Genomic DNA, 55,253 nt, shown 5'->3' with positions numbered 1-55,253 from the left:
AGCGCTTGGCGGACAGGTGGGTGGTCTCGATGGCCATCGGCTCGCCGCTCGCGAGGCGGAGGCGCTCGATCCGCAGCACCCGGCCGCCGGCGGAGATGTCGAGCAGCCCGGCGAGGGTGTCATCGGCCGTGACGTAGCCGATGTCGAGCAGCTGCGAGGTGGGCTCCAGGCCCTGAGCCCGCATGTCCTCGGTGTACGAGGTGAGCTGCAGGGCCTGCGAGACCTTGGGCTTGGCCACGAAGGTGCCCTTGCCCTGGATCCGCTCCAGGCGGCCCTCGACCACCAGCTCCTGCAGGGCCTGGCGCACGGTGGTGCGCGAGGTGTCGAACTCGGCGGCAAGGGTGCGCTCGGGCGGGACCGGGGTGCCGGGCGGCAGGGTCTCCGTCATGTCGAGCAAGTGCCGCTTCAGTCGGTAGTACTTGGGCACGCGCGCGGTACGGGTGGCTGCGCCGCCCTCTGTCTCCGTGCTGCCCGCGTCCGTGGCCATGGCCTGCCTTCCCGACTCCTGTGCTGCTGCCGTCACCGGCTCCTCCGTCTGTCGCGGCTCACATGGTGGCACGGACCGGTCACGGGTCGTCGCCCTCCCTCAGGTGTCGGTCCGATAACGGACCCGACTGCCCTTCTTATACACCCTTGACACCCCTAAAGGTCTAGGCCAAGCTCCGGGTACTGGTCTACACCATTAAAGACCAGGTCCCAGCCCCACAGCAGTACTCGACGTATGTCTTCGCGTCTTCGCGCGGTGGGAGGGGGAGCAGGCATCCCTGAGGAGGGTGGCGTGAAGCGCAAGCTCATCGCGGCGATCGGCGTCGCGGGCATGATGGTCAGCATTGCCGCGTGTGGTGGCTCCGACGACAAGGGCGGGGCGAAGGGCGGCGGCGACGCCAAGGAGCTCACCGTCTGGCTCACGGTCGACGCCCAGAACAACTGGCCGGAGCTGGTCAAGGCCGCCGACGACGCGGTGACCAAGAAGCACCCCGGCATCAAGATCAAGCACGAGTACTACGGCTGGCCGGACAAGAACACCAAGCTCGACGCGGTGCTCGCGACCGACAAGGCCCCGGACGTTGTCGAGATGGGCAACTCCGAGATGATCAGCTACATGGCCAAGGGCGCCTTCGCCGAGGTCGACCCGTCGAAGTTCGAGAACTCCGACAAGTGGCTGGACGCCCTCAAGGACTCCGTCACCTACAACGGCAAGACCTACGGTGTCCCCTACTACGCCGGTGGCCGCGTGGGCACCTGGCGCAAGGACATCGCCGCCGAGGCGGGCGTCAAGGCCGCCCCGAAGACCTGGGCCGAGCTGACCGCCGCGCTCGACGCCATCCAGAAGAAGAAGGGCGACAAGTTCAGCGCCTGGTACCAGCCGTCGCCGGACTGGTACGCCGCGATGTCCTTCGTCTACGAGGCCGGCGGCTCCATCGCCAAGCAGGACGGCGAGAACTGGAAGGCGAACCTCTCCTCGCCCGAGTCCGTCAAGGGCCTCACCGAGTACAAGAACATCGTCGACAAGTACATGCACGGCGACAAGACGAAGGACGAGTCCGACCGTCCCGTCGTCTTCGGCCAGGGCAAGTCCGCGACGATCTTCGCCGCCGGCTGGGAGGGCGCGACCGCCGCCGACCCGAAGTCCGACAAGGTCGGCGGGCTGAAGGACAAGCTCGAGAACTTCGTGATGCCCGGCCCGTCCGGCAAGAACCTCCCCGTCTTCCTCGGCGGCTCGGACCTGGCCATCCCGGTCAAGTCCAAGGCGCAGGGCGTGGCCGGCGAGTGGATCGCCGCCTTCACCGGCGCCGAGGGCCAGAAGGGCCTCATCGCCAAGGGCAACCTGCCCAACAACAAGGCGGACCTCGCCCCGCTGAAGAACGACCCGGCCACCGCCGTCCCGGCGACCGCGGCCGAGTCCAGCTGGTTCGTCCCGACCGCCCCCGGCTGGGGCCAGGTCGAGAAGGCCCAGACCCTCAAGACGATGCTCATCGAGATCGCCAACGGAAAGAAGTCGGTCGAGCAGGCGGCCAAGGACGCCGACGCCGCGATCGACAAGGTCATCAACACCAAGTGACCTTCGAGCAGGGCCCCGTCACCGTGACGGGGCCCTGCCGCCCGTACCACGAGAGGGACCGTTGAGGAGCACGGGATGAGTGCCGCAGACACAACCACCGCGAAGGTGCCGCCGGCGCGGCAATCGCCACCATCCGGCTCCGGAGCCGGTACACCCGCCCCGCGCGGCGGGAAGTCCAAAGGCGGGGCCGGGATCCCATGGCTGCTCCTCGCGCCATGTCTGCTCGTGCTCCTGCTGGTGCTCGGCTATCCGCTGATCCGGCTGGTCACCCTCTCGTTCCAGAAGTTCGGCCAGCCGCAGCTCTGGGGCTTCCAGGAGCCCGAGTCGGCCGGCCTGGACAACTTCACCGGCATCCTCGGCGACGGCGAGTTCTGGGCCGTCGTGCTGCGGACCGTGATCTTCGCGGCCGGCGCCGTGATCGTCACCATGGTCCTCGGCATGATGATCGCCCTGCTCCTCCAGCGCGTCTCGGCCTGGGTCAAGGTGCTGATCAACGTCGTGCTCGTGGCGAGCTGGGGCATGCCCATCATCGTCGCCACCGCCATCTTCAAGTGGCTCTTCGACGCCGACTACGGCGTCCTCAACTGGCTGCTCAGCCGCCTCCCCGGCATCGACATGATCGGCCACAACTGGTTCGCCAGCGGCCCCCAGGGCCTGGCCGTCATCATGCTCCTGGTGGTCTGGGGCGCCGTGCCCTTCGTGGTCATCACCCTGAGCGCCGGCCTCACCCAGGTGCCCAAGGAGCTCGAAGAGGCCGCCCGCCTCGACGGCGCCGGCGCCTGGGGCGTCTTCCGGTACGTCACCCTGCCCATCCTCAAGCCCATCATCGTCATGCTGACGACGCTCTCGGTGATCTGGGACATGGGTGTCTTCCCGCAGGTCTACGTGATGCGCAACGGGCACCCCGAGGCCGAGTTCCAGCTGCTCACGACGTACTCGTTCGACAAGGCGTTCGTCGTCAACGACTACGGCACCGGCTCCGCGATCGCACTCGTCACGGTCGTGCTGCTGCTCGGCGTCGTGGCGGTCTACATGCGCCAGATGCTCAAGATCGGAGATGTGGAGTGAGCGCAGCGAACGCACAGGGCGGCGCGAGCGTCGGCAAGGCCCCCGCGGTCACCCACCGTCCGCGCAGGTCGAAGCTCGGCTGGAACCTGCTCGGCCTGCTCGTCTTCGTCACGGCCGGCTTCCCGGTCTACTGGATGATCAACACGGCCTTCAAGCCGGCCAAGGACGCGATCGACCCCGATCCGCACTTCTTCCCGTCCACCTTCACGCTGGAGAACTTCAAGCGTGCCCTGGACATCGCGGACTTCTGGGGCCCGGTCACCCGCAGCCTCGTGGTCTCCACCGTCGTGGTGGTCATCGGCATCGCGGTCGGCCTGCTCGCCGCCCTCGCCATCTCCCGCTTCGCCTTCCGCGGCCGCAAGATCGTCATCGTCGGCATCCTCGCCGTCCAGATGGTCCCGCTCGTCGCGATGATCATCCCGGTCTTCCTGATGCTCAACGACCTCGGGCAGTACGACAAGCTCACCGGCCTGATCATCACCTACCTGACCTTCATCCTGCCCTTCACGGTGTGGACCCTGCGCGGCTTCATCGTCAACATCCCCAAGGAGCTGGAGGAGGCCGCCCAGGTCGACGGCTGCACCCCCACCGGCGCCTTCCTCCGGGTGGTCTTCCCGCTGCTGGCGCCGGGCATGGTCGCCACCTCGGTCTACGGCTTCATCCAGGCCTGGAACGAGTACCTCTACGCCCTGATGCTGATGAGCCAGCAGAACCAGACGGCCACCGTCTGGCTCGGCAACTTCATCACCAAGAACGGCACCGAGTACGCCCCGATGATGGCCGGCTCGACCATGATGGCCGTCCCCATCGTGATCCTCTTCCTCCTCGTCCAGCGCAAGATGGCCGCGGGTCTGACGGCCGGCGCCGTGAAGGGATGACGTCCGCCTCATGACCACTCTCGCAACCGGCACCGACACCCTGACCCGGGACGCGCTCACCGTCCTCCAACCCGGTTTCGTCGGCACCACCGCCCCCGACTGGCTGCTCCGCCGGATCGGCGAGGGGCTCTCCTCGGTCGGCCTCTTCGGGCGCAACATCGTCGCCCCCGAGCAGCTGGCCGCGCTCACCGCGCAGCTGCGCGCCGAGCGGGACGACGTCCTGGTCGCCATCGACGAGGAGGGCGGCGACGTCACCCGCCTGGAGGTGAAGGAGGGCTCCTCCTTCCCCGGCAACTACGCCCTCGGCAGCGTCGACGACGTCGAGCTCACCCGGGCCGTGGCCCGCGAGCTCGGCCGCCGGCTCGCCGAGTGCGGGGTCGACCTCAACTGGGCCCCCTCCGCCGACGTCAACTCCAACGCCGACAACCCGGTCATCGGGGTCCGCTCCTTCGGCGCCGACCCCGCCCTGGTCGCCCGGCACACCGTGGCGTACGTCGACGGCCTGCAGTCCGTGGGCGTCGCCGCGTGCACGAAGCACTTCCCCGGACACGGCGACACGAACGTGGATTCGCACCACGCGCTGCCCCGGATCGATGTGGACCTCGCCACACTGCACGCCCGTGAGCTGGCACCTTTCCGCGCCGCCATCGCCGCGGGTACCAAAGCCGTGATGAGCGCGCATATCCTGCTCTCCGCGCTCGACCCCGACCGTCCGGCCACCCTGAGCCCGCAGATCCTCACCGGTCTGCTGCGCCGGGAGCTGGGCTTCGAGGGGCTCATCGTCACCGACGGGATGGAGATGCAGGCCATCTCGTCGACGTACGGCATCGAGCGCGGATCCGTCCTCGCGATCGCCGCGGGCGCCGACGCCATCTGCGTCGGCGGCGGGCTGGCCGACGAGGACACCGTACTGCGCCTGCGCGATGCGCTGGTGAACGCGGTACGGACCGGTGAACTGCCCGAGGAGCGGCTGGCCGACGCCGCGGCGCGCGTGCGCGCCCTGGCGGCCTGGACCCAGGCGCACCGGGTCAGGGGGGCTGGATCGGGGCCGGGCGCGGCGTCACAGGAGGGGACCGCGCCCGGCACCGACGTGGGCCTCGTCGCCGCCCGCAGGGCCCTCGTGGTCACGCCCGGCGAGCGCCCCTACGAGCCGGTCACCGCCGCCCCCTACGTGGCCTCCTTCACCCCGGTCGCCAACTTCGCCGTCGGCGACGAGACACCGTGGGGCATCGCCGCCGAGCTGGAACGGCTGCTCCCGGGCACCGCGACCGGCTCGTACGGGGCCGAGGCCTCGGTGGACGCCGTCCTGTCCGCCGCGGGGGAGCGGCGCGTGGTCGCCGTCGTCCGGGACGCCCACCGGCACCCGTGGATGGCCGGGGCCCTGGACGCCCTGCTCGCCGCCCGCCCCGACACCGTGGTGGTGGAGATGGGCCTGAACGAGTCGGAGCCCCGCGGCGCCCTCCACATCGCCACCCACGGCGCCGCCCGCGTCTGCGGCCGGGCGGCCGCCGAGGTCATCGCCGGCCGCTGAGCCGGCCGCCCCGGACGCGACGGGGAAGGGGCCCGGCACCTGGATCAGGTGCCGGGCCCCTTCGCGTACCGGGGGTGCGCTGGTCCTAGATGCCCTGCCAGGACGGCTTGTTCGCGAAGGTGTGGCGGAAGTAGTCGGCGAGCTTCAGCTTGGAGGCGGCGGCCTCGTCCACGACCACCGTCGCGTGCGGGTGCAGCTGGAGAGCGGAGGCCGGCACGAGCGCCGCGACCGGGCCCTCGACCGTCTGCGCCACGGCCTCGGCCTTGCCCTCGCCGGTGGCGAGCAGCACCAGGTGGCGGGCCTCCAGGATGGTCCCGATGCCCTGGGTGATGACGTGGTGCGGCACCTGGTCGATGTCGTTGTCGAAGAAGCGGGCGTTGTCGACCCGGGTCTGCTCGGTGAGCGTCTTGATCCGGGTGCGGGAGGCGAGCGAGGAGCAGGGCTCGTTGAAGCCGATGTGTCCGTCGGTGCCGATGCCGAGGATCTGCAGGTCGACGCCGCCCGCCTCGGCGAGCGTGCGGTCGTAGGCCTCGCAGGCCGCCAGGACGTCCTCGGCCGAGCCGTCGGGGCCCATGAAGGCGTCCTGGGAGAGCCCGAGCGGCTCGACGACCTGGCGCAGCACCGTCGAGCGGTAGGACTCGGGGTGCCCGGCGGGCAGGCCCACGTACTCGTCGAGCTGGGCGATCCGGGCCCGGGAGGCGTCGACGGAGCCCGCCTGGACCTGGGCGATCAGGGCGTCGTAGATGGGCAGCGGGGTCGATCCGGTGGCCACGCCGAGCAGCGCGTCGGGCTTGCGGCGCAGGAGGTCGGCGATGCCGTCCGCGATGAGCTCTCCGCCCGCCTTGGCGTCCTTGACGATGACAACTTCCACGCTGTGCCTGCCGATCTGGTGAGGGGCTGGTGGGGGACCTGGTGGTATAGACCAATCTAAGGCCAAATCTAGCAGAGCGCGGGCCGCCCGCCCATGCCGTTCCGCCCCGCGGGACGGGTTCCTCCCATCGTCGGCCGCCCCTGTCACCCCAGCCACTCGAACCCCCCTGGCACCGCCCCACGCGGCCCGCCGGAGGCCGACGCGCATCGCCACCGTGCGCCGCCTCGCGCGGGCCGTCGAGGCCGGCTCGCGCCGCCACCGCCCCGCCCTGCGCGCGCCCGCCGGAGGCCGACCCGCATCGCACTGGCACCGCCCCCGCGGCCCGTCGGCGGCAAGCTCGTATCGCCACCGCCCCGCCCTGTGCGGGGGCCGCGCCCGGGGTCGCGTACGTCGCGGCCCGCGCGTCGCCCGCCTGACGCCGGGCCCGTCGGCGGCAAGCTCGCATCGCCACCGCCCCGCCCTGTGGGGAGCGCGCCCGGGGTCGCGTACGTCGCGGCCTGCGCGTCGCCCGCCCGGCGCCCCGACGCTCGGGCGGTACCCCGGAGGGCCCCGGTCGCCCCCTCGCGTCCCGCCCGCGTCCCGCTCGCGTGCCCCCGCGTCCCGCTTGACGCTCTTCCTCAGGCCAGCGAGCCTCCCGTCGCGTCGATCCACTGGCCCGTCACCCAGCGCCCGTCGTGCGAGGCGAGGAAGGCCACCACGTCGGCTATGTCCTCGGGGGTGCCGACCCTTCCGAAGGTCGACATCGCCGCAGCGCCCGCCCATGCCTCCTCGTTCCCCCGCAGCCAGCCCGCGTTGATGTCCGTGTCCACGATGCCGGGGGCCACCGCGTTGACCGTGATCCCGCGCGCGCCGAGCACCTTGGACAGGTAGCGGGTGAAGACGTCCAGGGCACTCTTCGACATCGCGTAGGTGATCAGGTCCGGCATCGCGGCCGCGTGGGTCAGTCCGGTCGAGACGTTCACGATCCGGCCCCCGTCGCGCAGCCGCTCCGCGCCGAGCTGGGCCAGGAAGAACGGCGCCTTGGTGTTGACCGCGAAGATCCGCTCGTACTCCTCCTCGCCGATCGTCGCGAACGGGGCCGAGGCGCCGATCCCCGCGTTGTTCACCAGGATGTCCAGGCCGTCCGCATGCGCGTCGAAGGCCGTCCACAGCGCCTCGGCGTCACCGGGCACACCCAGCTCCTGCCCGATCGCGAACGCCTCGCCGCCGGCCGCCGCGATCCCCGCGACCGTCTCCTTCGCCGCCGCTTCGTTGCTCCCGTAGTGCACCGCGACCCGCGCGCCGTCCCGAGCCAGGCGCTCGGCGATCGCACGCCCGATGCCCCGGCTGCCGCCCGTGACCAGTGCCGTCTTTCCCTTGAGCACGCCCATGACGACGCCCCCCTCGCATTTCCTAGCGGTCGTTACAGAAAGAACCGTACCCCACCTTCCGTAGTGCCCGCTATAGAATTTCGACATGACCACCAAGCAGCGCGGCCGCCCCCGCTCCTTCGACCGCCCGACGGCGCTGGAGCAGGCGACGATGGCCTTCTGGGAGAACGGGTACGAGACGACCTCCGTCTCCGACCTCACCCGTGCCATGGGCATCAGCGCGCCGAGCCTCTACGCGGCCTTCGGGGACAAGAAGACGCTGTTCGAGGAGGTGGTCGAGGAGTACGCGAAGTCGCACGGCGCCTTCGGGGCGGAGGCCTTCGCCCGGGAGCGGACCGCGCGCGGAGGTGTCCGCCGGATGCTGGTGGAGGCGGCGGGCCACTACACCGACCCGGCCCACCCGCCCGGCTGTCTGATGATCTCCGCGGCGATCAACTGCTCGACCCCCGAGGTCGCGGACGCCCTGCGGGACCGGCGGAACGCCAACATCGCGCGGATCGAGGAGCGGATCCGCCGGGACGTCGAGGCGGGGGAGCTGCCGGCGGACACCGATGCCCGGGCCCTCGCCCGCCTCAGTGGGGCCGTCCTCCAGGGCATGTCCCAGCAGGCCCGGGACGGCGCGGCCCGGCAGGAGCTGGAACTCCTCGCGGAGCTGGCGATGCGGGCGTGGCCCGGGGGAGAGTGACGCACGGGACGGGGCGCGTAGGCCGGCCGGCCAGCCGGTCGAGGACTGGTCAGCCGGTCGAGACCCGATCGGGTCGGTCGAGGCCCGGTCACCCGGTCGAGATCTGGTCAGCCGGTCGAGGCCCGGCAGGCCCGGGCCCTCCCGCCGCAGGGGAGTCGAGGCCGCGAGCGCGGAGTGAAAAAGGGAGAAACCCGCGGGCCGCGGCGCCTGACGGGACCCTCAACCCGTCCGGCACCGCAGCCCGGAGTCGCTCGGCCGGGGGTGTGCGGTCCCACGGCCGTGTGGGAGGTCTCGGCGCAGTCAGGGCAGAGAGCGCCGGGTACCTCGTCCATCCTCCTGTGCGGGGAGGATGGAGGCTTCATTGAAAGCATTGTGGACTAGACCATTCTCGTCTGTCCATCCATGCGCACACGGTCGTACCGGGGCCATCCTCCAACACGGACGCCCGGAGATCCAGGTTCACCGCCTGTTAATTCCGCCGGGTACGCTCGCTCACGTGCCCTCCATGAACGACCTCGTACGCCAGCACACCGCTCTGAGCGAGTCCGACCTCGACTGGCTCCACATGCTGGTGTCGGAGTGGCAGCTGCTCTCCGACCTCTCCTTCGCCGACCTCGTGCTCTGGGTCCCTACCCTCGACGGTACCCGGTATGTCTCGGTCGCCCAGATGAGGCCCAACACCGGCCCGACCTCGTACCAGGACGACATGGTCGGCCACCTGGTGCCGCGCGGCCGCCGCCCGCTCCTCGACGCAGCCCTCGACGAGGGCCGGATCGTGCGCGAGGGAGATCCCGAGTGGCGCGAGGAGGTCCCGGTCCGGGTCGAGTCCATCCCCGTGCGCCGCGAGGGCCGCGTCCTCGGCGTCATCGCGCGCAACACCAACCTGCTCACCGTGCGGACCCCCTCCCGTCTGGAGCTCACCTACCTCCAGTCGGCCTCCGACCTGGCCCAGATGATCGCGGCCGGCTCCTTCCCCTTCCCCGGGGAGCAGGTCGACATGGACTCCTCGCCGCGGGCCGGTGACGGGCTCATCCGGCTCGACGCCGAGGGCGTCGTCCAGTACGCCTCGCCCAACGCCCTCTCCGCCTACCACCGGCTCGGCCTCGCCGCCGACCTGGTCGGTCAGGACCTCGGGCAGATCACCGCCGAGCTCGCCCCCTCCCGCGGTCCCGTGGACGAGGCCCTGGCCAAGATGGCCTCCGGCTACGCCCCGCGCGAGTTCGAGGTCGAGGGCAACGGCGGTGTGATCCAGCTGCGAGCCATCCCGCTCAAACCCAAGGGGACCCGGATCGGTTCCCTCGTCCTGCTCCGGGACGTCACCGAACTGCGCCGTCGTGAGCGTGAGTTGATCACCAAGGACGCCACCATCCGGGAGATCCACCACCGGGTGAAGAACAACCTCCAGACCGTGGCCGCCCTGTTGCGCCTCCAGTCCCGCCGGATGGACTCCGACCGCGGGCGCGAGGCGCTCAACGAGGCCGTGCGACGCGTCGGTTCGATCGCCATCGTCCACGAGACGCTGTCCCAGAACCTGGACGAGCGCGTGGAGTTCGACGAGATCGCCGACCGCGTGATCGCGATGGTCGCCGAGATCTCCCCGGGCAAGGTGACCTGCCGGCGCAACGGACGCTTCGGCATCCTCGACGCGGAGGTGGCCACGCCGCTCTCCATGGTCCTCACCGAGATCCTGCAGAACGCGCTGGAGCACGCCTTCGCGCCGGGGGAGCAGGGCACCGTCGAGGTCACCGCCGTCCGCGGTGAGTCCCGCGCCGACGCCCGTCTCCTCATCACGGTCAAGGACGACGGCCGCGGACTGCCCGAGGGTTTCGACCCGCAGCGGGCCGGCAACCTCGGTCTGCAGATCGTCCGGACGCTCGTGGAGGGCGAGCTCGGCGGCGGCTTCGACATGCAGCCGGGCGACGGACGCGGCACCAAGGTCGTCCTCGACATCCCCGTACAGCCGCAGAAGTAAAGGGAGTTCACCGCTTCGGGGTGGTGAACTCACCATGGGTTCCCGTGGGTCGGGGTCTCACGGTCATGAACTCGTGGTCGTGAACCGGCGGTCGTGAACCGGCGGTCGTGAAGCCGCGGTCATGAACTCCTAGTGCTGATCTCGCAGCGGTGATCTCACGGTGCTGATCTCACGGTGGTGATCTCACAGTGATCGGCTCACTACGGCGATCTCGTAACGGTGAACCCACGACGGCGAATTCACCGAATCGTGTTCTCCGCGGCGAGTTCACCGCCGCGCCTGCGTGACGGTGAGTTCACCGTGTTGCTCCCGTGACGGTGAGTTCACCGCGTCGGCCACGTGACGGTGAACTCACCTTTCCGCGCCCACCGGTGAGTTCAGAGCAGCGAGCCCCGGACCGAAAAGACGGTCCGGGGCTCGAATGCTGTGGGTTACTTGCTGCGCGCTGCGGCTCGGGGGGCGGTGAATGCGTACGCGGTGTACGCGCCGCCGGGCCTCAGGCTGTGCAGGTGGCTCAGGCGGTCGCGTTGCGCGCCCGGTTGCGGGCGGCGCGGCGCTTCATCGCGCGGCGCTCGTCCTCGCTGAGGCCACCCCAGACGCCGGAGTCCTGGCCGGACTCGAGCGCCCACTGCAGGCACTGCTCCATGACGGGGCAGCGGCGGCAGACGGCCTTGGCTTCCTCGATCTGCAGCAGCGCAGGACCGGTGTTGCCGATGGGGAAGAACAGCTCGGGGTCTTCCTCACGACAAACGGCGTTGTGACGCCAGTCCATGGCTGCTACCTCTCTTGGTTTACGTGCAGGTGCTTGTGAATGTGAACGCTTTCACGAATCCCCCCGCAAGGGAAGGGCCGACTGCCAGGTGAACTGGTGTGGTCCAGGGTTTGAGGAGGGGTTCTGGCTCTCAGTGGAGGCCGGTCTTGCGGGCCGTCCCGATCGCCAAGAAGAGACTCGCAAACCTCGGCAGCGGATACAACCCCTTCCGGAAAGTTTTTTTTGATTCCTCGGTGTCGGCTCCGTCACAGCCGTACTTCTAGGGGGTGGAGGGCAGCCTAAACGTTCGAGTAGAAGGACTTTCGGTCCTTCTGGTCACACAATCACACGCAGTGCACGGCGTACGCCTGTGAACGTCACGCTCGTACGCAGTCCCAGGTGGTCTCCGTCCATCTGAAGGGGGAGAGGCACCTTCGAATGCAAGGTGAAGTCGGTCAGATCGTGGAGGGTCATCGCGTGCTTCCCGTGCGGCCCCCGTTCGGGGGTCGAGGTGAGCAACTGGGTCGCGTACCGGGCCACCGCCGGGGTGGACAGCCGGCTCAGTCCGAGCACGTCGAGGGCTGTTTCGAAGGAGGCGTCCGGCGACGCGTACACCGGGCGATTCCCCAGGTAGGTCCAGGGGGAGGTGTTGCAGATTATGGAGAGGACCAGGTTCTCCACCGGATCCTCACCGGGGCGCTCCAGGGTGATCGTCCCGTGCCGCCGGTTCTGCTCGCCCAGGAACTGGCGCACCACCTGACGCAGATAGAGCGCGTGGGTCGAACGCTTGCCCCGTTCGCGCTGCTGTTCGACCCGGCCGATCACGCTCGCGTCGAAACCGAATCCGGCGCAGAAGGTGAACCAGCGTTCGGGGACACCCTCGTCCTCCGTGCCCGGCGTTCCTGACGCGAGCCCCAGGCTCACCGTCCGTGTCCGCCGTTCACGCAGCGCGTCCAGCAGGGCGCCGGTCGCCTCCACGGCGTCGTTCGGCAGTCCGAGCGCCCGTGCGAAGACGTTGGTCGAGCCTCCGGGCACCACCGCGAGGCCCGGCAGCCGGTCCGGGTCGGGTCCTCCGTGCAGCAGCCCGTTGACCACCTCGTTGACCGTGCCGTCACCGCCGAGCGCCACCACCAGGTCGATGTCGTCCGAGTCGGCGGCCTTGCGCCCCAGGTCGCGGGCGTGCCCGCGGTACTCGGTGGTCACCGCCTCCAGCTTCATCTCGCTGGCGAGCGCGTGGATCAGCACGTCACGTGTGCGGGCACTGGTGGTGGTTGCTGCCGGATTGACCACGAGAAGCGCGCGCATGGTCGCCAGCGTACCTACCCGGCGGTACCGGGCGCAGTCCCGGTCCGTCCGCGGCCGCCCGGCCGGTCCGTCCGCGGCCGCCCGGCCGGTCCGTCCGCGGCCGCCCGGCCGGTCCGTCCCCGGCCGCCCCGGCCGGTCCGCCCGGACCGGGCCGGGCAGGCCCTGTTCCGGCCCGCGCCCTCCGGCGCCGGCCCGCCCCGGCTACCCTGCCTGCATGAGCAGTGCGAGCAGTGCGGACATGAGCAATACGGAGCGTACGGAGCAGGGCCCGCGGCCCGGGCGTCTCACCGCGGCGGCCGTCGTGGCCGGTGTCGAGGGCCTCGCGCTGGCGGCCGGCGGCCTCTATCTGCTGGTGAGCACCCTCACCGACCGGCCCGACGACCTGACCTCGGCGCTCATGGGCGGGATCACCCTGATCGCTCTGGGGCTCATCCCGCTCGTCGCCGCCCGTGGCCTGTGGCTGCGCCGCTCGTGGAGCCGCGGCCCCGCGGTCATCATGCAGATCCTGGCGCTGCCCGTGGCCTGGCAGCTGCTCCACGACGAGGTCCTGATCCCGGCGGGCATCGCCCTCGCCGTCCTCGCCGTGACCGGCCTCGTCATGCTGCTCAGCCCGGCCACGACCGCGGCGCTCGGCATCAGGCGCCCGGGCCAGGACACCCCGTAGCTCCGTAGCCACGGCCGCGGACCCCGTGGTCACCGCCGGCACCGCTGTGGACCCGTAGCTCCGTAGTCCTCGCCGGCCGGTCGGCCCCTTCGGACCGCTCCGCACCCGGCCGGGACGCCGTGACCCCGGCCGGACGCTTCGCGGGTCCTCCGTCACTCCTCGACGAGCAGCTTCTCCCGCAGCTGCGCCAGCGTGCGCGCGAGGAGCCGGGAGACGTGCATCTGCGAGATGCCGACCTCCTGCGCGATCTGCGACTGGGTCATGTTCCCGAAGAAGCGCAGCAGCAGGATGCGCTTCTCGCGCGGCGGCAGGTCCTCCAGGAGCGGCTTGAGCGACTCCCGGTACTCGACCCCCTCCAGCGCCTCGTCCTCGGCGCCCAGCGTGTCCGCGACCGCCGGCGACTCGTCGTCGGTGTCCGGCACGTCCAGGGAGAGCGTCGAGTAGGCGTTCGCCGACTCCAGGCCCTCCAGGACCTCCTCTTCGGAGATCCCGAGGCGCTCCGCCAGTTCGTGCACCGTCGGCGAGCGCCCGTGCTGCTGCGACAGCTCCGCCGTCGCCGTCGTCAGGGACAGCCGCAGCTCCTGCAGGCGCCGGGGCACGCGGACCGCCCAGCCCTTGTCGCGGAAGTGGCGCTTGATCTCGCCGACCACCGTCGGGGTCGCGTACGTGGAGAACTCCACCCCGCGGTCCGGGTCGAACCGGTCCACCGACTTGATCAGGCCGATCGTCGCCACCTGGGTCAGGTCGTCGAGCGGCTCGCCGCGGTTGCGGAAGCGCCGGGCCAGGTGCTCGACCAGCGGCAGGTGCATCCGCACCAGCCGGTCGCGCAGCGCGGCACGCTCCGGCGAACCGTCCGGAAGACCGCGCAGCTCGATGAAGAGTGCCCGCGCCCCGCTGCGGTCGTGCGGGCCGGGGCTCGCGTGCTCCGCGTGGGCCGCCGGGTCCTCCGGGGCCTCGGGGACCGCGTGGGCCGCTGGGTCCTCCGGGGCCTCGGGAACCGCTTCGTGCTGCTCGTGCTCGCTCATCTGGTCCGCCTGCTCCGCGTGATCCGTAGCGACCTCGACTGCGGCCTGGACTCCGGCCTCCGTCTCAGGGTGCGGCCGGGCCTGCTGCTCAGGGATGCCGGCCGTCGCGTCCCCGCTCCTCACGCCGGGCCTGGCCCCGCGCCGCGCTGTTTGTACAGGCTGATGGAGACCGTCCGGTCGTCGGCCACGGACGACTCCACCTTGCCGGCCAGGGCGGACAGCACCGTCCAGGCGAAGGTGTCGCGCTCCGGGGCCCGGCCGTCCGTCGTGGGAGCCGACACGGTGACGTCGAGCGAGTCGTCGACCAGTCGGAACACGCAGCTCAGCACCGACCCCGGCACCGCCTGCTGGAGCAGGATCGCGCACGCCTCGTCGACGGCGATCCGCAGGTCCTCGATCTCGTCGAGGGTGAAGTCCAAGCGCGCCGCGAGGCCGGCCGTGGCCGTACGCAGCACGGACAGGTAGGCACCCGCAGCGGGCAGCCGGACTTCCACGAAGTCCTGGGTCCCGGGCTCGCCTGCGATCTGGGACACCCTCACCTCCAAGGTGGCACAAGCTCTTTCGGGGTCCGGGGAGGAGCCCCCCGGACCAGGCGGTACGCAGTCGATTGCGCAGTCCGCCGAGACGCTATCGCGATCCGTCCCGCCGTGTCGCCGGGGGCCCGTGTGGACCGCCCCGGGACCGCCCCCCTTCAGGGCCGGACCGTTGGGACACACCCCGGCTGCCCGGCGGCCGCGGAGAACCCGCGGAGGGGTGACGTACCCACCCGTCAGACGATCGAACCGTCCACGAAGCACCAGCGCCAGCGCTCGTTCGGCTCGAAGGTCCGCATCACGGGATGGCCGGTGGCCGTGAAGTGCGCCGTCGCGTGCCGTCCCAGGGACGAGTCGCAGCAGCCCACGTGCCCGCAGCTGAGACAGAGCCGCAGCTGGACGGGGTGGGTGCCGTCGGCCAGGCACTCGGGACAGGTGTCGTTCGCCGGCACCGGTTCGGGGCGCGGCATTTCGGCAACGTGCGGGCACTCGCTCATGATGGCCAGGTTACGTTGTGGCACGAGTGACGTGAGGGCACGAACGGGGACCGGGCATGGACGCATTGCAGCTGGTGGCGCTGATCGCGGCGAGCGCCGCGATCGCGGGCTTCGCCCGCAGGACCCCGGTGCCGGCGCCGCTGCTGCTCGTCGCGGTCGGCCTCGCCGCCTCCTACGCGCCCGGGGTGCCCGACTACACCCTCGACCCGCACATCGTGCTCCCGCTGATCCTGCCGCCGCTCCTCTACACGGCCGCGGTCGAGTCCTCGTACCTCGACCTGAGGGCGAACATCCGGCCCGTCGCCCTGCTCTCCGTCGGCTACGTGCTCTTCGCGACGGTCGCCGTGGGGTGGCTCGCGTACGTCCTGGTGCCCGACCTGCCGTTGACCGCGGCGCTCGTCCTCGGCGCGGTCGTCGCCCCGCCGGACGCGGTCGCCGCCACCGCCATCGCCCGCAGGCTCGGCCTGCCGAACCGGATCACGACCATCCTCCAGGGCGAGTCCCTGGTGAACGACGCCACCGCGATCACCGCGTACAAGGTCGCCCTCGCCGCCGCCGTGGGGGAGGGCATCAGCTGGGCCGGCGGCCTGGGCGAGTTCGCGCTCGCCTCGATCGGCGGCATCGGCGTCGGACTGATGCTCATGGTGCCCATCCACTGGCTGCGCACCCATCTGCGGGAGGCGCTGCTCCAGAACACCCTCTCGCTGCTCATCCCGTTCATCGCCTACGCCGCCGCCGAGGAGGTCGGCGCCTCCGGCGTGCTCGCCGTCGTCGTGGTCGGCCTCTTCCTCGGGCACAAGAACTGGAAGGTCGACTTCGCCACCCGCCTCCAGGAGGAGGCGGTCTGGAAGATGGTCGCGTTCATCCTGGAGTCCGCGGTCTTCGCGCTGATCGGCCTCCAGCTGCCGTACGTCGTCCAGGGCCTCGGCCGGTACGGCATCGGCGAGGCCGCCTGGTACGCGGCCGGGGTCTTCATCGCCGTGGTCGTCGTCCGCTTCGTCTGGGTCTACCCCGCCACCTTCCTGCCCCGCTGGATGTCCGCCAGGATCCGGGAGCGCGAGCCCGAGGTGGACTGGCGGGCGCCGCTGGTCGTCGGCTGGGCCGGCATGCGGGGCGTCGTCTCGCTGGCCATCGCCTTCTCCATCCCGGTCGCCACCGAAGGGGCCGAGTTCCCGGCCCGCAACCTGGTCCTCTTCCTGACCTTCACGACCGTGATCGGCACCCTCGTCGTCCAGGGCCTCACCCTGCCGCCGCTCATCCGGATCCTGAAGCTGCCCGGACGCGACCGCTACAAGGAGACGCTCGCCGAGGCACAGGCCCAGAGCGAGGCCTCCCGGGCCGCCGAGGAACGTCTCGACGCGCTTCTCGCCGACCCGGCCAACGTCCTGCCCCCGCCCCTCGCCGACCGGCTCCGCACGGTCCTGGAGCGCCGCCGCAACGCCGTCTGGGAGCGCCTCGGCGCGGTCAACGAGATCACCGGCGAGACCGTCGACGACACCTACCGGCGCCTGGCCCGCGAGATGATCGACGCCGAGCGCGAGGTCTTCGTACAGCTGCGCGACGCCCGCCGCATCGACGACGAGATGATGCGCAGCCTCCTGCGCCGGCTGGACCTGGAGGAGGCCGCGGCCTACCGCGAGGAGGCCGCCTGAGACTCCGGCGCGCCGGTGACCACGGCCGCGATCCGGGTGCCGGGCGGAAAGGCGCCCTCCTCGGCGAGCGTCAGCAGTCCATGGAGCATTTTGGCGACATACAGCCGCTCGATGGCGAGTCCATGCCGCTCCCCGTGCCGGGCCTCGAAATCCCGTGCGAACGCGTCGAGCTCCGGTGTCGTACGGGCGTAGCCGCCGCCGTGGAAGCGCTCGTCGAGCCGCCAGTCGCCGCGCCGGCCGCCGAACGCGGTCTCCTGGAGGGAGGCGATCTCCGCGCCCAGGAAGCCGCCCTTGAGGACGGGGACGCCGAGCACCGGGCCGTCGAATCCGGCGGCGAGGCCCGCGAGGGTGCCGCCCGTACCGCAGGCGACGGCGGCCGTGTCCGCCGCGCCCCGCAGCTCGCGGCCCAGCTCCGCACAGCCCTCCACGGCGAGCGCGTTGCTCCCGCCCTCCGGGACGACGTAGGCGTCCTCGGAGGCGCCGGCGAGCGCCAGCAGCCGGGTCAGGGCCTCGGGCTCGTGCTTCGCGCGGTACGTGGCGCGGTCGGCGAAGACCAGGCGCATGCCGTCCGCCGCGCAGCGCGCGAGCGAGGGGTTCAGCGGGCGGTCGGCCAGCTCGTCACCGCGCACCACGCCGATGGTGGCGAAGCCGAGGAGCCGGCCGGCGGCGGCGGTCGCCCGCAGGTGGTTGGAGTAGGCGCCGCCGAAGGTGAGCACCGGGCGTCCGGCGGCGGCCCGCAGATTGAGCGCGAGCTTGCGCCACTTGTTGCCCGGCAGGTCGGGGTGGATGAGGTCGTCGCGCTTGAGCAGCAGCGTCAGACCGTGCCGGGTGAAGCGCTCGTCCTCCACCGGCTCCAGGGGCGAGGGGAGCCGGGGCCGCAGGCGGGCGGGATCGAACGCGTTCACCCGGCCATTGTCGCCGGTCGGAGGCGCCGGGCGACGGCCGGTGGGGGCCGGGTCGAGGGCGACGGCCGGCCGGGGGCCAGGGTTCGGTGGATGGGTGGACGGGAGGGTTCGGTGGCTGGTGGACGGGAGGGGGTCGGTGACTGGTGGACGGGAGGGGGTCGGTGACTGGTGGACGGGAGGGGGCGAGTGGATGGTGACGGGAGGATCGGCGGCCGGGCAGGGGGGGGCGGGAGGCCGGCGACGGGAGGCGGCCGGTGGGGCGGGGCGGCGGAGCGGCCCGCCGGTCAGCGCAGCCCGTCAGTGCAGCGGTCAGCGGAGCCCGTCAGCGCAGCCGGTCGGCGATCCGCTCGCGCATGGACGCCATGGTGAAGCCCCGTGGGTCCACCTTGCCGGGCTGCCACTCCAGGTGGCCGATGACCGAGCGCTGGGTCCAGCCGTGCACCCGGCAGACCGCCGCCGCGGCCTTGGCGATGGCGTCGAGCTGGACCTTGGGCCACGGGTCCTTGCCGTCGCCGAGGTTCTCGCACTCGAAGCCGTAGAAGTGCCGGTTGCCGTCCGTGGTCGCCTCGTCGTCCCGGGGGAGGCGCTTCTCGGCGATGACGGCCCGCAGCACCTCGTCGTCGCCGAGACCGGCGTGGTTGGCCCGGCCGTAGCCGACCAGGTGGACGGTGCCGTCCTTGGCGATCACGCCGTGGCACAGCGGTCCGGGCAGGGAGGCGTAGCCGTCGCGGCAGATCCGCACGGTGCTGTTGGTGCCGCGGGTGACGGTGTGGTGGATCATCACACCGTGCACGGGGCCCCAGGGGCCCTTGTGGTTGCGGTTGTGGGTGCGCCAGTCGCCGACCTCGACGACCGTCAGCCCCTCGTGGTGCAGGGCGTCGAGAAAGCGGCTCGCGGACATGGGTGGGGCCATGGCCGACTCCTTTCGGACACGGATCACGATGGTTCTTGCTCTGCTTCGGAAGTACCGGAGGGACGTGCTCCGCTGCCATCCGTTCGGACGGTGTGCGAGCCGATCCGGACAGGTCATGGGCTGTTCGAGTGGAAATCGTGCGCCATGCCCTTGCGGAGGATGGTCAACTCCCACTCGTTTGTGTAATGGCGCGGCCACGCTCCGTGCTGAAAGGCTTCCTCTCGCTGGTTTGTCGTATCGAGAGGGAGTTCCATGTCCGTTGGTTCGGTTGGCGACGAGGTCCGCGCGGGTCAGGCCGCACCGCAGCAGAGTCTCGGCACCGCCGCCGCGCGGAACCTGGCGAGCACCACCAAGTCGGCGCCGCAGATGCAGGAGATCACCTCCCGGTGGCTTCTGCGCACGCTGCCGTGGGTGCAGGTCCAGGGTGGTACGTACCGGGTGAACCGGAGGCTCAGCTACTCCGTGGGGGACGGCCGCGTCACCTTCGTGCAGACCGGCGAGTGCGTCACCGTCATCCCGGCCGAGCTCGGCGAGCTCTCCGCGCTGCGCGGTTACGACGACCCGGACGCCCTCGCCGAGCTGGCCGCCCGCTGCCGTCAGCGCGCCTACGCCCCGGGTGAGGTGATCGCCACCCGCGGCGAGAACTCCGACCGGGTGCACCTGCTCGCCCACGGAAAGGTCGAGCAGATCGGCGAGGGCCCCTACGGGGACGAGGCCGTCCTCGGCGTCCTCGCCGACGGCGCCCACTTCGGCGACGCCTCTCTCCTCAGCGCGGAGGCCACCTGGGAGTGGACCGCCCGCGCCGCCACGGCCTGCACGGTCCTGGAGCTCACCCGGGCCGACGTGCTCAACCTCGCCGAGCGGGCGGACTCGCTCGCCGGCCACCTCGCCGAGCTCGCCGCCCTGCCGCACCAGCGCACCAACACGTACGGCGAGGCCGCCATCGACCTCTCCGCGGGCCACGTCGGCGAGGCCCTCGTCCCGCACACGTACGTGGACTACGACGCCTCCCCGCGCGAGTACGAGCTGAGCGTCGCCCAGACCGTGCTGAAGGTCCACACGCGCGTGGCCGACCTCTACAACCAGCCGATGAACCAGACCGAGCAGCAGTTGAGGCTCACGGTCGAGGCGCTGCGCGAGCGCCAGGAGCACGAGCTCGTCAACAACAAGGAGTTCGGCCTCCTCGCCAACTGCGACTACGGGCAGCGCCTCCAGCCCCACGACGGCGTGCCCGGCCCGGACGACATGGACGAGCTGCTGTCGCGCCGGCGCGGCTCCAAGATGTTCCTGGCGCACCCGCGCGCCATCGCCGCCTTCGGCCGCGAGCTCAACAAGCGCGGACTGGCCGCCGAGACGATCGACCTCGACGGCACCCGGATCATGACCTGGCGCGGGGTCCCGATCTACCCCTGCAACAAGATCCCGGTCTCCGACGCCCGCACCACCTCGATCATCTGCCTGCGCACGGGCGAGAAGGACCAGGGCGTGATCGGTCTGCACCAGACCGGCCTCCCGGACGAGATCGAGCCCGGCATGTCCTGCCGCTTCATGGGCATCGACGAGCAGGCGCTCATCTCCTACCTGGTCACGGCCTACTACTCGGCGGCGGTCCTGGTCCCGGACGCGCTGGGGGTCCTGGAGAACGTGGAGGTCAGCCGCTGGCGCTGAGCCGCCCCCGGGGTGGGGGCCGGGCCGACGGGCCCCCACCCCGCCCCAGTCCTCCCGCCCCCTGTCAGGACCGTGAACTCCGGGCCCCCTTTCAGGGCCCCGTGCAGAAAGCGACAGCGAACATGACCGCGACCAGCGTGGAGACCGCGACCGGAGAACAGGACGCCGTACTGCTCCTGGACCGGGCCCGCGGCGTCGTCGACCCCCAACTGCGCACGACCGTGGCGTCGTTGCCGGGGCAGATACGGCGTATCGCCGCGTACCACTTCGGCTGGGAGGAGGTCGACGGCACCCCGGCGAGCGGGTCGGGTGGCAAGGCGATCAGGCCCGCCCTGGTACTCGCCGCGACCCGCGCCTTCGGTGCGGACCCCGCCCCGGCGGTACGGGCGGCCGCGGCGGTGGAGCTGGCGCACAACTTCACCCTGCTCCACGACGACATCATCGACGAGGACGCGACGCGCCGTCACCGGCCCACGGCCTGGTCCGTGTTCGGCATCCCGGACGCGCTGCTGGCTGGCGACGCCATGAACGCGCTCGCGCTACGACTGCTCGCCGAGGATCCGCATCCGGCCGCCGGCGCGGCCTCGGCCCGGCTCGCCGCCTGTGTCATCGAGCTCTGTGCGGGGCAGCAGGCCGACTGCGCCTTCGAGGGGCGCGGGCCGCACGAGGTGTCCCTGGACGAGGTGACGGCCATGGCCCTCGCCAAGACCGGGGCCCTGCTCGGCTGCGCGTGCGCGCTCGGCGCCCTGTACGCGGGGCAGGGCGAGGAGGCGGTCGCGGCGATGGACGCCTTCGGCCGGGAGGCCGGGCTCGCCTTCCAGCTGATCGACGACCTGATCGGCATCTGGGGCGACCCGGGGCGTACGGGCAAGCCGGCCGGCGCCGATCTCGTCGCCCGCAAGAAGTCGCTGCCCGTGGTCGCGGCGCTCGCCTCGGGCACCCGGGCGGGGGAGGAGCTCGCCGAGCTGTACGCCCGCCCGGTCCTCGACGCCGGGGCGGTGCGCGCTGCCGCGGACGCGGTGGAGCGGGCCGGCGGCCGGGACTGGGCGCAGAACCAGGCGGCGGAGCGGATGGCCCGTGCGGTGGAGCAACTCTCCCGGGCGGTGCCGGACTTGTCGGCAGCGGGGGACCTGCTGGCGCTCGCGGAGTTCGTGACGCGGCGCACTCGCTGACTCTTCCGCAAAGAGCTTGCGTAACCACTACGGATGGAGCACTATGGGCGCAGTGGTCAGCCCGGCCACGCCTCCTGAGGAAAGAGATTCCGGCTTGCGCAAGCTCACGTACTACGTCGCCTGCACCCTCGACGGCTTCATCGGCGACCCCCATGGCGACGCCTCGTCCATGTTCCAGTTCATGGACGAGGAGTACGCCGCTTTCATGAACACCGAGTACCCGGACACGGTCCCCACCGCCCTCCGTGAGGCCTTCGGTCTCGCGGGCGTCCCCAACAAGCGTTTCGACACGGTTGTCCAGGGTTACGGCTCGTACCGCCTCGCCCTGGACGCCGGCATCACGAGCCCGTACGCCCACCTGCGCGAGATCGTCGCGACCCGCTCGCTCACCGAGTCGCCCGACCCCAACGTCGAGCTGATCGCCGACGACCTGGCCGCCCGGGTCCGCGAGCTCAAGGCCGAGGACGGCTCGCTGGGCATCTGGCTCTGCGGCGGCGCCCAGGTCGCGGGGCAGCTCGTCGACGAGATCGACGAGCTCGTCATCAAGTCCTACCCGCAGGTCTACGGCTCCGGAATGCCGATGTTCGGCGCCGACTTCGGTATCCGCGACTTCACGCTCGAGGGTGTGCGGTCCTTCGGCAACGGGGTCGTGGTGCGGACGTACACCAAGAAGCGGTGACGGGGGCCGCGCCCTAGGCTGGAGACATGGCCGACACGGCGTCGCACACCACACGGGACCCCCGGTCCGAGCACCCCTGCCCGGCCTGCGGGGAGCTCCGTCAGGTGCACGCGAAGCGGCACAAGGTCCTCGGGACCTGGGTGCCGGAATGGGAGGTGCAGCCGTGCCGCAACCCGCGGTGCGAGCTGTACGAGCCCGAGCACCCGGAGGACGCCTCGGAGCCCGTCCCGGGGAGCCCCGGAGACGCCGCCGGGAGCACCGAGGGCGAGGGTGCGGAAGCCACGACCCCGCACGTGACCGGCAAGAACGGCGAGACCGGGAGAAGTCCGGCCCCGGGGTGACCGGCCGCGCGCCGGAGCCGGTCATACCGCTACAGTCCGCGCATGTCATCGGAGTCGACAGAAGTCTGGACCGGCTGGTACCGGGACCGCCGCGGTGCGGAAGCGATCGCCATCACGACCGACGGGGGCCAGGTGGCCGTCCGCATCAGGGGAATCGAGTACACGGGCGCGAGCTTCGCCGCCCTGAGCGCCGCGGACGAGGGCGGGCAGGCCCTCACCGGGTGCGTCCTGGAGTGGGACCTCCCGCTCCCCGTCCTCGTGGACGGCACCACCCAGCAGGCCACGCTGGGCTGCCTGCTGACCCTCGGCGAGCGCGCCGACCTCAGCCTGACCCTCCACTACGGCGGTGCGGCCTACGAGTCGGGCGTCGCGGGCGGCGATTTCGAGGAGGCCCTGAACCGGGTCCGCCGTCAGCTGCCGCCGGGCACGGAGTTCGGCCGGAGGCTGCCGCAGGCGGCGTGACGGCCGGCGGGGCCGCCCTCGCCGTCGGGAATCCCCGGGGGAACCTCAGGCGAGGCCGTCCCAGCCCCAGCGGGGCGTGGGCCCGGGCTCGCCGAGGTCCGTACCCGGCGCCGAGGCCGAGACGTCCTTGGCGATCCGGGTTCCCCAGTCGAAGTACTCCACCACCCGGCGGCGCAGCAGCGCGTCGTCGGGGAGTTCCTTCTCCACGGCCTCGGTCATCAGCTCCATCCAGCGCAGCCGCTGCTCCTCGGTGATGCCGAGTCCGAGATGCGCGGTGAGCAGGGCGTGGTGACCGCCGTGGCGCGCCGTGAAGTCGGCCGGTCCGGAGAAGACCTCGGCGAGCCACACGGCGACGTGTTCGACATGGGTGGGCGTGAAGTCGGCGAAGACGGGGGCGAGGAGGGGGTCCGCGAGGACCGCCGCGTAGAACGTGTCGGAGAGCCGGCGCAGCGCCTCGGCGCCGCCGATGGCCTCGTACAGGGTGGTGCTCCGCTCATCGGGCATGCCCGACACGCTACCAAGCGGCCCCGCTCCTCACCCCCGGCTCGCTCAGCCCGCCTTGAGGGCCGTGGCGAGCCCGTAACGCCACAGCTGGTCGACGCGGGCCCGCTCCTGGGAGTTCGGGGTCGCGTTCTGGCAGGACGTGCCGGGTCCGCCGCCGGACATCAGCTCACTGCACGGGCCGCTGTAGTGGTCGGGGAGACCGAGGACGTGACCGGTCTCGTGGGCGGTGACGCGGGTGGAGTTGTACTGCTGGTTCTGGCGGTAGTCGAGGAAGATGTAGCCGCCGCCGTGCCCGTCGGTGCTCGCGTAGGAGCCGCGGGAGTCGTTGCCCTCGTAGTACGCGAAGTCGGCGTTGGCTCCCTCCACCAGGCGGACGTTGACGACGGAGCTGTTCCAGATCTGCGCCGAACGCGCTATCTGGGTGCGGAAACTGGGTGCGTTGGCGGAGCTGTAGACCACGGTGACGGCGGTGGCACCAGGCGTGGCGGCCCGCTTCTTCGCGACCGACTTCACGACGGCGTCGAAGAACGCCTGGTTGGCCTTGGCCTCCTCGGCCGAGCCGGCGTACGCCGCGTACGAGCGGTCGGCCGGCTGGTCGGCGGAGGCCGGGGCGGCGCCGAGGGAGAGGGTGAGGCCGGCACCGAGGGCGGCGGTGAGTAAGGACGTGAGGATCTTCGGATGACGCATGGGGGGCTCCTCCTGTGGGGTTGAGGAGAGTGTCGGGGGAGCCGGGGCGGATGGGGAATGATGTCATCCGCCGATAACGCGATGACATCACACCATCGCCAACTAGCTGTAGCAGCAAGCTAGTTGATGCTGTCAGTGCGGTCCGGGGCGGTCTGGCGCAAGCCCCGAGGGCACCCCTAACCTCGGACCATGGAGCTGGAGGTGAGGCACCTGCGGGCGCTGTGCGCCATCGCGGACACCGGCAGCCTGCACAAGGCCGCCCGCCAGCTCGGCGTCAGCCAGCCCTCCCTGACGACTCAGCTCCGTCGCATCGAGAACGCCCTGGGTGCCGAACTCTTCTCCAGGGGCCGCACCGGCTGCCATCCCACACCGCTCGGACGCACCGTGCTCAGCCGGGCCCGCCCGCTCGTCGACGGCCTGTCCGCCCTGATCGCGGAGACGCGCGCCGCCGCGGCCCGCACCGGCGCCGGTCCGGCGCTCCGCGTCGGCTCCACGGCCAGCCGCGCCCTGCCCGGCTGGCTGCGCCGGCTCCGCCAGGACCAGCCGGGCGCCGACATAGCGCTGCGCGTGGACGTCTCCGCCAACGCCCTGTTGCGCACGGTGGCCGCCGGACAGCTCGACCTGGCCTTCGTGCACGAGGTCGAGGGCTGCCCGCTGCGGGTCCCGGAAGGCCTCCAGAGACGCGTCCTGGTGGAACGGGAGCCGCAGTTCGTCTCCATGGCCCGCGACCATCCGGCGGCGGGCCGCGAGGTCGTCGACCTCGCCGACCTGGCCCACGACCGCTGGACGGTCGACCCGGCCGTCGACGGCGAATGGGACGGGCTGCGCCGCGTCCTGGCCGCCGCGGGACTCGACCCGCCCGTCCTGCAGGCCGACTACCACACGGCGGCCTCCCTCATCGCCCTCGGCGAGGCCGTCGCCCCGTGCCAGCCCACGTCGAGCCCGCGCGAGGACATGGCCGTCCGCCCCCTGCGCGGCGACCCGCTGGCCGTCCGGCTGCTGCTGTACGCGGCACCGGGCGTCCCGCTCGACCGGCCGTACGAGGAACTGACCGCCGCCTACCGCGAGGCGGCCCTGCGGGCGGCGCCGTACCGCAGGTGGCTGCGCGCGGGCGGGACGGCGGGACCGTGCATGATGACCCTATGAACGATCACGGGGACGGGCGGGCCGTCGCGGCGCCGCCGAGGGACCACCACGCGCGCACGACAAGCCCGCCGGGGCCCGGGGAGACCTCGGCCCACGGGCGTACGGGGGAGAACCGATGACCGTCCCCCTCGCTCGCCGCGCCCACCCCGAGGACCTGCCCCGGGTCGCCGAACTGGCCGCCGAGCACGCCGCCTACGAGAAGGCCGCGCCCCCGCCCGCCGACCTGGCGGTCCGCCTCCACCGCCTCCTCTTCGACACCGAGGCCCCCCGCCTGCGCTGCCTCGTCGCGGAGCTCCCCGACGGCACCGTCGCCGGCTACGCGACCTGCGCGCCGGAGCTCTCCACCTGGGACGCCGCCGAGTACCTCCACATGGACTGCCTCTACCTCACCGAGACCGCCCGCGGCCACGGCCTCGGCGCCCTCCTGATGGCCGCGATCCGCACCGAGGCCCGCACCCTGGGCCTCAGCGGGATCCAATGGCAGACCCCGACCTGGAACGACGGCGCCATCCGTTTCTACGACCGCCTGGGCGCCACGTCCAAGGAGAAGCGGCGCTACTCGCTTCCGGTGGACTGAGACAGCGGGCGCCGTGGCGCCCCGGTGGCCCGCCACGCGGAAGGGGCCCGGCCGCGGTGCGGCCGGACCCCTTCCGAGACGGTGGCGAGGAAGGCCAGGCCCTTCTCGCTCGGCGGCAGGGCCCTGCCCCGTGCGGTGCCGCCCCGCGTGCGTCAGCTCTGTGCGGGCTCGTCGCCCGTCTGCGCGGAGCCCTCGGCGGCGCCCGTCTTCTCGCGCATCTTGCGGAGCAGCTCCGCCTTCTTGTCGGCTGCGTTCTGGCGGTCGAGGTTGCGGTGCGGACCGTTGTTCTGCCGTTCGGCGCGGGACAGCCTCTTGCGCTGGCCGCCGCCCTGGCCCACGGGATTGTTGATGTTCTTGCTGTCGGTCACGGGTTCTCCCGGTGGTGAGGTGAAGCGATCTACGAATTCATCGGTGGGGACGGGCGGCGACGTCCGAGGAACGTCAGCAGCGGCCCGTCGCGCTCTCACCCGTGAATCGGCGTCTGGAAGAACATGACAACGACGTTACCCGGTTCTCTCGCCCCCGCGCGTCACCGGGCTGCGGGGGTGCGCACGCAGCGTCGGGTGAACCTCGCCGCGCGGACGCACGGCCGCATCGCCCGCGCCGTCTCCTGTCCCGGGCCGCCTCCGTACGCGCCGCGCACCTGCGACCCGACCAGGTGTGACCCCACCAGGTGTGACCCGACCACATGTGACCCGACCAGGTGTGAGACCGGACCACGTGTGACCCGGCCGCGTGTGACCCGACCAAGAAGACCGCACCCGGGCCGTCACGGACGCCGTGCTCGGCGGCCTGCGGACCGGGTGCGGACAGGTCGACCTGACGATCGGAGAAACCGCAGGTCGAACGGCTTGATCGAAGATCAGGCCTTCTTGGTCTCCCAGAAGATGCGGTCGATCTCGGCGATGAGCTCCAGCGCCTTCTCGCCCGTCTTCGGGTCCGTCGAGGCCTTGGCCGCCGACAGGGCCTTCAGGGTGTCGTTCACGAGCTGGTTGAGCTCGGGGTACTTCTCGAAGTGCGGGGCCTTGAAGTAGTCGCTCCACAGCACCGAGACGTGGTGCTTGGCGAGCTCCGCGCGCTGCTCCTTGATGACCGTGGCGCGGGCCCGGAAGTGCGGGTCCTCGTTGGCCTGGTACTTCTCCTGGACGGCCTTGACCGACTCGGCCTCGATGCGGGCCTGGGCCGGGTCGTACACGCCGCAGGGGAGGTCGCAGTGGGCGCTGACCTTCACCTTGGGGGCAAACAGGCGGGAGAGCATGCTGCTGTCCTTCCTCGTGATCGTCTTCTCAGGTGGGACATTACTCGGTGAGAAGCGCGATTTCGCGAGCGCCCCCTGGTGCTTAGGACAAAAGTCCAGGGTCACCATGGGACTCGTGGACGATCGAACCGGGAGGTGTCGAATGGTGGAATCGGGGCGTGAGCCCGGGCGGGAGTCCGGGGCCCCGTTCGGGATCGCCGAGGTGACGGGGGTGTCGATGGTGCCCACGCTGCTCCACGGCGATCAGCTGTTCGTGCACTACGGCGCGCGGCTGCGGGCCGGGAACGTGGCCGTGCTGCGGCACCCGCTGCAGCAGGACCTGCTCATCGTGAAGCGCCTGATCGAGCGGCGCGACGACGGCTGGTGGGTGCTCGGGGACAATCCGGCCACCGAGGGGGACAGCCGGGTGTTCGGGGTCGTACCGGACCAGTTGGTGCTCGGGCGGGTGCGGGCGCGGTACCGGCCCGTCACCCCCGGGCGTCAGCGGTCCGTCGGGGCGGTCGCCTCCTGGCTGCTGTCGGCGGTGAGGCCGGTGCGCTCCGCCTCCGCCTCCAGGCGCTTGCGGGCGCGGTAGGCGGCCACGTTGGCGCGGGTGGCGCAGCGGTCGGAGCAGTAGCGCCGGGAGCGGTTCGTCGAGGTGTCCAGGTAGGCGTTGCGGCAGGGGGCCGCCTGGCACAGTCCGAGGCGGTCGGCGCCGAACTCCGTCAGATGGAAGGCGAGCCCCATCGCGGCGATGGCGGCGAAGCCCGCGGTCGCGTTCGACGGGTGGTCCGCGAGGTGCATGTGCCAGCGCGGCCGCCCCTCCTCGTCGAGGTAGTCGTGGCCGGAGATCTGCGGGCTCACCGGGAACTCGAGGAGCAGGGAGTTCAGCAGGTCCACGGCTCCGGTGTGGTCGCCCTCGTCCGCCGCGGTGAAGACCGCGCGTAGCCGTCCGCGTACCGAGCGGAAGCGCGTCACGTCGGCGTCCGTCGCGCGACGGGCCATCTGGGAGGCCGCGCCGAAGAGTTCCCGGACCGCCTCGACCGACGTGAGGGAGTCCTTGTTGCGGGCCGGCTCCTCGGTGTTGACCAGGCGCACGGCGTAGTCCGAGTAATAGGCCAGTTCCACTTGTAGTCCTTACTCCGGCGGGCTAGGGTCGGGGCGGGGGAGGGTAAGCGACGCTTTCCCTCCGAGGGTATTACGACGGCAGTGGAGGCGGAGCCATGACTGGCAGCACGGACGCGAACACGACCGGAACCGACTGGGCGGCCTGGCAGCAGAGCTGGGACCGCCAGCAGGAGTGGTACATGCCCGACCGCGAGGAGCGGTTCCGCGTCATGCTCGACATGGTCGAGGCGGTCGTGGGACCGGAGCCCCGCGTGCTCGACCTCGCCTGCGGTACGGGAAGTATCACCAGCCGGGCGCTCGACCGGTTCCCGCGCGCCACCAGCACCGGGGTCGACCTCGACCCCGCCCTGCTCGCCATCGCCGAGGGCCACTTCGCCGGCGACGCCCGCGTCACCTTCGTGACCGCCGACCTCAAGGACCCCGCGTGGGTCGAGGCGCTCCCGTACGACTCGTACGACGCCGTCCTCACCGCCACCGCCCTCCACTGGCTGCACAGCGAGCCCCTGGCCGCCCTCTACGGACAGGTCGCCGGGCTCGTCCGCGAGGGCGGGGTCTTCATGAACGCCGATCACATGATCGACGAGACCACCCCCCGGATCAACGCCGCCGAGCGCGCCCAGCGGCACGCCCGCATGGAGCGGGACAAGGCCGCCGGCGTCCTCGACTGGGCCGACTGGTGGGCGCTCGCCGCGAAGGACCCGGTCCTCGCCGAGCCGACCGCCCGCCGCTTCGAGATCTACGGCGAGCACGCCGACGGCGACGCGCCCTCGCCCCGCTGGCACGCCGACACCCTCCGCGCCGCCGGCTTCGCCGAGGCCCGCCCGGTCTGGTGCTCCCCGTCGGACACGCTGTTGCTGGCTGTGAGGTGAGGCAGGGCCGTCCGGTGGGCCGGGAGGCTGCTGACGAGCCGGTCGGCGCAGAAGAACGACGCGGTGTGAGCCCCACCCGGGTTCGCACCGCGTCGTCCTGGTTCGCGTGGTGGTTACGGCAGCTTCAGCCAAGGGCTCCGGTTGGCGATGGTGGCGGTGTGGGTGCTGGTCCAGAAGATGGTCGTGTAGTTCCCGTAGGCCTTGCCGGCCCTGCCGTTGAAGTCGGGCGAGGTGAAGTGCTTGTTCCGGATGGCACCCGCAGGGCAGTCGTAGATCTTCTGCGACATGATCCTCGAGCCGCCGGTCTCCAGCGTCTGGAGCATGATCTTGCACGGGGGGTGCCCCGGGTTCAGGGTGACGTAGGCGTCGGGCCGGCCCACGCCCGCCCTCGGGGAGCTGATGCAGGACTTCCAGTCGACGTAACTGCCGGCGACGACGCCCTCCGAGTACTGCCAGCAGCCGCCACCGCTCGCCGCGCTCGCGGCGGGAGCGAAGACCAGTGACGAGGCGAGGACTCCGGCCGCGCCCAGGACGCCTGCGGCGGCCCGTGTGAATGTGGACATGCTTGTTCCCCCATGCTGTTTCCGTCGAGTGACGGGTGGTCGAGAACCGAAGCTATGAGGGCTTTCGGCAGGCCGTCCAGAAGGCTTGCCGGACTCAGAGGTAGATTTGAGGAAGCAAGGCGCCTGCCGCCACCCGGGAAACACCGTCCATGGCGCAGGGACCGGACGCCCCGCTCGCGAAACACCAGGGCGGGCGCGGCCGGACGGGCACGACAACGGGTCTCTGAACGCCCGTCGCAGCCCCGGAATCGAGAAAGGGGTGCTCCCGGACCTTTCGGTCCGGGAGCACCCACTCTCTTACGAGGAGCTACAGCACCTTCGAGAGGAACGCCTTCGTGCGGTCGTGCTGGGGATTGCCCAGGACGTCGCGCGGGTGGCCCGACTCGACGACCACGCCGCCGTCCATGAAGACGAGCGAGTCGCCCACCTCGCGGGCGAAGCCCATCTCGTGGGTGACGACGACCATCGTCATGCCCGACTCGGCAAGGTCCCGCATGACGTCGAGGACGTCGCCCACGAGCTCCGGGTCGAGTGCGGAGGTCGGCTCGTCGAAGAGCATCAGCTTCGGCTCCATCGCGAGCGCGCGGGCGATGGCCACGCGCTGCTGCTGGCCGCCGGAGAGCTGCGACGGGTAGTTCCCGGCCTTGTCGCCGAGGCCCACGCGGTCGAGCAGGCGCTCGGCGCGCTCGCGCGCCACCGCCTTGGTCTCGCCCTTCACCTGGACCGGCGCCTCCATGACATTGGCCAGGGCCGTCATGTGCGGGAAGAGGTTGAAGCGCTGGAAGACCATGCCGATGTCCCGGCGCTGGGCCGCGACCTCGCTGTCCTTCAGCTCGTACAGCTTGTCGCCCTTCTGGCGGTAGCCGACCAGCTGGCCGTCGACCGACAGGCGGCCGGCGTTGATCTTCTCCAGGTGGTTGATGCAGCGCAGGAAGGTGGACTTGCCGGAACCGGACGGGCCGATCAGGCAGAACACCTCGCCGTTCTGCACCTCGAGGTCGATCCCCTTGAGGATGTGCGCGGCGCCGTAGGACTTGTGGACGCCCTCGGCCTTCACCATGGCAGTCACTTGGCCACCGCCTCACGGTTGGAGAATCGGGAGAGGTTCCCCTTGATCTTCTGCCACGGCGTCAGGGGCAGCGAGCGCAGCGCACCCTTCGCGTAGTGCCGCTCCAGGTAGTACTGGCCGACACTGAAGACCGAGGTCAGAGCCAGGTACCAGACCGACGCGACGAAGAACATCTCCATCACCGCGAACGAGGTGGAGGCGATGTCCTGCGCGCTGCGCAGCAGGTCCTGGTACTGCACGGCGACGACCAGGGACGAGGTCTTCAGCATGTTGATGAACTCGTTGCCGGTCGGCGGGATGATCACCCGCATCGACTGCGGCAGGATCACGCGGCGCATGGTCCGGCCCTGCGACATGCCGAGAGCGTGCGCGGCCTCGGTCTGGCCCTCGTCGACGGACTGGATGCCCGCGCGGACGATCTCCGCCATGTACGCGCCCTCGTTGAGGCCGAGGCCCAGGAGGGCGGCCAGGAAGGGGGTCATGACGTCGGTCATCTCGTCCTTGTAGAACCCGATGTTGAAGATCGGGAAGATCAGGGCGAGGTTGAACCAGATGAGCAGCTGGACGTAGACCGGGGTCCCCCGGAAGATCCAGATGTAGAGCCAGGCGACGCTGTTGGTCACCGGGTTCTTCGAGAGGCGCATGATCGCGAAGACGATGCCGAGCACCAGGCCCAGCGCCATCGAGGCCACGCTGATCAGGATGGTGTGCCACAGACCCGTGAGGATGCTCGGGTCGAAGAGCTTCTCCGGGACGGTGGCCCAGCGCACGTCGCCCTGCGCGAACGCGAAGACGATCAGTGCGAGGAAGGCGACGACCAGTACTCCGGCGACCCAGCGGCCGTAGTGGCGCACCGGAATGGCCTTGATCGCCTCCGGCGGGGGCCCCGCCGGGGCGGGCGACGCCCCGGACGGAACCTTGTCGATCTTGTCAGTCACAACGACTGCCCTTCGGTGTTACGGGACGAGGGTCAGGAGCCGCCGTTGATCTTGGCCGCGGGGATGGCGCCGTCGCCGGCGTTCCAGTTCTCGAGGGCGGCCTTGTAGCTGCCGTCCTTGATCGCCGCGTCCAGGGCCGCGGCGAGCGCGTCCCGCAGCTGGGTGTCCTTCTTGTCGACGGCGATGCCGAAGAAGCCCGCGTCCGACTTGTTGGCGATGGCCTCGAAGTCGTTGCCGCCACCGGCCGTCTTGGCGATGTAGGCCGCGACCGGCGAGTCGTTGAGGTCGGCGACGGCGCCGCCGGCCTTCACACGGGTCTGGGCCTCGGCGTCGGTCGGGAAGGACTCGAAGGTGAGGGCCGGCTTGCCGTCCTTCTTGCACTTCTCGGCCTGGTCCTTGGCGGCCTGCTCGTAGGTCGTGCCCCGCTGGACGGCGAGCTTCTTGCCGCACAGGTCGTCCAGGGACTTGATGTTCTCCGGGTTGCCCTTCTTGACCAGGATGCCGGTGGAGGCGGTGAAGTAGTCGACGAAGTCGACGCCGGTACCGGTCTTCTTGCCCTTGTCGTCCAGGCCCTCCTGGCGGGCCTTGGTGTCGGTCATCGAGGACATCACGATGTCCGTGCGCCCGGTCGGCAGGGCCGTGAGGAGGGTGTCGAAGGTGCCGCTCTCGAACTGGAAGTTCACACCGAGCTGCTTGGAGAGGGCGGCCGCGATGTCGGGGTCGACACCGACGATCTGGTCACCCTTCTTGAACTCCATCGGGGCGTAGGTGGCGTCCGTGCCGACCTTGATGACGCCGGCCTTCTGGATGTCGGCAGGGAGCTTCGAGAAGAGGGGAGCCTTGCTCGCGGCGGCGGAGGAGGAGCCGCCCTCCTTCGTGGAGCCGCCCTCGGTCTGGTCGCCACAGGCGGTCAGCAGCATGGAGCCGGCGACCGCGATGGCGGCGACCGCGGCAAGACGGGAGGTACGGGTCTTGGCGGTCGTACAGCGCGTGGAGCGTGCGGTCATGGTCGGGTTCCTCCGGCGTGTGAGGGAGTTGCCTTAGGCCGCGCACGCACCTTCGAGTGCCGCGACCTCGTGTGATTCACGCATCTTGCCATTCGGACTGCCTCAATCCGATGGGACTGGATGTCAAAATCGGGTAACGGGACCTCCCGGAATGTCGGAGGCCTGTCCTCCCTAGGGGGAACTTCTCCTGAGAAGGGTTCCTCCCGCCGAAAATTATCCCGCTGATCTCGTCATTCGGACGACACGAAGGGCGCTATTCGGGTGGGGAATACATCTTTCTGGACATCGAGTGACGTGTCGTTCTCTGTCCGCAGCCGGTAGCGCTCGGTATGAGTCGTGTCACCGATGCTGTATCGACTCGTCTCCGGACCGGTCCGTCCGGTAAGAAGGATCCTTACACCCCTCATCCGGGGCTCAGGGCGCGTTGTGCGGCGCGCCCGCGCGGCTGCCAGACACGGCGGCCGCGGGACCCGCCCACCTCCTCAACAGGGAGTGGCCACCCTCAAATGAAGAAGACTTAAGGGGTCAACCCAATGGCAGCGGAGATCGTCAATCCTCGCAGCGACAGTGGTACGGAAGGGGCTCCCGGCGAGCCCTTCGATCCGGCCTTCGCGCTGCACCGCGGCGGCAAGATGGCCATCCAGGCCACCGTGCCGCTGCGTGACAGGGACGACCTGTCCCTCGCGTACACGCCCGGCGTCGCCAAGGTGTGCACGGCAATCGCTGAGCAGCCCGAGCTGGTCAACGACTACACCTGGAAGTCCCAGGTCGTGGCCGTCGTGACCGACGGCACGGCGGTGCTCGGCCTCGGCGACATCGGTCCGGAGGCCTCGCTTCCGGTCATGGAGGGGAAGGCCATCCTCTTCAAGCAGTTCGGCGGCGTGGACGCGGTTCCGATCGCGCTCGCGACCAAGGACACCGACGAGATCATCGAGACCGTCGTCCGGCTCGCCCCCTCCTTCGGCGGCGTGAACCTGGAGGACATCTCGGCCCCCCGGTGCTTCGAGATCGAGCGCAAGCTCCAGGAGCGCCTGGACATTCCCGTCTTCCACGACGACCAGCACGGCACCGCGATCGTCACCCTCGCGGCCCTGCGGAACGCGGCCAAGCTGACCGGCCGGACGCTGGGCGAGCTGCGCGCCGTCATCTCCGGCGCCGGTGCGGCCGGTGTGGCCATCGCCAAGTTCCTGCTGGAGGCCGGCATCGGCGACGTCGCCGTGACCGACCGCAAGGGCATCGTGAGTGCGGACCGCGATGACCTGACGGACGTCAAGCGTGAGATCGCGGAGCTCAGCAACAGGGCGGGCCTCTCGGGCTCCCTGGAGACCGCCCTCGCCGGCGCGGACGTCTTCATCGGCGTCTCCGGCGGCACGGTCCCGGAGGAGGCGGTCGCGTCCATGGCGCCGAACTCCTTCGTGTTCGCCATGGCCAACCCGAACCCCGAGGTGCACCCGGACGTCGCGCACAAGTACGCGGCGGTCGTGGCGACCGGACGTTCGGACTACCCGAACCAGATCAACAACGTCCTGGCGTTCCCCGGCATCTTCGCCGGCGCGCTGCAGGTCCGGGCCTCCCGGATCACCGAGGGCATGAAGATCGCCGCGGCCGATGCCATCGCGGGCGTGGTGGGCGACCAGCTCGCCGCCGACCTCGTGATCCCGTCCCCGTTCGACGAGCGCGTCGCCCCGGCCGTCGCGGCCGCGGTCGCCGCAGCCGCCCGCGCGGAGGGCGTCGCCCGTCGCTGACGTGGCGTCGCGAAGCGATCCCCCGTGAAGGGCCCCGTACACGACGTACGGGGCCCTTTCGGCGTGTCGGAGGCTGTCGGAGGCCCACTGGGCGGGCGGCCTCGGCGGCGTGGCGTACGCCCGCGCGGCGGGGTCCGCCGGTGAGGGACATGCGTCACACCGGTGTGTGGTTCCGCGGGATCGGCGTCGGCCCCTAAGGTCGGGCCCATGTTCGCCGCCTACGCTGCCCGAATCGACCGCGACCAGCCCCTGAACGGCCTCGAACTGGGGGAACGCCCCGAGCCCGAGGTGCGGCCCGGCTGGACCACCGTCACCGTCAAGGCCGCCTCGCTCAACCACCACGATTTGTGGTCGCTGCGCGGGGTCGGACTGCCCGAGGAGAAGCTGCCGATGATCCTCGGCTGCGATGCCGCGGGCATCGACGAGCACGGCAACGAGGTCGTCCTGCACTCCGTCATCGGCCAGACCGGCCACGGTGTCGGCCCGGACGAGCCGCGCTCCATCCTGACCGAGCGTTACCAGGGCACCTTCGCCGAGCGGGTCACCGTGCCCAGCTGGAACGTGCTGCCCAAGCCGAAGGAGCTCTCCTTCGAGGAGGCCGCCTGTCTGCCGACCGCCTGGCTCACCGCGTACCGCATGCTCTTCACCAACGCGGGTGTACGGCCCGGGGATTCGATCCTCGTGCAGGGTGCGGGCGGCGGCGTCGCCACCGCGGCCATCGCCCTCGGCAAGGCCGCCGGGCTGCGGGTCTTCGCCACCAGCCGCGACGAGGCCAAGCGGAAGCGGGCCGTCGAGCTGGGCGCCGTCGACGCCTTCGAGCCCGGCGCGCGCCTGCCGCAGCGCGTGGACGCGGTCATCGAGACCGTCGGCGCCGCGACCTGGTCGCACTCGGTCAAGTCGCTGCGCCCCGGCGGCACGCTCGTCATCTCCGGTGCCACCAGCGGCGACCGGCCCTCGCACGCCGAGCTGACCCGGATCTTCTTCCTGGAGCTGAAGGTGGTCGGCTCGACCATGGGCTCCAAGGACGAGCTGGAGGACCTGCTCTCCTTCTGTGCGGCGACGGGTCTGCGGCCGGTGATCGACGAGGTGCTGCCGCTCGACCGGGCCCGCGAGGGCTTCGAGAAGATGGCGTCCGGCGAGCTCTTCGGAAAGATCGTCCTCACCAACGCCTGACGACCCCTTGATGACTCGTCAGGAGTACTGATGGGATCTCCGGCACACGAAACGTGAACATCGCTCACCATCGTCGTGCCGGAGGTCCCCTTGTTGCGAACCACCCTTGCGGCGGGCGCCGTCCTCGCCTCGCTGCTCGCCCCGACCGCCGCTCACGCGGACACCGGCGGGGACGCGATACCCGCCCTCACCGACTCCCGCGGCCGCGCCCTCACCCTGCGCGGCTGGAACCTCGCCGACAAGGCCCACAGCGGCGACCAGGCGCTCAGCGGCATCACCGAGAAGCACTTCCGTGACCTGCGGGCCAAGGGCTTCGGCTTCGCGCGCCTGGTGGTCTTCTGGGACGACCTGGAGCCGCAGCGGGGCCGGTACAGCCAGTCCTACCTGCGGAAGATCGAGCGGATCCTGGGCTGGGCCGAGACGTACGACGTGCGGGTCGTCCTCGACGCCCACCAGGACGTCTTCGGGCCCGCGTTCGGGCACCGGGGCATCCCGGCCTGGGCGACGCGCACCGACGGACTTCCCTTCACCCCGCACCCCGACGACTGGTTCTCCGAGTACTTCGAACCGGCCGTGCAGCGGGCCTTCACCCACCTCTACGAGGACCCGGACCTGCGGCGGGCCCAGGCCCGGATGTGGCGCGTGCTCGCCGAGCGCTTCCGGGACCACCCCGCCGTCCTCGGCTACGACCTGATCAACGAGCCCATGGGCGAGCTGCGCGACGGCGAGGACCTGGCGACCGCCGCGCGCCGGATCGAGCGCGAGCAGCTGACGCCGATGTACAACCGGCTCGCGGACGCGGTCCGATCGGCCGACCGGGACGGCTGGCTCTTCGTCGAACCGACCCCGATCGTCGGCGAGGGGGTCCCCACCGGCCTCGGCCGGATCGACGACCCCAAGATCGTCTACGCCCCGCACTTCTACAACTCCGGCATGGAGGCGGGCGCCGACTACGACCCCGCGGCCGGCTGGATCGAGAACTACGAGCAGGCCGTGACCGCGTACCCCAAGGAGTACAAGGTCCCCGTGGTCGTGGGCGAGTGGGGCCCGCTCAACAACTCGCTGCCGAACATGAACCGCTTCTTCCGGGAGGCCATGGCCTCTCTCGGCCGCTACAGCTCCGGCTGGGCGGGCTGGGAGTGGTGCTACGGAGGCGGCTACTGCGCCGTGGACGGCGCCGGCGCCTTCCGCATCAACAAGGAGCTGACCGCCGAGCCCTACGCCGAGGCCGTCGCCGGCACGGTCCGCACCAGCGCCTACGACTCCGTGGCCGGCGTCTACCGCCTCGACTACGACGCCGCGGACCGGCGCGGCTCCCGTGCCACCGAGCTCTCCCTGCCCCCGGGCGCCTGGCAGGTCGCGACCCGGGGGAGGGCGATCGTGCTCCGCCCCGACCCGGGCAGGGCCCTGGTCCTGGCCGCCCCGGGCGCGCGGGTGACGGTGACGGTCACCCGGCGCGGCTGAGGCGGCCCCGGGGGAGAGAGGGGCGAGGGGACGGGGCCGGGGCGCCGGCGGGGCGGCCGGCGGGGCGGCCGGCGGGCCCTTCGCGCCTGACCGGGCGGCCGCCCGGTCGGGCCGTGGGTCCTATCGGTCGGCACTCCGCTCCGGCTTCAGCAGCGACAGGAGGCTGTCCGCCGCCACGCCCAGGTGCCGACGGGCCTCGGTCATCTGGTCGCGGCTGACACCGTGGTCGCGGGCCGCGTCCCGGATGTCGTCGCGGAAGCGGTCGAGGAGCCGGTCGAGCTCGCGGGCCGGGTCGGCCGCGGCGTCGATGTCCTCGGCCCAGTCGGAGACGGCCTGCTCGGGGGAGGCCGGGCGGGCCGAGGGCGAGCCGTGGGCCGAGCCCGTCACCAGACTGCCCAGCTGGGCGGTGATGTCGGAGATGCCCTCCCAGACGCCCTTGGGCCATTCGCCGCGGGCCATCCGGTCCTGCACCTGGTCCTGGACCTGCTGGGCGATCCGCTGGAACTCCTTCGCCTGGCGCTTGGCCGACTGGGCTTCCGCGCGGGCCTGGCGGGTCTGCTCCTTCCACTCCTCGCGCGCCCGGCGGGCCTGCTCCTTCCACTCCTGGCGGGCCCTGCGCAGCTCCTCCTTGGGGTCGGGGAAGGCCGAGGACGTGCTGCGCGAGGCGGTCGCCGCCGCGCGCATCTCGCTGCGGAGCTTGCCCGCCGCGCCGCGCACGTCGTCACGGATCTCCGCGGCCAGCTCGGAGACGGACTCGCGGATCTCCAGCTCCAGGTCGGCCAGCTCGCCGCCCCGCCCGGCGAGCTCGGCCCGGCCTGCCTCGGTGATCGAGTAGACCTTGCGGCCGCCCTCGGTGGCGTGCGTGACCAGGCCCTCGGCCTCCAGCTTGGCGAGCCGCGGATACACCGTGCCGGCCGAGGGGGCGTAGAGGCCCTGGAAACGCTCCTCCAGGAGCCGGATCACCTCGTAGCCGTGGCGGGGAGCCTCGTCGAGCAGCTTGAGCAGATAGAGGCGGAGACGGCCGTGGGCGAAGACGGGCGGCATGTCAGAGGACCTTTCCGGACGCGGGGGAGGTGGCGGTCCAGCCGTCGCCGTCGGGCTCCGGCTCGGGGCGGCGCAGCAGGGCGATGGAGCCGGAGACCGTGGTCGCCCTCAGGGTGCCCCGCCCGGCTCCGAGGGTGCCGGTGATCGACTTGGCGCCCCACTGGCCGCCGACCCGGAGGTCCTCGAAGGCGTTGGAGACGGAGCCGCTCGTGGTGCTCGCCTCGACCCTGGCGTCCGACGGGTGCGGCAGCCGGATGGCGATCTCGCCGGAGACGCTGGTGAGCCGGACGTCGGCGGGCGGGCCGTCGAGGTCCGCCGCCGGGTCGAGGTCGATGACCATGTCGCCGCTGACGGTGTCGGCCTTCACGGAGGAGCAGGCCCCGTCGATCACCGTGACGTCGCCGGTCACCGAGTTGACCTGGAGCGCGCCCGTGACGGACTGGGCCGCCAGGTTCCCGGAGACGGTCTCGGCGCGGACCGGGCCGGCCAGACCGACCAGGGTGGTGTCGCCGGTGACGCCGCGGACGGCGGTGCGCCCCTTGATGCCGGAGATCACGGTCTCGGCGGCCACCGCCCCGACCTCGACGTCCGCACCGGCGGGGACGGCGACGGAGACGACGACCTTGCGCCGGTGGCCCTTGGGGTCGAGCCACTTGAGGAAGCCCTTCCAGTGCAGGTCCTCGTAGCTCACCGTCAGGGTGGAGCCCTCCTGCGAGACGACGAGCGGCGGGCCCTCGATCTCGGAGATCTCCAGGCGGGCGGAACTCTCGTCGGTCCCCACCACGTTCACCGTTCCGTTGACCACGCGGACCTTGAGCCGGGTCACGGACTCGGTCAGCGGGATCTTCCGGGGCTCGGTGACGGACCACTCTGTCATGGTGCTGCCCTCCCGTGTCATGGCCGGCGCCGCCGCTCGCGGCGAGCACCGGTGACGCAACATATCGCGTCTTCGCAATACACGATATATCGCGGTCGCCCCAAGTCAACCCTGATAAACCCCCGACGGGGTCGTCCTCGAGTCGGCCATTCATCGCCATACCCAGACAAATTGGCCTAACTTAGGGCCATGAACGCGACATCGGGATCCCGCTTCGCCGGGGCGCTGCTCCTCTGCCGGGCCGAGCCGCCGGCGGTCCGCCCGCCGGCCCGCCTGCTGCGGGAACAGCTGCTCCTCGCCCCCGCGGGACCCGGCTGGAGCGTTCTCGTACCGGAGGGGAAGCCCTGGCTCGAGGACGGCGAGCCCGTCGAACGGGTCGTCACCGGCTGGGCCACCGCCCTCGCCGTGTCCGCCGCCACCTGGCCGGTGCTCGCCCTCTGGTGGGACGCGGACCGCGCGGGATTCACCCTCGCCGCCGGATTCCGCCGCACGGTCGGCTACACCTGGCTCGCCGCCGGCACCCCGGTCGGCGAGGACGAGGCCATGCGCACCTTCGCCGCGCGACTCCACCTCGACCCGGTCCTCGACGTCCAGGCGCTGGAGCCGCTCACCCGGCCCGACCCGGACGCCGACGCCCACAGCAGGCTGGTCGGCCTCACGGCCGTCCTCGCCCGCACCGGACTCGCCCTGCCGACGGGACTCGCCCCCGGCGACAGCCCCGACCGGCTCCGCTCCGTCGCCCACGCCCAGGGCGCCGAACTCCTCGAAGCCGCCGGCTGGCGCGAGACGGTACGCGCCGAACTCGACGTGGTGGAGGGCGGCCCGCTCGGTCCGTACCTCCGTGGCCCCCGGGCCCGCCTCCTGGGCGCCGCCCAGCTCGCGGCCGGACTGCCGCTGCTCGCCTGGGGGATCGGCCGCCGCAGCGGCGGCTGGACGGCGGCCGGCGTGCTCCTCGTCGCCCACGGCGGGCTGGGACTCGCGTACGACCGCCTGCGCGACGTCCCTTAGGGCGCCGCCGGCCTGCGGAGGGCTCGTGCCCTACTCGTCGTCGTCCTCGTCGTCGAGGCGGGCGAGCCAGGTCGCGAGGCGCTCGACCGGCACCTCGAAGTCGGGGTTGAGGTCGACGAACGTGCGCAGCTGCTCGGCGAGCCACTCGAAGGTGACCTCCTCCTCGCCGCGCCGCTTCTCCAGTTCCTCGATGCCACGGTCGGTGAAGTACATGCGATCAGAATAGGCCGTGGTGAAACGCCGGAGGCCCGGCACCCCGAGGGGTGCCGGGCCTCCGGACGTGTCCGGGACGCACTACGCGTCGAAGACCTCCGCGACCAGCTGAGCCTGCTCCGCCTGGTGGCGCTTGGCAGAGCCGACCGCCGGGGACGACGAGTGCGGGCGGGAGATCCGGCGCAGGCGCTCGCCCGCCGGGATGTCCGCGCCGACCGCCAGGTCCAGGTGGTCGATCAGGTTGAGCGCGATGAACGGCCAGGCACCCTGGTTCGCCGGCTCCTCCTGGGCCCACAGGTACTTCGCCGCGTTCGGGTACTTGGCGATCTCGGCCTGCAGCTCGGCACCCGGCAGCGGGTACAGGCGCTCCACGCGGATGATCGCGGTCTCCGTGTCGCCGCGCTTCTGACGCTCGGCCTCCAGGTCGTAGTAGACCTTGCCCGCGCAGAAGACGACCTTGCGGACGTCGGCCGCGTTGACCGTCGAGTCGCCGATCACCGGGCGGAAGCCGCCGGTGGTGAACTCCTCCACCTTCGACGCCGCGGCCTTCAGACGCAGCATCGACTTCGGGGTGAAGACGATGAGCGGCTTGTGGTGCGGGTTGTGGACCTGCCAGCGCAGCAGGTGGAAGTAGTTCGACGGCAGCGTCGGCATCGCGACCGTCATGTTGTCCTGGGCGCACATCTGCAGGAAGCGCTCCGGGCGGGCGGACGAGTGGTCCGGGCCCTGGCCCTCGTAGCCGTGCGGCAGGAGCAGCGTGACGCCGGAGGTCTGGCCCCACTTCTGCTCGGCCGAGGAGATGAACTCGTCGACGACGGTCTGCGCGCCGTTGACGAAGTCGCCGAACTGGGCCTCCCAGACGACCAGGGCGTCGGGGCGGGCCAGCGAGTAGCCGTACTCGAAGCCCATCGCCGCGTACTCGCTGAGCAGCGAGTCGTAGACGTTGTAGTGGGCCTGGTCCTCGGCCAGGTAGAGCAGCGGGGTGTAGTCCTCGCCGGTCTCCTGGTCCACCAGGACCGCGTGACGCTGACCGAAGGTGCCGCGGCGGGTGTCCTGGCCCGAGAGGCGGACCGGGGTGCCCTCCATCAGCAGGGAGCCGATGGCGAGGGTCTCGCCGAAGCCCCAGTCGATGGTGCCGTCGTCGATCGAGGCCGCACGGCGCTGCATCTGCGGCAGCAGACGCGGGTGGACCGTGATCCGCTCCGGGACGTTGACCTGCGACTCGGCGATCCGCTTCACGACCTCCTGGGAGACCGCGGTGGTGACGGCGACGGGGAACTCCGGCTTCGGGTCCGGGACCTGGGTCGGGGCCGGGGCGGCGGTGGCCTCGCGGACCTCCGCGAAGACCTTCTCCAGCTGACCCTGGAAGTCCTGGAGCGCCTGCTCCGCCTCTTCCAGCGTGATGTCGCCGCGACCGATGAGCGACTCGGTGTACAGCTTGCGCACCGAACGCTTCTTGTCGATCAGCGTGTACATCTGCGGGTTGGTGAACTGCGGGTTGTCGCCCTCGTTGTGACCGCGGCGGCGGTAGCAGATGAGGTCGATCACGACGTCCTTGTTGAACGTCTGGCGGAACTCGAAGGCGAGCCGCGCCACGCGGACGCAGGCCTCCGGGTCGTCGCCGTTCACGTGGAAGATCGGGGCCTCGATCATCCGCGCCACGTCCGTCGCGTACATCGACGAACGCGAGGACTCCGGGGCGGCGGTGAAGCCGACCTGGTTGTTGATGACGACGTGGACCGTGCCGCCGGTGCGGTAGCCGCGCAGCTGCGACATGTTGAGCGTCTCGGCCACGACGCCCTGGCCGGCGAAGGCCGCGTCACCGTGCAGGGCGACCGGCAGGACCGTGAAGTCCGTGCCGCCCTTGTTGATGACGTCCTGCTTGGCGCGGGCGACACCCTCCAGGACCGGGTCGACCGCCTCCAGGTGCGAGGGGTTGGCGACCAGGGAGACCTTGATCTGCTCGCCGTCGAGACCGGTGAAGGTGCCCTCGGCGCCCAGGTGGTACTTCACGTCGCCGGAGCCGTGCATCGACTTCGGGTCGAGGTTGCCCTCGAACTCGCGGAAGATCTGCGCGTACGACTTGCCGACGATGTTCGCGAGGACGTTCAGGCGGCCGCGGTGGGCCATGCCGATGACGACCTCGTCGAGGCGGGACTCCGCAGCGGAGTCGATGACCGCGTCGAGCAGCGGGATGACGGACTCGCCGCCCTCCAGCGAGAAGCGCTTCTGACCGACGTACTTGGTCTGCAGGAAGGTCTCGAAGGCCTCCGCCGCGTTCAGCCGGCGCAGGATGCGCAGCTGCTCCTCGCGCTCCACGCGCGCGTGGGGACGCTCCACGCGGTCCTGGATCCACTTGCGCTGCTTCGGGTCCTGGATGTGCATGAACTCGATGCCGGTGGTGCGGCAGTACGAGTCGCGGAGCACGCCGAGGATGTCGCGGAGCTTCATCATCGACTTGCCGGCGAAGCCGCCGACCGCGAACTCGCGCTCCAGGTCCCACAGGGTGAGGCCGTGCTCGGTGATGTCCAGGTCGGGGTGCTTGCGCTGCTTGTACTCCAGCGGGTCGGTGTCGGCCATGACGTGGCCGCGGACCCGGTAGGAGTGGATCAGCTCGAAGACGCGCGCGGCCTTGGTGACGTCGTCGTCGTGCGACGCGTCGATGTCCTTGAGCCAGCGGACCGGCTCGTAGGGGATGCGCAGCGACTTGAAGACGTCGTCGTAGAAGCCGTCCTCGCCGAGGAGGAGGTTGGCGACGATCCGCAGGAACTCGCCGGAGGCCGCGCCCTGGATGACCCGGTGGTCGTAGGTCGAGGTCAGGGTCATGACCTTGGAGATGCCCAGCTTGTTCAGGGTGTCCTGGGAGGTGCCCTGGAACTCGGCCGGGTAGTCCATGGAGCCGACGCCCATGATGACCGACTGTCCGGGCATCAGACGCGGCACGGAGTGGACGGTGCCGAGGCCGCCGGGGTTGGTCAGGGAGACCGTGACGCCGGTGAAGTCCTCCATCGTCAGCTTGCCGACGCGGGCGCGCTTGACGATGTCCTCGTAGGCCTGCCAGAACTCGAAGAAGTTCAGGGTCTCGGCCTTCTTGATGCCGGCGACGACGAGCTGGCGGTCGCCGTTGGGCTTCACCAGGTCGATCGCGAGGCCGAAGTTCACGTGCTCCGGCTTGACCAGGGTCGGCTTGCCGTCCTTCTCCGCGAAGGAGTGGTTCATCGTCGGCATGGCCTTGATCGCCTGCACCATCGCGTAGCCGATCAGGTGCGTGAAGGAGATCTTCCCGCCCCGGGCGCGCTTCAGGTGGTTGTTGATGACGATCCGGTTGTCGAAGAGCAGCTTCACCGGGACGGCGCGGACGGACGTGGCCGTCGGCATCTCCAGCGAGGCGTTCATGTTCTTCGCGACCGCGGCGGCGGGGCCGCGCAGGGTGATCAGCTCGGGACCCGCGGGGGCCTCCGCGGCCTTGGCCGGAGCCGGGGCGGCCGCGGCCGGAGCGGCCTTCACGGCGGCCGGAGCGGCGGCGGCGGGCTTCGCGGCGGGCGCCGGGGCCGTGGGGGCCGCGGCGGCGGGCTGCGCGGGGGCCGGAGCGGCCGGAGCCGGCACGGCGGCCGGAGCGGCAGGCGCGGCCTGTGCGGGGCCCGTCTGCGTCGCGGCGGGGGTGCTCTGCGTGCTCGGGGTGGTGGCGGCCGGGGCCGTGGGGGTCTCCCCGGCTCCGGGCTTGTAGTCGGCGAAGAAGTCCCACCAGGCACGATCGACCGAATTCGGGTCCTGGAGGTACTGCTGGTAGATCTCGTCGACGAGCCACTCATTGGCACCGAAGGCGGTTGCAGGGGACTTTCCCTGCCCGTCTTGGTCGGTCGGGGAGCTCGGGGTACTGGGGGACTGAGACGACACGGCGGCAACCGCCCTCTTCCGCTTCACAAGGTGATGGACAGCGGAAATAAAGGCTACGCCTCCCTGGCCGGGAGGTGCAGGCGGGGCAGTCCAACGTCGCGCAAGTCACACTTGACGCGGCGTTTCAGGGCTGTGAATGGCGGGAAACAAGCGTGGTTCCGCACCTGTGAGGGTACGGGGAACCGCGGCTACGGCCGGATTTGGCCGTACCCCTGACCACGTCCCGTGCGTCTGTCGTACAGGAACACGCAGAACGAGAGCTTCCGGTTCGAACCCTACGTCAATCGCGTGGAGGAAAGCTGCCCGGAAGAGTGAGTCTGATGCGGCAGCCGCGTGACGATTCGGCCACTCCGATGCGGCCGCCGTGCAGATCCACCGCCCAGCGCGCGATCGCCAGTCCCAGACCGGTCCCGCCGTCGCTGCCCGGGCCCTGCTGCGCCGGGACCGTGCCCCGGTTGAAGCGCTCGAAGACCTTGTGCCGCTCCGACTCCGGAATGCCCGGGCCCTCGTCCTCGACCTCGACCTCCAGCGAGTCCGGGGCCGGCCCGCGCCGGGCCCGCACCGTCACGCGCCCGTGCGGCGGCGAGTGCTTCACCGCGTTGTCGATGAGGTTCGCCATCACCTGGTGCAGCCGCTCCGCGTCGGCGTCCGCGGTCAGCTCGGGCGGCGAGACGTCCAGGTGCAGGTGGACGTCGGTGCGGTTGTGGAGACCGGAGGTGGAGGACAGTCCGCGCTGGGAGGCCGCCAGGTTCGCTTCCCGCAGAATTCCCGACAGGTACGGCCACACCTCGAAGCGGCGTCGCCGCAGCGTGACGACACCGTTGTCGAGCCGTGACAGGTCCAGCAGCGTCTCCACCAGCCGGCCGAGCCGCTCGGTCTGCTTCAGGGCCGTGCGCATCGTCTCCGGATCGGCCTCGGAGACCCCGTCGACGACGTTCTCCAGGACCGCGCGCAGGGCGGCGATCGGGGTGCGCAGCTCGTGCGAGACGTTGGCCACGAGCTCCTTGCGGTGCCGGTCCACCGCCTCCAGGTCGTCGGCCATGCGGTTGATCGTGGAGGCCAGGTCGCCCAGCTCGTCCCTGCGGTCCGCGCCGCGCACCCGGCGGCTGAAGTCGCCGCGCGAGATCGAGCCCGCCACCGTGTTCATCTCGTCCAGCGGGGCCGTCAGGGACTGCGCCACGAACTGGGTGATCAGGAGGGTCGCGATCATCGCGAAGATCGTGATGTACCGGAACTCGGTCGAGGTCCGGATCGCCACCAGGGCGAGACCCGAGGTCAGCAGGACCGCCCCGACGACCAGGGTGCCCAGCTTCGTCTTGATCGAGATCGCTATGCGGCGGCGGCGCCCCGGATGCCCGGGGCGGCCGGGCCGCACGGGGCGCGCGGGCCGCGCCGGCCGCTCTCCCGGCCCTCGCCGGCTCACGGCGCCGGGGTCTCCAGCGCGTATCCGACACCGTGGACCGTGCGGATCCGCTCGGCCCCGATCTTCCGGCGCAGCGCCTTGATGTGGCTGTCCACGGTCCGGGTGCCGGAGGCGTCCGCCCAGTCCCACACCTCGGCGAGCAGCTGCTCGCGCGAGAGCACCGCGCGCGGGGTGTTCGCCAGGCAGACGAGCAGGTCGAACTCGGTCGGCGTCAGGTGCACGTCCTCGGCCCTGACCCGGACCCGGCGCTGCGCGTGGTCGATCTCCAGTTCACCGAGCCGCAGGATGCCGCTGCGCGGGGTCACCGCCGCCAGCGCCGCCCGCTCCACCCGGCGCAGCAGCACGTGCACCCGGGCGGCCAGCTCGCGCATCGAGAACGGCTTCGTCATGTAGTCGTCGGCGCCCACGCCGAGGCCGACCAGCATGTCCGTCTCGTCGTCCCGTGCGGTGAGCATGAGGACCGGGACGGGCCGCTGGGCCTGCACCCGGCGGCAGACCTCCAGGCCGTCGAAGCCGGGGAGCATGATGTCGAGCACCATGAGGTCCGGCTGCCAGGCCTCGGCGGCGTCCACGGCGGCCGGGCCGTCGGTCGCGGTCTGCACGAGGAAGCCCTCGGCGCGCAACCGGGCGGAGATGGCGTCCACGATCGTCGCGTCGTCCTCGACGACGAGGACTCTGCGCTGGGCCCCCGGAGTCGCCGCACCCTGGTTCGTGGTGTGTGTCTGCTCCATTGCCCCGCCTCGCGTCGCCGATGTCGGTGCAGCAGCCTAGAGGCAGCGGCGCGGTCAAGGCTACGCAGTCGATCAGGAGGGCCGGACGGCGAGGTGGACCACATCGGGGACGCCCCGGGCAACCGGGATCTCTTCGGTCCGTACCCCGTTGAATCCGGCATTCCGCAACGACTCTTCGAAATCGGCGGACGGCTGCGCGGACCACACGGCGAGGATTCCGCCCGGGTTGAGCCGGGCCGCGCAGAGGCCCAAACCCTCGGTGGAATAAAGGGATTCGTTGTCCTCGGTGACCGTCCAGTCGGGCCCGTTGTCGATGTCCAGACAGAGCGCGTCGTAGGTGTCCGAGGTGGTGCGGAGGTACGCGAGGAGGTCCGTGTGCAGGATCACGGTGCGCGGGTCGGCGAGCGCGGCGCCCGAGATCGCCGCGAGCGGACCCGCGCGGTGCCACTCGATGATCGCGTCCTCACGCTCGGCGACGGCGATCGTGCCCCAGCGGGGGTCGGCGGCGGCGTGCGCGAGCGAGAAGCCCACGCCCAGACCGCCGATGAGCACGGAGGGGCGGGAGCGGTCGCCCGTCGGCAGCGCGCCCAGTGCGGCGTCGATCAGGAGACGTTCCGAGCGCCCGTCCGAGGTGTCCATCAGGAAGGTGCCGTTGGCAATGATCTCGAAGTGCGTGTCGCGCTGTCGCAGGACGACTTCTCCGTACGGACCCTCGCGGCGGTCGAGGGTGACGGGGCTTGACATGTCCACACTCCGCGGCTCGTCGGGTACACGCTGTCCCGGCCATCCTCGTCAAGGCGGGACGGCCGGGACAAACGTTTAACGCCCGCCCGGGCGGCGGGGTGCCGGTTACGGGCGCGGGGCGTCGTTCCGCACGTACAGCTCGACGCGGTGGAGCGCGCGGCGGGCGTCCACCGGGGTGCCGTAGGTGCGGTCCCAGGTGATCGGGGCGATCGTCACGTGCCCCTTGTCCAGGAGCCAGGTCGAGTCGGCGTCCGCCCGGCCCTCGGCGCACTCGCCCTCGCCGCTGCCGTCGAACGGGCACAGGCCGAGCGTGATGTCGAAGGAGTCGCTCGTGCCGCGCTGCGCGAACGCGTGGTAGGCGACGGCTCCGTCGCCGACCCGGGTCCACACCGGGGCCTTCGCCCGCTGCCCCGCGCTCACGTCCGGGTAGTCGACCTTGAGCGCGAAGGCGGGGGTGAGCAGCCCGCGCTGCCGCAGGTCGGCGACGAGGCGAGCTCCGAACTCGGCGTTCGCGCGGTAGTTCTCGCGGGGGAAGGACGTGTTCGTGGCGTCTCCGGAGGAGGAGAACGCGAGGGCCGGGACGCCCTGGTCGATCGCCGCCACGGCGGCGCCGACGGTGCCGGAGTCGTTGACGCTCGCCGCGACGTTCGGGCCCGAGTTGATGCCGGTGAGGACCAGGTCGGGGGCGTCCCGCCAGCCCGCCTTCGCTCTGAGGCCGCCGCGCAGTGCGAGCTTGACGGTGTCGGCGGGAGTGGCGCTCGGGGTGTCCTTGCCGCACGGGCCCGCGGACAGGCAGACCCCGTAGACGGCGCCTCCCGACGGGGCGGAGGAGCAGTCCCCCTCGTAGCCGGCGGGCAGTTCGGTGCGGCGCTGGGCGGTGACGACGCCGCCGTTGGTGACGGCGGTCCCCTTGCCCGACTGGACCTGCCAGGGGGCCATGACGACCACGTCGGCACCGGCGGCGCACATCGCGCGGCGCAGCTCGTAGAGGCCGAGGCCGTCGGAGTTGCCCGGCTTGGCGGCCTGCATGGAGTCGTCGTTGGAGATCAGCACCCGCAGGCCGGCGAGGGGCCTGGCGGCGGGGGCGCCGGGAGGTGCGGGCGTGGCGGCGTAGGCGGTGGCCCCGACGGCGACGAGGGCGGCTGCGGCGGACAGGGCGAGGTACTTGCGCATGGCGGTGCGCCCCTTTCATAGGCATGACACGTGAGGTGCTGCGGGTAGGGGTGATCCGGGGCCCTGCCCCCCACGGGAGGGCCCCGGATCGGTGCGGGGCGGCGTCAGGAGCCCCGCGGTCCGTGGTGAGCCGGCCGCACCGGCGAGACGTCACGGCCTCGCGCCGGTGTCGCGGTCAGGGGCGCGGCCTCACAGGTCCAGGCCGTGGCCGTACGGGAAGAGCGGGTTCTCGGTGTCGTTCGGGACGTCCGGCCGGGAGGCGGCCACCGCCGCCATCGAGCGCGGCAGCTCGAAGGGCAGCCGGCCCTCCGGCCTCGCCCGGCCGAAGGCCACGTCGAGGACGGCCTCGTCGCTCGCCCCGTAGTCGGCGATCAGCGCCGCCGCGTGCTCGGCGATCTCGGGGACGACCGCCGGGCGCTCCAGATTGACGCAGACCAGGGTCGGCGCCGCCTGGAGGAGGGTGAGGACGCGGGTGAGTTCCGGCTCCTCGAAGGCGAGCGAGCCCGAGTGGAAGAACGACTCGAACATGTTGTCGCGCTCTTCGTACGGGGTGCGCAGCCGCAGAATCGCCAGGTCGGCCCCGGCCGGGTCGGTCACCACGTCGCCGTACGCGGCCGCGACCACCGGGTCGACGTTCTCCACGTACAGCTTCGGGCGGTCCGCGAACGGCAGCGGACCCTTGGTGAGGACCGTCAGCGAGCGGCGCTGGGCGGCGGCGCCGAGGGCCGCGAAGTCGGCGCGGCCGACGGTCTCCGCGGCCTCGTCGGGGTCCACGCGGCGCCGCTCGTCGAACAGGCCGAGCACGAACTTCTCCCGCAGGAGCCGCCGTACGGACCCGTCGATCCGGGCCTCCGTGATCCGGCCGGAGCGGACCAGCTCGACGACCACCTCGGGGCACTGCTCGCCGCCGAACTGGTCGGCGCCCGCGTCCAGCGCCTTCGCCGTCCGCTCGGCCAGGCTCAGGTGCTCGACGCCCCAGGCGCGGGCCTCGTGCGGCTCGCCGAAGATCACCGAGTCGGTCAACAGGCCCCAGTCGGTGCAGACGATGCCGGTGAAGCCCAGCTCGTCACGGAGCAGGCCCTGGACGACGCCCCGGTTGAAGCCGAAGCCGACCTCCTCCCAGTCCGTGCCGATCGGCCGGCCGTAGTACGGCATCATCTGCGAGCAGCCCGCGGCGATGGCCGCTCTGAAGGGTTCCAGGTGGTAGTCGCGCATGCCGCCCGGATAGATCTGGTCCTTGCCGTGCGGGAAGTGCGGGTCCTCGCCGTCCTTCTGCGGGCCGCCGCCGGGGAAGTGCTTCACCATCGCGGCGACCGAGTCCGGGCCGAGCTCCGGGCCCTGGAGGCCGCGGACGTAGGCCTCGACGAGTTCGCTCGTGAGCCGCGCGTCGGAGCCGAAGGTGCCGGACTGGCGGGCCCAGCGGGGCTCGGTGGTCAGGTCGATCTGCGGGTGCAGCGCGGTACGGAAGCCCACCGAGAGGTACTCGCGGCGCACGGTGTCCGCGAAGCGGAAGACCAGCTCCGGGTCCCGGATCGCGGCGAGGCCGAGCGCCTCGGGCCAGGCGGAGAAGGCGCCGGCGTTGAAGGAGGCGCCGATGTTGTCGGTGAAGGCGTGCCGCGGGTCGGTGGAGAGCGAGACCGGGATGCCCAGCCGGGTGCCGGCGGCCATCTCCTGGACCGCGTTGTGCCACTCGGCCATCTCCCGGGCGCCGTAGCTGCCGAGCAGGTTGAAGTGGGTCAGCCCGCGCTCGACGACCAGCTCGGGGGTGGTGAAGGGCAGGAGCGAGCCGTCCGTCTCGGTGACCGGGGTGCCGTCCGGGTTCATCGTCAGCATGGAGTGGAAGAGCTGGCCGGCCTTCTCCTCCAGGGTCATGCGGGAGAGGAGGTCCTCGACGCGGTCGGGGACGGGGCGGGTGGGGTCCTGGTACGGGTGCACTGTCTGCCTCGCTCGAAGAGGGCGCCCTCGCCTGGGGAGGGTGCCGCGGTCGCCGCCGGGGCCACAGGCTAAGCGCGAAAACCGAGTGCCCACTAGGTTTGTGTGATGTGTCCTGGATCACATGCCGGGGGGCGTGGTCCAGGGCGGGACTAGGGTGGGCGCATGCCCGAGAAGAAGGTCCCCGCGAACCGCAAAAGCGCAGGCCGGGGCACGTACGCGGTCGGCGACGCACGGCGTCGGAAGATCCTCGACACGGCCGTCGAGCACTTCGGGCAGTGGGGTTTCCACGCCTCCTCGCTGGCCCGGATCGCGCACGACTGCGGCATCACCCAGGGCGGTCTGCTGCACCACTTCCGCAGCAAGGAGGACCTGCTGCTCTCGGTGCTCGAGCAGAGCGAGCAACACGACGTGGAGCGGCTCTTCAGCGAGGAGCCGGAGTCCTACGCCGCGTATCTGGACACCCTCGTCGCCCTGATCGGGGACAACACCCGGCGCCCCGGCATCGTGCGCATGTTCAACGTGCTCGTCGGCGAGTCCGGCAACCTCGGCCACCCCGCCCACCAGTACTTCAAGGAGCGCTACGCGCGCGTGCTGCGGCACACCGTCGACCTCCTGGAGGCCGCCGTCGCGCGCGGGGAGCTTCGCGCCGGCATCGACTGCCGGGCCGTCGGGTGCGAGCAGCTCGCCGTCATGGACGGGCTGCAGATCCAGTGGGCGCTCGACCCGGAGTCCATGGACATGCCCGGGCGGGTGGGGGACTTCCTGCGCCGCCAGTACGAGGAGATCAAGGCGCCCTCCGCCGCCGGGGCCTGAGGGGCCGCCGATCGGGCCCGATCGGCGGGTCGGGCCGAGGTCGGCCGGACGTGCCCTGCGCGAGGTCGGCCGGACCGGCGGGTCGGGCCGGGGTGTGCCGTACAGGCCGTGCGGGCCGGGGCGTGCCGGATCGGCCGTGCGGGCCGGGGTGTGCCGGATCGGCCGTGCGGGCCGGGGTGTGCCGGATCGGCCGTGCGGGCCGGCGGGCCTCAGGGTGAGGTGGGCGGATGCCCCTCGGGCAGGGCCTTGAACACCCGCTCCAGGGCGGCCGGCCGCTCCTCGCCGTCCTGGACGACCACGAGCCGCTGGGCGTACGTGACGTAGTACGTGAAGCCGTCGGCCACCGGGCTTCCGGTGGGACGGGCAGGCACCTTCGCGTAGGCCGGGTCCTCCAGGGCGGCGCGCAGCTCGGCGACCTGGGCTGCGGTCAGCCGGCCCGAGGTGGGCGGCCGGGTGCCCTTGCGCAGCGTGTAGGCACCGTCGTACTGCACGACCAGCTTGTTCCGGACTCCGGCGAGGCCGCCGTTCACGACGACCTCGACCAGGACCTCCTGGGGCGCCGGCTCGTCCGGGTGCCCGGCCGTCACCGTGGCCGTGGCGACGGGCGTCTGCCCGCTGGGCACCGGCGGGGAGCTGCTCCCCGGGGCGTCGGGGTCCGCCGCGGGGGCCTGGCTGCAGCCGGCCAGGGCGACGACCGCGGCAAGCACCGCCGCGACCCCGTACCGCTTGACGTGTTCCATGGGGTGAGCATGCCCGCACACCCGGCCCTCGCGCAGCCCGAACGCGTCAGCCCGTGCGCACGATCCCGGTGAGCGGGCCCCGGTGGTACCAGTCCAGGGAGTCGTAGAGCGCCATCCCGTCGGTGGTCGCCGCCAGGACGCCGGTCTCCGCGCCCGCCTGGGCGGCCGCCGCCTCCAGGGTCCGCATGACGTTGCCGCCGAGCCCGCGCCGGCGGTGGGCGGGGTCCGTCTCGATCTGGTCGGCGACGGCCGTGAGCCCGGTGGGCGCGATCTGCCCGCGGGCCGCGAGCGCGCCGTCGGGGGCGAGGATCCGGACCCTGATCACCCCGTCCCGGGTCTCGGTGGTCCGCGCGTAGCCCTCGGGCGGGGCGGGCCGGGCGGCGGGGTCGAGCTTCTTGGTCATCATGAACCCGGGGTCGTCCGGGACGGTCCACCCCTCGGTGATCCAGGGCGCGACCTCCTCGGGTGTCGCCATCACCTTGAGCCAGGCGTGCGGCTCGCGGATCTGCGCGCACAGCCGGCCCACGGACTCCGCGTCCGGGTGCGGCAGCACGTGCCGGAAGGGGTGCTTCGGCAGACCGACGTCGATCCGGTAGCCCCAGGGCTCGACCACGGCGGGCGGGGTGCCCCGGGAGACGGTCCAGCCGGCCACCCAGGCCGAAGTAATAGACGACATATCCATGGGGGTATTACAGCCCCCGTTTGCGCCCCGTGGGGGGCTGATCGCTCAGAGCGAACACCCGTCGGGGAACAATCAGCGGCTCACATGCATTGAGTCGGCATAGCTCAACTTGACTGCCGAAGGGGAGATCATGGCTTCTGAGTCCATGGCGTCCGCGCCGCTCACACTGCCTGTGCTGCCGCTCGACGACGAGGTCGTGCTGCCCGGCATGGTGGTGCCGCTCGACCTGTCCGACAACGACGTGCGGGCCGCGGTCGAGGCCGCACAGGCCGCCGCGCGAAACGGGAACGGGAAGCCGCTCGTGCTGCTCGTGCCCCGGGTGGACGGCACGTACGCCGGGACCGGTGCGCTCGGCACCGTCGAGCAGGTCGGCCGACTGTCCGACGGCGACCCCGGCGCGCTCATCCGCGGCCGCGGCCGCGTACGCATCGGTGCCGGTACGACGGGGCCCGGCGGGGCCCTGTGGGTCGAGGGCACCGTCGTCGAGGAGACCCTGCCCGACCCGCTGCCCGGCTCCGTGGCCGAACTGGTCAAGGAGTACAAGGCGCTGGCCACCAGCTGGCTGAAGAAGCGCGGCGCCTGGCAGGTCGTCGACCGCGTCCAGCAGATCGAGGGCGTCGGAGCCCTCGCCGACAACTCCGGCTACTCGCCCTTCCTCACCGTCGAGCAGAAGGTCGAACTCCTGGAGACCGCCGACCCGGTCGCCCGCCTCAAGCTCGCCACCGCGCAGCTGCGCGAGCACCTGGCCGAGCAGGACGTCGCCGAGACCATCGCCAAGGACGTCCAGGAGGGCGTCGACAAGCAGCAGCGCGAGTTCCTGCTGAGGCGTCAGCTGGAGGCCGTGCGCAAGGAGCTGCGCGAGCTCAACGGCAAGTCCGGCGACGACACGGCCGGCGAGTCCGACGACTACCGCGCCCGCGTCGAGGCCGCCGACCTGCCCGAGAAGGTCCGCGAGGCGGCCCTCAAGGAGGTCGAGAAGCTGGAGCGGTCGAGCGACCAGTCGCCCGAGGGCTCCTGGATCCGCACCTGGCTCGACACCGTGCTCGAACTCCCCTGGAACGAGCGCACCGAGGACTCCTACGACATCCAGGCCGCCAAGGCGGTCCTGGACGCCGAGCACGCCGGTCTGGAGGACGTGAAGGAGCGGATCACCGAGTACCTGGCGGTGCGCAAGCGCCGGGCCGACCGCGGCCTCGGCGTCGTCGGCGGCCGACGCGGCGGCGCCGTGCTGGCCCTCGTGGGCCCGCCCGGCGTCGGCAAGACCTCCCTCGGCGAGTCCGTCGCCCACGCGATGGGGCGCACGTTCGTCCGGGTCGCGCTGGGCGGCGTACGGGACGAGGCCGAGATCCGCGGCCACCGGCGCACGTACGTCGGCGCGCTGCCCGGCCGGATCGTCCGCGCGATCAAGGAGGCCGGGTCCATGAACCCGGTGGTCCTGCTCGACGAGATCGACAAGGTCGGCTCCGACTTCCGGGGCGACCCGGCGGCGGCGCTCCTGGAGGTCCTCGACCCGGCGCAGAACCACACCTTCCGCGACCACTACCTGGAGGTCGAACTCGACCTGAGCGACGTGGTCTTCCTCGCGACGGCGAACGTCCTCGAGGCCATCCCCGAGGCCCTTCTCGACCGCATGGAGCTGGTCCGGCTCGACGGTTACACCGAGGACGAGAAGGTCGTCATCGGCCGAGACCACCTGCTGCCCCGGCAGCTGGAGCGGGCCGGCCTGGTGGAGGGCGAGGTCGTCCTGGAGGAGTCGGCCCTGCGCAGGCTCGCCGGCGAGTACACCCGGGAGGCCGGCGTCCGGAACCTGGAGCGGTCCATCGCCCGGCTGCTGCGCAAGGTCACCGCGCAGCACGAACTGGGCGAACGGGAGCTGCCGTTCGCGGTCGGCGCCGACGACCTGCGCGGACTGATCGGGCGCCCGCACCACGTGCCCGAGTCGGCCCAGGACCCGGCCGAGCGCCGCACCGCGGTGCCGGGAGTGGCGACCGGACTCGCCGTGACGGGCGCCGGCGGCGACGTGCTCTTCGTCGAGGCCTCGCTCGCCGACCCCGAGACCGGCGCCGCCGGGCTGACCCTCACCGGTCAGCTGGGTGACGTGATGAAGGAGTCCGCGCAGATCGCGCTCTCCTTCCTCCGCTCGCACGGCGCGGAGCTGGAGCTGCCCGTCACCGGTCTCAAGGACCGCGGCGTGCACATCCACTTCCCGGCGGGCGCGGTCCCGAAGGACGGCCCGAGCGCGGGCATCACGATGACGACGGCCCTCGCCTCGCTCCTGTCGGGCCGGCAGGTCCGCACGGACGTCGCGATGACCGGCGAGGTCTCCCTGACCGGACGGGTCCTGCCCATCGGCGGCCTGAAGCAGAAGCTGCTGGCCGCGCACCGGGCGGGCATCACGACCGTCGTGATCCCCAAGAGGAACGAGGCGGACCTGGACGACGTCCCCGCCGAGATCCTGGAGAAGCTGGAGGTCCACCCGGTCACGGACGTCCGGCAGGTCCTGGAGATCGCCCTCACCCCGGCGGAGCTGGCGGTGAGCGCGGCGGCCTGACGCGCCTGGGCGCGGGCTGCCGGGGGAGGCAGCCGCACGTCGGCGGCGTGACCGCGCCTGGCGGCCCGACCCGGCGGCGTGACCGCGCCTGGCGGCCCGACCCGGCGGTCTGACGGGCCTGGCGGCTTGACCCGGTGGCCTGACCCGGCGGCCTGACGCGCCTGGCGGCCCGACCCGGTGGCCTGACGTACCCGGTGGGGGGGCCCCCCCCCGGGGGGGGGGCCCCCCCCCGGGGCGGGGGGGGGCGGCGAGGCCGCCGGCCGGGGCCCCCGCCCGGGGGCCCCGCCCCCCCCCCCCCCCCGCGGCGCCCG

At 71.6% G+C, this 55,253-nt stretch carries 53 protein-coding genes (1 of these 53 only partly in view); 23 read left to right on the top strand and 30 right to left on the bottom strand.

Going from position 1 to position 55,253, the window contains the following annotated elements; all coding sequences use genetic code 11:
- Nucleotides 1-487: the 5' portion of a GntR family transcriptional regulator gene (locus ACIRQF_RS19030; protein WP_365338744.1), read on the bottom strand. It extends 278 nt beyond the left edge of the window; 487 of the gene's 765 nt are visible here — the first part of the coding sequence; the start codon lies at nt 485-487; the stop codon falls past the left edge of the window.
- Nucleotides 488-778: 291 nt separating this feature from the next.
- Between ACIRQF_RS19030 and ACIRQF_RS19025 the strand changes: the two genes are divergently transcribed.
- The 4 genes from ACIRQF_RS19025 (at nt 779) to ACIRQF_RS19010 (ending at nt 5,539) form a co-directional block, all read left to right on the top strand.
- Complete coding sequence (locus ACIRQF_RS19025) at nt 779-2,062, top strand: extracellular solute-binding protein (protein ID WP_376632272.1); 1,284 nt, start codon at nt 779-781, stop codon at nt 2,060-2,062.
- Between the two features lie 75 nt (nt 2,063-2,137).
- Complete coding sequence (locus tag ACIRQF_RS19020) at nt 2,138-3,130, top strand: carbohydrate ABC transporter permease (RefSeq protein WP_376632274.1); 993 nt, start codon at nt 2,138-2,140, stop codon at nt 3,128-3,130.
- On the top strand, nt 3,127-4,008 hold the full coding sequence (locus ACIRQF_RS19015; RefSeq protein ID WP_376632276.1) for a carbohydrate ABC transporter permease: 882 nt from the start codon (nt 3,127-3,129) through the stop codon (nt 4,006-4,008). Before ACIRQF_RS19020 ends, ACIRQF_RS19015 begins: the two co-directional genes overlap by 4 nt.
- 10 nt (nt 4,009-4,018) lie before the next feature.
- Nucleotides 4,019-5,539 carry a glycoside hydrolase family 3 protein gene (locus tag ACIRQF_RS19010; RefSeq protein WP_404093463.1) on the top strand — a complete coding sequence of 507 codons (1,521 nt, stop codon included), beginning with the start codon at nt 4,019-4,021 and terminating at the stop codon, nt 5,537-5,539.
- Between the two features lie 85 nt (nt 5,540-5,624).
- On the opposite strand, the gene nagB is transcribed toward ACIRQF_RS19010, so the two are convergent.
- Complete coding sequence (gene nagB, locus ACIRQF_RS19005; RefSeq protein WP_376632279.1) at nt 5,625-6,410, bottom strand: glucosamine-6-phosphate deaminase; 786 nt, start codon at nt 6,408-6,410, stop codon at nt 5,625-5,627.
- Nucleotides 6,411-7,027: 617 nt separating this feature from the next.
- Nucleotides 7,028-7,780, bottom strand: a complete 753-nt coding sequence (locus tag ACIRQF_RS19000) for an SDR family oxidoreductase (RefSeq protein WP_376632281.1) — start codon at nt 7,778-7,780, stop codon at nt 7,028-7,030.
- Between the two features lie 85 nt (nt 7,781-7,865).
- Here ACIRQF_RS19000 and ACIRQF_RS18995 point away from each other — a divergent pair, with 85 nt between their 5' ends.
- Nucleotides 7,866-8,465 (top strand): TetR/AcrR family transcriptional regulator, encoded by a 600-nt coding sequence (locus ACIRQF_RS18995; RefSeq protein ID WP_376632283.1) that lies wholly within the window; start codon nt 7,866-7,868, stop codon nt 8,463-8,465.
- A gap of 505 nt (nt 8,466-8,970) precedes the next feature.
- Complete coding sequence (locus ACIRQF_RS18990) at nt 8,971-10,437, top strand: sensor histidine kinase (RefSeq protein ID WP_376632610.1); 1,467 nt, start codon at nt 8,971-8,973, stop codon at nt 10,435-10,437.
- 514 nt (nt 10,438-10,951) lie between these two features.
- Here ACIRQF_RS18990 and ACIRQF_RS18985 read toward each other — a convergent pair.
- Entirely contained in the window at nt 10,952-11,209 is a 258-nt protein-coding gene (locus ACIRQF_RS18985; protein ID WP_004937597.1) for a WhiB family transcriptional regulator, read from the bottom strand.
- 315 nt (nt 11,210-11,524) lie between these two features.
- Nucleotides 11,525-12,493: a diacylglycerol/lipid kinase family protein gene (locus ACIRQF_RS18980; RefSeq protein WP_376632284.1), complete on the bottom strand. Its 969-nt coding sequence runs from the start codon at nt 12,491-12,493 to the stop codon at nt 11,525-11,527.
- A 214-nt stretch (nt 12,494-12,707) separates the two neighbouring features.
- Between ACIRQF_RS18980 and ACIRQF_RS18975 the strand changes: the two genes are divergently transcribed.
- A complete protein-coding gene (locus ACIRQF_RS18975) occupies nt 12,708-13,157 on the top strand; it encodes a hypothetical protein (RefSeq protein ID WP_404093459.1) in 450 nt (149 codons plus the stop codon).
- 152 nt (nt 13,158-13,309) lie between these two features.
- On the opposite strand, the gene ACIRQF_RS18970 is transcribed toward ACIRQF_RS18975, so the two are convergent.
- The 3 genes from ACIRQF_RS18970 to ACIRQF_RS18960 all read right to left on the bottom strand — a co-directional run bounded on the left by ACIRQF_RS18970 (nt 13,310) and on the right by ACIRQF_RS18960 (nt 15,212).
- Complete coding sequence (locus tag ACIRQF_RS18970; RefSeq protein ID WP_376632288.1) at nt 13,310-14,305, bottom strand: SigB/SigF/SigG family RNA polymerase sigma factor; 996 nt, start codon at nt 14,303-14,305, stop codon at nt 13,310-13,312.
- Nucleotides 14,302-14,715 (bottom strand): anti-sigma regulatory factor, encoded by a 414-nt coding sequence (locus tag ACIRQF_RS18965; RefSeq protein ID WP_019889334.1) that lies wholly within the window; start codon nt 14,713-14,715, stop codon nt 14,302-14,304. Before ACIRQF_RS18965 ends, ACIRQF_RS18970 begins: the two co-directional genes overlap by 4 nt.
- 236 nt (nt 14,716-14,951) lie before the next feature.
- Complete coding sequence (locus tag ACIRQF_RS18960; RefSeq protein ID WP_404093453.1) at nt 14,952-15,212, bottom strand: UBP-type zinc finger domain-containing protein; 261 nt, start codon at nt 15,210-15,212, stop codon at nt 14,952-14,954.
- Between the two features lie 56 nt (nt 15,213-15,268).
- Here ACIRQF_RS18960 and ACIRQF_RS18955 point away from each other — a divergent pair, with 56 nt between their 5' ends.
- Nucleotides 15,269-16,864, top strand: coding sequence for a Na+/H+ antiporter (locus ACIRQF_RS18955; RefSeq protein WP_376632292.1), 1,596 nt, complete (start codon nt 15,269-15,271; stop codon nt 16,862-16,864).
- Here the strand turns inward: ACIRQF_RS18955 and ACIRQF_RS18950 are convergent.
- Both ACIRQF_RS18950 and ACIRQF_RS18945 read right to left on the bottom strand, forming a co-directional pair.
- On the bottom strand, nt 16,843-17,769 hold the full coding sequence (locus tag ACIRQF_RS18950) for a 1-aminocyclopropane-1-carboxylate deaminase/D-cysteine desulfhydrase (RefSeq protein WP_404093450.1): 927 nt from the start codon (nt 17,767-17,769) through the stop codon (nt 16,843-16,845). The two genes, ACIRQF_RS18955 and ACIRQF_RS18950, sit on opposite strands and share 22 nt — an antisense overlap.
- A 322-nt stretch (nt 17,770-18,091) precedes the next feature.
- Complete coding sequence (locus tag ACIRQF_RS18945; RefSeq protein WP_404093448.1) at nt 18,092-18,682, bottom strand: N-acetylmuramoyl-L-alanine amidase; 591 nt, start codon at nt 18,680-18,682, stop codon at nt 18,092-18,094.
- Between the two features lie 252 nt (nt 18,683-18,934).
- Here ACIRQF_RS18945 and ACIRQF_RS18940 point away from each other — a divergent pair, with 252 nt between their 5' ends.
- From ACIRQF_RS18940 to ACIRQF_RS18920, 5 genes are all read left to right on the top strand, one after another.
- Nucleotides 18,935-20,350 carry a family 2B encapsulin nanocompartment shell protein gene (locus tag ACIRQF_RS18940; RefSeq protein WP_404093446.1) on the top strand — a complete coding sequence of 472 codons (1,416 nt, stop codon included), beginning with the start codon at nt 18,935-18,937 and terminating at the stop codon, nt 20,348-20,350.
- Between the two features lie 122 nt (nt 20,351-20,472).
- Entirely contained in the window at nt 20,473-21,522 is a 1,050-nt protein-coding gene (locus ACIRQF_RS18935) for a family 2 encapsulin nanocompartment cargo protein polyprenyl transferase (RefSeq protein WP_404093443.1), read from the top strand.
- Between the two features lie 94 nt (nt 21,523-21,616).
- A complete protein-coding gene (locus ACIRQF_RS18930) occupies nt 21,617-22,201 on the top strand; it encodes a dihydrofolate reductase family protein (RefSeq protein ID WP_404093440.1) in 585 nt (194 codons plus the stop codon).
- A 26-nt stretch (nt 22,202-22,227) separates the two neighbouring features.
- Nucleotides 22,228-22,542, top strand: coding sequence for a hypothetical protein (locus ACIRQF_RS18925; RefSeq protein WP_376632303.1), 315 nt, complete (start codon nt 22,228-22,230; stop codon nt 22,540-22,542).
- 42 nt (nt 22,543-22,584) lie between these two features.
- A complete protein-coding gene (locus ACIRQF_RS18920) occupies nt 22,585-23,004 on the top strand; it encodes a DUF6304 family protein (protein ID WP_376632305.1) in 420 nt (139 codons plus the stop codon).
- 45 nt (nt 23,005-23,049) lie between these two features.
- Here ACIRQF_RS18920 and ACIRQF_RS18915 read toward each other — a convergent pair whose 3' ends face one another.
- Nucleotides 23,050-23,508, bottom strand: coding sequence for a group II truncated hemoglobin (locus tag ACIRQF_RS18915; RefSeq protein ID WP_376632307.1), 459 nt, complete (start codon nt 23,506-23,508; stop codon nt 23,050-23,052).
- Between the two features lie 45 nt (nt 23,509-23,553).
- Complete coding sequence (snpA, locus tag ACIRQF_RS18910; protein ID WP_376632308.1) at nt 23,554-24,195, bottom strand: snapalysin; 642 nt, start codon at nt 24,193-24,195, stop codon at nt 23,554-23,556.
- Nucleotides 24,196-24,384: 189 nt separating this feature from the next.
- Between snpA and ACIRQF_RS18905 the strand changes: the two genes are divergently transcribed.
- Entirely contained in the window at nt 24,385-25,341 is a 957-nt protein-coding gene (locus tag ACIRQF_RS18905; RefSeq protein WP_376632310.1) for a LysR substrate-binding domain-containing protein, read from the top strand.
- Between the two features lie 115 nt (nt 25,342-25,456).
- Nucleotides 25,457-25,918, top strand: a complete 462-nt coding sequence (locus ACIRQF_RS18900) for a GNAT family N-acetyltransferase (RefSeq protein ID WP_376632312.1) — start codon at nt 25,457-25,459, stop codon at nt 25,916-25,918.
- Between the two features lie 152 nt (nt 25,919-26,070).
- Here ACIRQF_RS18900 and ACIRQF_RS18895 read toward each other — a convergent pair whose 3' ends face one another.
- Complete coding sequence (locus tag ACIRQF_RS18895; protein ID WP_376632314.1) at nt 26,071-26,286, bottom strand: DUF6243 family protein; 216 nt, start codon at nt 26,284-26,286, stop codon at nt 26,071-26,073.
- 494 nt (nt 26,287-26,780) lie between these two features.
- On the bottom strand, nt 26,781-27,176 hold the full coding sequence (sodN, locus tag ACIRQF_RS18890; protein WP_030207400.1) for a superoxide dismutase, Ni: 396 nt from the start codon (nt 27,174-27,176) through the stop codon (nt 26,781-26,783).
- Between the two features lie 142 nt (nt 27,177-27,318).
- Here sodN and sodX point away from each other — a divergent pair, with 142 nt between their 5' ends.
- Nucleotides 27,319-27,750, top strand: coding sequence for a nickel-type superoxide dismutase maturation protease (sodX, locus tag ACIRQF_RS18885; RefSeq protein ID WP_404093435.1), 432 nt, complete (start codon nt 27,319-27,321; stop codon nt 27,748-27,750).
- On the opposite strand, the gene ACIRQF_RS18880 is transcribed toward sodX, so the two are convergent.
- Nucleotides 27,657-28,283 carry a CGNR zinc finger domain-containing protein gene (locus ACIRQF_RS18880; protein ID WP_404093433.1) on the bottom strand — a complete coding sequence of 209 codons (627 nt, stop codon included), beginning with the start codon at nt 28,281-28,283 and terminating at the stop codon, nt 27,657-27,659. The two genes, sodX and ACIRQF_RS18880, sit on opposite strands and share 94 nt — an antisense overlap.
- A 95-nt stretch (nt 28,284-28,378) precedes the next feature.
- On the opposite strand from ACIRQF_RS18880, the gene ACIRQF_RS18875 reads away from it, so the two are divergent.
- On the top strand, nt 28,379-29,152 hold the full coding sequence (locus ACIRQF_RS18875) for a class I SAM-dependent methyltransferase (RefSeq protein WP_382480509.1): 774 nt from the start codon (nt 28,379-28,381) through the stop codon (nt 29,150-29,152).
- A 113-nt stretch (nt 29,153-29,265) separates the two neighbouring features.
- Here ACIRQF_RS18875 and ACIRQF_RS18870 read toward each other — a convergent pair whose 3' ends face one another.
- The 4 genes from ACIRQF_RS18870 to ACIRQF_RS18855 all read right to left on the bottom strand — a co-directional run bounded on the left by ACIRQF_RS18870 (nt 29,266) and on the right by ACIRQF_RS18855 (nt 32,729).
- Nucleotides 29,266-29,715 carry a hypothetical protein gene (locus ACIRQF_RS18870; RefSeq protein WP_376632322.1) on the bottom strand — a complete coding sequence of 150 codons (450 nt, stop codon included), beginning with the start codon at nt 29,713-29,715 and terminating at the stop codon, nt 29,266-29,268.
- Between the two features lie 307 nt (nt 29,716-30,022).
- A complete protein-coding gene (locus ACIRQF_RS18865) occupies nt 30,023-30,784 on the bottom strand; it encodes an amino acid ABC transporter ATP-binding protein (RefSeq protein ID WP_376632324.1) in 762 nt (253 codons plus the stop codon).
- A complete protein-coding gene (locus ACIRQF_RS18860) occupies nt 30,781-31,722 on the bottom strand; it encodes an amino acid ABC transporter permease (protein ID WP_382480507.1) in 942 nt (313 codons plus the stop codon). The genes ACIRQF_RS18865 and ACIRQF_RS18860 overlap by 4 nt, the downstream gene beginning before the upstream one ends.
- Nucleotides 31,723-31,754: 32 nt before the next feature.
- Complete coding sequence (locus ACIRQF_RS18855; RefSeq protein ID WP_376632327.1) at nt 31,755-32,729, bottom strand: ABC transporter substrate-binding protein; 975 nt, start codon at nt 32,727-32,729, stop codon at nt 31,755-31,757.
- A gap of 533 nt (nt 32,730-33,262) precedes the next feature.
- On the opposite strand from ACIRQF_RS18855, the gene ACIRQF_RS18850 reads away from it, so the two are divergent.
- From ACIRQF_RS18850 to ACIRQF_RS18840, 3 genes are all read left to right on the top strand, one after another.
- The gene (locus ACIRQF_RS18850) at nt 33,263-34,474 is read left to right on the top strand and encodes an NADP-dependent malic enzyme (protein ID WP_376632329.1); all 1,212 of its coding nucleotides are present in this window, start codon (nt 33,263-33,265) and stop codon (nt 34,472-34,474) included.
- Between the two features lie 207 nt (nt 34,475-34,681).
- A complete protein-coding gene (locus tag ACIRQF_RS18845; protein ID WP_376632331.1) occupies nt 34,682-35,647 on the top strand; it encodes a zinc-binding dehydrogenase in 966 nt (321 codons plus the stop codon).
- Nucleotides 35,648-35,737: 90 nt separating this feature from the next.
- Nucleotides 35,738-37,111, top strand: coding sequence for a cellulase family glycosylhydrolase (locus ACIRQF_RS18840; protein WP_404093428.1), 1,374 nt, complete (start codon nt 35,738-35,740; stop codon nt 37,109-37,111).
- A gap of 120 nt (nt 37,112-37,231) precedes the next feature.
- On the opposite strand, the gene ACIRQF_RS18835 is transcribed toward ACIRQF_RS18840, so the two are convergent.
- On the bottom strand, nt 37,232-38,155 hold the full coding sequence (locus tag ACIRQF_RS18835) for a helix-turn-helix transcriptional regulator (RefSeq protein WP_404093425.1): 924 nt from the start codon (nt 38,153-38,155) through the stop codon (nt 37,232-37,234).
- Nucleotide 38,156: 1 nt separating this feature from the next.
- Entirely contained in the window at nt 38,157-39,032 is an 876-nt protein-coding gene (locus ACIRQF_RS18830) for a DUF4097 domain-containing protein (RefSeq protein ID WP_376632336.1), read from the bottom strand.
- A 189-nt stretch (nt 39,033-39,221) separates the two neighbouring features.
- On the opposite strand from ACIRQF_RS18830, the gene ACIRQF_RS18825 reads away from it, so the two are divergent.
- Nucleotides 39,222-40,040 (top strand): hypothetical protein, encoded by an 819-nt coding sequence (locus ACIRQF_RS18825; protein ID WP_376632338.1) that lies wholly within the window; start codon nt 39,222-39,224, stop codon nt 40,038-40,040.
- 30 nt (nt 40,041-40,070) lie between these two features.
- On the opposite strand, the gene ACIRQF_RS18820 is transcribed toward ACIRQF_RS18825, so the two are convergent.
- From ACIRQF_RS18820 to ACIRQF_RS18790, 7 genes are all read right to left on the bottom strand, one after another.
- Nucleotides 40,071-40,253 carry a DUF6104 family protein gene (locus tag ACIRQF_RS18820; protein WP_019075209.1) on the bottom strand — a complete coding sequence of 61 codons (183 nt, stop codon included), beginning with the start codon at nt 40,251-40,253 and terminating at the stop codon, nt 40,071-40,073.
- Nucleotides 40,254-40,334: 81 nt separating this feature from the next.
- Nucleotides 40,335-44,150 (bottom strand): multifunctional oxoglutarate decarboxylase/oxoglutarate dehydrogenase thiamine pyrophosphate-binding subunit/dihydrolipoyllysine-residue succinyltransferase subunit, encoded by a 3,816-nt coding sequence (locus tag ACIRQF_RS18815; RefSeq protein WP_382480502.1) that lies wholly within the window; start codon nt 44,148-44,150, stop codon nt 40,335-40,337.
- Between the two features lie 280 nt (nt 44,151-44,430).
- Nucleotides 44,431-45,525 (bottom strand): ATP-binding protein, encoded by a 1,095-nt coding sequence (locus ACIRQF_RS18810; RefSeq protein ID WP_376632612.1) that lies wholly within the window; start codon nt 45,523-45,525, stop codon nt 44,431-44,433.
- A gap of 44 nt (nt 45,526-45,569) precedes the next feature.
- Entirely contained in the window at nt 45,570-46,304 is a 735-nt protein-coding gene (locus tag ACIRQF_RS18805) for a response regulator transcription factor (protein WP_376632342.1), read from the bottom strand.
- Nucleotides 46,305-46,376: 72 nt separating this feature from the next.
- Nucleotides 46,377-47,048, bottom strand: a complete 672-nt coding sequence (locus tag ACIRQF_RS18800) for a spermidine synthase (protein ID WP_404093420.1) — start codon at nt 47,046-47,048, stop codon at nt 46,377-46,379.
- 105 nt (nt 47,049-47,153) lie between these two features.
- On the bottom strand, nt 47,154-48,221 hold the full coding sequence (gene surE / locus ACIRQF_RS18795) for a 5'/3'-nucleotidase SurE (protein WP_404093418.1): 1,068 nt from the start codon (nt 48,219-48,221) through the stop codon (nt 47,154-47,156).
- 189 nt (nt 48,222-48,410) lie between these two features.
- On the bottom strand, nt 48,411-50,156 hold the full coding sequence (locus ACIRQF_RS18790) for a glycoside hydrolase family 3 protein (RefSeq protein WP_404093415.1): 1,746 nt from the start codon (nt 50,154-50,156) through the stop codon (nt 48,411-48,413).
- A gap of 162 nt (nt 50,157-50,318) precedes the next feature.
- Here ACIRQF_RS18790 and ACIRQF_RS18785 point away from each other — a divergent pair, with 162 nt between their 5' ends.
- Nucleotides 50,319-50,969 carry a TetR/AcrR family transcriptional regulator gene (locus tag ACIRQF_RS18785; protein WP_382480491.1) on the top strand — a complete coding sequence of 217 codons (651 nt, stop codon included), beginning with the start codon at nt 50,319-50,321 and terminating at the stop codon, nt 50,967-50,969.
- A 209-nt stretch (nt 50,970-51,178) separates the two neighbouring features.
- On the opposite strand, the gene ACIRQF_RS18780 is transcribed toward ACIRQF_RS18785, so the two are convergent.
- Together ACIRQF_RS18780 and ACIRQF_RS18775 are read right to left on the bottom strand one after the other, a co-directional pair.
- The gene (locus ACIRQF_RS18780; protein WP_404093412.1) at nt 51,179-51,709 is read right to left on the bottom strand and encodes a hypothetical protein; all 531 of its coding nucleotides are present in this window, start codon (nt 51,707-51,709) and stop codon (nt 51,179-51,181) included.
- A gap of 46 nt (nt 51,710-51,755) precedes the next feature.
- Nucleotides 51,756-52,391: a GNAT family N-acetyltransferase gene (locus tag ACIRQF_RS18775; RefSeq protein WP_376632353.1), complete on the bottom strand. Its 636-nt coding sequence runs from the start codon at nt 52,389-52,391 to the stop codon at nt 51,756-51,758.
- A gap of 130 nt (nt 52,392-52,521) precedes the next feature.
- On the opposite strand from ACIRQF_RS18775, the gene lon reads away from it, so the two are divergent.
- Complete coding sequence (lon, locus tag ACIRQF_RS18770; protein WP_376632355.1) at nt 52,522-54,942, top strand: endopeptidase La; 2,421 nt, start codon at nt 52,522-52,524, stop codon at nt 54,940-54,942.
- Nucleotides 54,943-55,253 lie beyond the last annotated feature (311 nt).

The organism is Streptomyces sp. NPDC101191 (genome assembly GCF_044767915.1).
In the GTDB taxonomy this organism is placed as follows: domain Bacteria; phylum Actinomycetota; class Actinomycetes; order Streptomycetales; family Streptomycetaceae; genus Streptomyces.
Note: the sequence above shows the minus strand (reverse complement) of the source record. Positions and strands in the feature narration are given on the sequence as shown.

Coding starts and splice junctions, on each gene's coding strand:
- ACIRQF_RS18945 (WP_404093448.1), bottom strand. CDS start 18,682: ATGGCCCCACCCATGTCCGCGAGCCGCTTTCTCGACGCCCTGCACCAC.
- sodN (WP_030207400.1), bottom strand. CDS start 27,176: ATGCTCTCCCGCCTGTTTGCCCCCAAGGTGAAGGTCAGCGCCCACTGC.
- ACIRQF_RS19000 (WP_376632281.1), bottom strand. CDS start 7,780: ATGGGCGTGCTCAAGGGAAAGACGGCACTGGTCACGGGCGGCAGCCGG.
- ACIRQF_RS18955 (WP_376632292.1), top strand. CDS start 15,269: ATGGACGCATTGCAGCTGGTGGCGCTGATCGCGGCGAGCGCCGCGATC.
- ACIRQF_RS18925 (WP_376632303.1), top strand. CDS start 22,228: ATGGCCGACACGGCGTCGCACACCACACGGGACCCCCGGTCCGAGCAC.
- ACIRQF_RS18800 (WP_404093420.1), bottom strand. CDS start 47,048: ATGTCAAGCCCCGTCACCCTCGACCGCCGCGAGGGTCCGTACGGAGAA.
- ACIRQF_RS18875 (WP_382480509.1), top strand. CDS start 28,379: ATGACTGGCAGCACGGACGCGAACACGACCGGAACCGACTGGGCGGCC.
- ACIRQF_RS18805 (WP_376632342.1), bottom strand. CDS start 46,304: ATGGAGCAGACACACACCACGAACCAGGGTGCGGCGACTCCGGGGGCC.
- ACIRQF_RS18920 (WP_376632305.1), top strand. CDS start 22,585: ATGTCATCGGAGTCGACAGAAGTCTGGACCGGCTGGTACCGGGACCGC.
- ACIRQF_RS18960 (WP_404093453.1), bottom strand. CDS start 15,212: ATGAGCGAGTGCCCGCACGTTGCCGAAATGCCGCGCCCCGAACCGGTG.
- ACIRQF_RS18935 (WP_404093443.1), top strand. CDS start 20,473: ATGACCGCGACCAGCGTGGAGACCGCGACCGGAGAACAGGACGCCGTA.
- ACIRQF_RS18915 (WP_376632307.1), bottom strand. CDS start 23,508: ATGCCCGATGAGCGGAGCACCACCCTGTACGAGGCCATCGGCGGCGCC.
- ACIRQF_RS18995 (WP_376632283.1), top strand. CDS start 7,866: ATGACCACCAAGCAGCGCGGCCGCCCCCGCTCCTTCGACCGCCCGACG.
- ACIRQF_RS18855 (WP_376632327.1), bottom strand. CDS start 32,729: ATGACCGCACGCTCCACGCGCTGTACGACCGCCAAGACCCGTACCTCC.
- ACIRQF_RS19020 (WP_376632274.1), top strand. CDS start 2,138: ATGAGTGCCGCAGACACAACCACCGCGAAGGTGCCGCCGGCGCGGCAA.
- ACIRQF_RS18990 (WP_376632610.1), top strand. CDS start 8,971: ATGAACGACCTCGTACGCCAGCACACCGCTCTGAGCGAGTCCGACCTC.
- ACIRQF_RS19010 (WP_404093463.1), top strand. CDS start 4,019: ATGACCACTCTCGCAACCGGCACCGACACCCTGACCCGGGACGCGCTC.
- ACIRQF_RS18825 (WP_376632338.1), top strand. CDS start 39,222: ATGAACGCGACATCGGGATCCCGCTTCGCCGGGGCGCTGCTCCTCTGC.
- ACIRQF_RS18835 (WP_404093425.1), bottom strand. CDS start 38,155: ATGCCGCCCGTCTTCGCCCACGGCCGTCTCCGCCTCTATCTGCTCAAG.
- snpA (WP_376632308.1), bottom strand. CDS start 24,195: ATGCGTCATCCGAAGATCCTCACGTCCTTACTCACCGCCGCCCTCGGT.
- ACIRQF_RS18900 (WP_376632312.1), top strand. CDS start 25,457: ATGACCGTCCCCCTCGCTCGCCGCGCCCACCCCGAGGACCTGCCCCGG.
- ACIRQF_RS18940 (WP_404093446.1), top strand. CDS start 18,935: ATGTCCGTTGGTTCGGTTGGCGACGAGGTCCGCGCGGGTCAGGCCGCA.
- ACIRQF_RS18975 (WP_404093459.1), top strand. CDS start 12,708: ATGAGCAGTGCGAGCAGTGCGGACATGAGCAATACGGAGCGTACGGAG.
- ACIRQF_RS18775 (WP_376632353.1), bottom strand. CDS start 52,391: ATGGATATGTCGTCTATTACTTCGGCCTGGGTGGCCGGCTGGACCGTC.
- ACIRQF_RS18830 (WP_376632336.1), bottom strand. CDS start 39,032: ATGACAGAGTGGTCCGTCACCGAGCCCCGGAAGATCCCGCTGACCGAG.
- ACIRQF_RS18980 (WP_376632284.1), bottom strand. CDS start 12,493: ATGCGCGCGCTTCTCGTGGTCAATCCGGCAGCAACCACCACCAGTGCC.
- ACIRQF_RS18845 (WP_376632331.1), top strand. CDS start 34,682: ATGTTCGCCGCCTACGCTGCCCGAATCGACCGCGACCAGCCCCTGAAC.
- surE (WP_404093418.1), bottom strand. CDS start 48,221: ATGCGCAAGTACCTCGCCCTGTCCGCCGCAGCCGCCCTCGTCGCCGTC.
- ACIRQF_RS18905 (WP_376632310.1), top strand. CDS start 24,385: ATGGAGCTGGAGGTGAGGCACCTGCGGGCGCTGTGCGCCATCGCGGAC.
- ACIRQF_RS18820 (WP_019075209.1), bottom strand. CDS start 40,253: ATGTACTTCACCGACCGTGGCATCGAGGAACTGGAGAAGCGGCGCGGC.
- ACIRQF_RS18780 (WP_404093412.1), bottom strand. CDS start 51,709: ATGGAACACGTCAAGCGGTACGGGGTCGCGGCGGTGCTTGCCGCGGTC.
- lon (WP_376632355.1), top strand. CDS start 52,522: ATGGCTTCTGAGTCCATGGCGTCCGCGCCGCTCACACTGCCTGTGCTG.
- ACIRQF_RS18870 (WP_376632322.1), bottom strand. CDS start 29,715: ATGTCCACATTCACACGGGCCGCCGCAGGCGTCCTGGGCGCGGCCGGA.
- ACIRQF_RS18785 (WP_382480491.1), top strand. CDS start 50,319: ATGCCCGAGAAGAAGGTCCCCGCGAACCGCAAAAGCGCAGGCCGGGGC.
- ACIRQF_RS18850 (WP_376632329.1), top strand. CDS start 33,263: ATGGCAGCGGAGATCGTCAATCCTCGCAGCGACAGTGGTACGGAAGGG.
- sodX (WP_404093435.1), top strand. CDS start 27,319: ATGGTGGAATCGGGGCGTGAGCCCGGGCGGGAGTCCGGGGCCCCGTTC.
- ACIRQF_RS18985 (WP_004937597.1), bottom strand. CDS start 11,209: ATGGACTGGCGTCACAACGCCGTTTGTCGTGAGGAAGACCCCGAGCTG.